Annotated in this window: 58 protein-coding genes and 1 tRNA gene (2 of these 59 cut by a window edge); 26 read left to right on the top strand and 33 right to left on the bottom strand. The window is 66.8% G+C overall.

Translation table 11 applies throughout. From position 1 onward, the window contains the following. Nucleotides 1-201, bottom strand: the start of a protein-coding gene (locus EOHIBHHM_RS11195) for a hypothetical protein (protein ID WP_497250559.1). 657 nt of this gene lie to the left of the window's left edge; only the first 201 of its 858 coding nucleotides appear in the window; it begins with the start codon at nucleotides 199-201; its stop codon lies beyond the left edge, outside the window. A gap of 160 nt (nucleotides 202-361) precedes the next feature. After that, complete coding sequence (locus tag EOHIBHHM_RS11190) at nucleotides 362-2515, bottom strand: hypothetical protein (protein ID WP_497250557.1); 2154 nt, start codon at nucleotides 2513-2515, stop codon at nucleotides 362-364. A gap of 175 nt (nucleotides 2516-2690) precedes the next feature. Between EOHIBHHM_RS11190 and EOHIBHHM_RS11185 the strand changes: the two genes are divergently transcribed. After that, the gene (locus EOHIBHHM_RS11185) at nucleotides 2691-4841 is read left to right on the top strand and encodes a GH32 C-terminal domain-containing protein (RefSeq protein WP_497250555.1); all 2151 of its coding nucleotides are present in this window, start codon (nucleotides 2691-2693) and stop codon (nucleotides 4839-4841) included. Nucleotides 4842-4884: 43 nt separating this feature from the next. Next, the gene (locus EOHIBHHM_RS11180; RefSeq protein ID WP_497250553.1) at nucleotides 4885-5088 is read left to right on the top strand and encodes a hypothetical protein; all 204 of its coding nucleotides are present in this window, start codon (nucleotides 4885-4887) and stop codon (nucleotides 5086-5088) included. 6 nt (nucleotides 5089-5094) lie between these two features. Here EOHIBHHM_RS11180 and EOHIBHHM_RS11175 read toward each other — a convergent pair whose 3' ends face one another. Together EOHIBHHM_RS11175 and EOHIBHHM_RS11170 are read right to left on the bottom strand one after the other, a co-directional pair. Beyond that, the gene (locus EOHIBHHM_RS11175; RefSeq protein WP_497250551.1) at nucleotides 5095-6390 is read right to left on the bottom strand and encodes a glycoside hydrolase family 68 protein; all 1296 of its coding nucleotides are present in this window, start codon (nucleotides 6388-6390) and stop codon (nucleotides 5095-5097) included. Nucleotides 6391-6483: 93 nt separating this feature from the next. Then, complete coding sequence (locus EOHIBHHM_RS11170; protein WP_497250549.1) at nucleotides 6484-7377, bottom strand: alpha/beta fold hydrolase; 894 nt, start codon at nucleotides 7375-7377, stop codon at nucleotides 6484-6486. A 122-nt stretch (nucleotides 7378-7499) separates the two neighbouring features. Between EOHIBHHM_RS11170 and EOHIBHHM_RS11165 the strand changes: the two genes are divergently transcribed. Further along, nucleotides 7500-8321 (top strand): hypothetical protein, encoded by an 822-nt coding sequence (locus tag EOHIBHHM_RS11165; protein WP_497250547.1) that lies wholly within the window; start codon nucleotides 7500-7502, stop codon nucleotides 8319-8321. Nucleotides 8322-8448: 127 nt separating this feature from the next. Beyond that, nucleotides 8449-9969, top strand: a complete 1521-nt coding sequence (locus tag EOHIBHHM_RS11160; RefSeq protein WP_497250545.1) for a uracil-xanthine permease family protein — start codon at nucleotides 8449-8451, stop codon at nucleotides 9967-9969. A 177-nt stretch (nucleotides 9970-10146) separates the two neighbouring features. Here EOHIBHHM_RS11160 and EOHIBHHM_RS11155 read toward each other — a convergent pair whose 3' ends face one another. Then, nucleotides 10147-10320, bottom strand: a complete 174-nt coding sequence (locus EOHIBHHM_RS11155) for a glycine zipper domain-containing protein (RefSeq protein ID WP_497250543.1) — start codon at nucleotides 10318-10320, stop codon at nucleotides 10147-10149. 331 nt (nucleotides 10321-10651) lie between these two features. Further along, nucleotides 10652-11650, bottom strand: a complete 999-nt coding sequence (locus tag EOHIBHHM_RS11150) for an IS110 family RNA-guided transposase (RefSeq protein WP_497250541.1) — start codon at nucleotides 11648-11650, stop codon at nucleotides 10652-10654. A gap of 335 nt (nucleotides 11651-11985) precedes the next feature. Here EOHIBHHM_RS11150 and EOHIBHHM_RS11145 point away from each other — a divergent pair, with 335 nt between their 5' ends. Then, the gene (locus tag EOHIBHHM_RS11145) at nucleotides 11986-12453 is read left to right on the top strand and encodes a hypothetical protein (protein WP_497250539.1); all 468 of its coding nucleotides are present in this window, start codon (nucleotides 11986-11988) and stop codon (nucleotides 12451-12453) included. A gap of 288 nt (nucleotides 12454-12741) precedes the next feature. Here EOHIBHHM_RS11145 and EOHIBHHM_RS11140 read toward each other — a convergent pair. After that, nucleotides 12742-12814, bottom strand: a tRNA-Pro gene (locus tag EOHIBHHM_RS11140). A 95-nt stretch (nucleotides 12815-12909) separates the two neighbouring features. Continuing rightward, nucleotides 12910-13506 (bottom strand): tRNA (pseudouridine(54)-N(1))-methyltransferase TrmY, encoded by a 597-nt coding sequence (gene trmY / locus EOHIBHHM_RS11135; protein WP_497250537.1) that lies wholly within the window; start codon nucleotides 13504-13506, stop codon nucleotides 12910-12912. A gap of 102 nt (nucleotides 13507-13608) precedes the next feature. On the opposite strand from trmY, the gene EOHIBHHM_RS11130 reads away from it, so the two are divergent. Next, nucleotides 13609-15162, top strand: a complete 1554-nt coding sequence (locus EOHIBHHM_RS11130; protein ID WP_497250535.1) for a CARDB domain-containing protein — start codon at nucleotides 13609-13611, stop codon at nucleotides 15160-15162. Further along, nucleotides 15159-16310, top strand: a complete 1152-nt coding sequence (locus EOHIBHHM_RS11125; protein WP_497250533.1) for an ABC transporter permease — start codon at nucleotides 15159-15161, stop codon at nucleotides 16308-16310. The genes EOHIBHHM_RS11130 and EOHIBHHM_RS11125 overlap by 4 nt, the downstream gene beginning before the upstream one ends. Nucleotides 16311-16543: 233 nt before the next feature. Here EOHIBHHM_RS11125 and EOHIBHHM_RS11120 read toward each other — a convergent pair whose 3' ends face one another. Then, nucleotides 16544-17101 carry a sugar O-acetyltransferase gene (locus EOHIBHHM_RS11120; protein WP_497250531.1) on the bottom strand — a complete coding sequence of 186 codons (558 nt, stop codon included), beginning with the start codon at nucleotides 17099-17101 and terminating at the stop codon, nucleotides 16544-16546. Nucleotides 17102-17180: 79 nt separating this feature from the next. Continuing rightward, nucleotides 17181-17849, bottom strand: coding sequence for an RNA ligase partner protein (locus EOHIBHHM_RS11115; protein WP_497250529.1), 669 nt, complete (start codon nucleotides 17847-17849; stop codon nucleotides 17181-17183). 97 nt (nucleotides 17850-17946) lie between these two features. Between EOHIBHHM_RS11115 and EOHIBHHM_RS11110 the strand changes: the two genes are divergently transcribed. After that, a complete protein-coding gene (locus tag EOHIBHHM_RS11110) occupies nucleotides 17947-19056 on the top strand; it encodes an RNA ligase (protein WP_497250527.1) in 1110 nt (369 codons plus the stop codon). A 27-nt stretch (nucleotides 19057-19083) separates the two neighbouring features. Here the strand turns inward: EOHIBHHM_RS11110 and EOHIBHHM_RS11105 are convergent, their stop codons facing one another. The 11 genes from EOHIBHHM_RS11105 to EOHIBHHM_RS11055 all read right to left on the bottom strand — a co-directional run bounded on the left by EOHIBHHM_RS11105 (nucleotide 19084) and on the right by EOHIBHHM_RS11055 (nucleotide 27182). Then, nucleotides 19084-20415 (bottom strand): ATP-grasp domain-containing protein, encoded by a 1332-nt coding sequence (locus EOHIBHHM_RS11105; protein ID WP_497250525.1) that lies wholly within the window; start codon nucleotides 20413-20415, stop codon nucleotides 19084-19086. 73 nt (nucleotides 20416-20488) lie between these two features. Continuing rightward, on the bottom strand, nucleotides 20489-20824 hold the full coding sequence (locus EOHIBHHM_RS11100) for a thioredoxin family protein (RefSeq protein WP_497250523.1): 336 nt from the start codon (nucleotides 20822-20824) through the stop codon (nucleotides 20489-20491). A 96-nt stretch (nucleotides 20825-20920) separates the two neighbouring features. Beyond that, nucleotides 20921-21268, bottom strand: a complete 348-nt coding sequence (locus EOHIBHHM_RS11095) for a thioredoxin family protein (RefSeq protein ID WP_089820660.1) — start codon at nucleotides 21266-21268, stop codon at nucleotides 20921-20923. A gap of 85 nt (nucleotides 21269-21353) precedes the next feature. Next, a complete protein-coding gene (locus EOHIBHHM_RS11090) occupies nucleotides 21354-22607 on the bottom strand; it encodes a M20 family metallopeptidase (RefSeq protein WP_497250521.1) in 1254 nt (417 codons plus the stop codon). Between the two features lie 6 nt (nucleotides 22608-22613). Then, nucleotides 22614-23015, bottom strand: coding sequence for a helix-turn-helix domain-containing protein (locus EOHIBHHM_RS11085; protein ID WP_497250519.1), 402 nt, complete (start codon nucleotides 23013-23015; stop codon nucleotides 22614-22616). A gap of 56 nt (nucleotides 23016-23071) precedes the next feature. Further along, a complete protein-coding gene (locus tag EOHIBHHM_RS11080; RefSeq protein WP_497250517.1) occupies nucleotides 23072-24097 on the bottom strand; it encodes a sulfite exporter TauE/SafE family protein in 1026 nt (341 codons plus the stop codon). A 17-nt stretch (nucleotides 24098-24114) separates the two neighbouring features. Further along, the gene (locus EOHIBHHM_RS11075) at nucleotides 24115-24264 is read right to left on the bottom strand and encodes a DUF7512 family protein (RefSeq protein ID WP_497250515.1); all 150 of its coding nucleotides are present in this window, start codon (nucleotides 24262-24264) and stop codon (nucleotides 24115-24117) included. Between the two features lie 296 nt (nucleotides 24265-24560). Further along, nucleotides 24561-24971 carry a helix-turn-helix domain-containing protein gene (locus EOHIBHHM_RS11070; protein ID WP_497250513.1) on the bottom strand — a complete coding sequence of 137 codons (411 nt, stop codon included), beginning with the start codon at nucleotides 24969-24971 and terminating at the stop codon, nucleotides 24561-24563. A gap of 79 nt (nucleotides 24972-25050) precedes the next feature. Continuing rightward, nucleotides 25051-25518: a YeeE/YedE family protein gene (locus EOHIBHHM_RS11065; RefSeq protein ID WP_497250511.1), complete on the bottom strand. Its 468-nt coding sequence runs from the start codon at nucleotides 25516-25518 to the stop codon at nucleotides 25051-25053. Then, nucleotides 25515-25988, bottom strand: coding sequence for a YeeE/YedE family protein (locus tag EOHIBHHM_RS11060; protein WP_497250509.1), 474 nt, complete (start codon nucleotides 25986-25988; stop codon nucleotides 25515-25517). The genes EOHIBHHM_RS11065 and EOHIBHHM_RS11060 overlap by 4 nt, the downstream gene beginning before the upstream one ends. Before the next feature lie 6 nt (nucleotides 25989-25994). Beyond that, nucleotides 25995-27182: an MBL fold metallo-hydrolase gene (locus tag EOHIBHHM_RS11055; protein WP_497250507.1), complete on the bottom strand. Its 1188-nt coding sequence runs from the start codon at nucleotides 27180-27182 to the stop codon at nucleotides 25995-25997. Nucleotides 27183-27443: 261 nt separating this feature from the next. Here EOHIBHHM_RS11055 and EOHIBHHM_RS11050 point away from each other — a divergent pair, with 261 nt between their 5' ends. From EOHIBHHM_RS11050 to EOHIBHHM_RS11040, 3 genes are all read left to right on the top strand, one after another. Further along, nucleotides 27444-27689 (top strand): sulfurtransferase TusA family protein, encoded by a 246-nt coding sequence (locus tag EOHIBHHM_RS11050; RefSeq protein ID WP_497250505.1) that lies wholly within the window; start codon nucleotides 27444-27446, stop codon nucleotides 27687-27689. Between the two features lie 5 nt (nucleotides 27690-27694). Further along, nucleotides 27695-28282 carry a DsrE/DsrF/DrsH-like family protein gene (locus EOHIBHHM_RS11045; protein ID WP_497250503.1) on the top strand — a complete coding sequence of 196 codons (588 nt, stop codon included), beginning with the start codon at nucleotides 27695-27697 and terminating at the stop codon, nucleotides 28280-28282. 110 nt (nucleotides 28283-28392) lie between these two features. Continuing rightward, nucleotides 28393-29544, top strand: a complete 1152-nt coding sequence (locus EOHIBHHM_RS11040) for an MBL fold metallo-hydrolase (RefSeq protein WP_497250501.1) — start codon at nucleotides 28393-28395, stop codon at nucleotides 29542-29544. 18 nt (nucleotides 29545-29562) lie between these two features. Here EOHIBHHM_RS11040 and EOHIBHHM_RS11035 read toward each other — a convergent pair whose 3' ends face one another. From EOHIBHHM_RS11035 to EOHIBHHM_RS11025, 3 genes are all read right to left on the bottom strand, one after another. After that, nucleotides 29563-30036 carry a universal stress protein gene (locus EOHIBHHM_RS11035; RefSeq protein WP_497250499.1) on the bottom strand — a complete coding sequence of 158 codons (474 nt, stop codon included), beginning with the start codon at nucleotides 30034-30036 and terminating at the stop codon, nucleotides 29563-29565. A gap of 116 nt (nucleotides 30037-30152) precedes the next feature. Then, a complete protein-coding gene (locus tag EOHIBHHM_RS11030) occupies nucleotides 30153-31112 on the bottom strand; it encodes a PfkB family carbohydrate kinase (protein WP_497250497.1) in 960 nt (319 codons plus the stop codon). Nucleotides 31113-31117: 5 nt separating this feature from the next. Continuing rightward, entirely contained in the window at nucleotides 31118-31558 is a 441-nt protein-coding gene (locus EOHIBHHM_RS11025; protein WP_497250495.1) for a pyridoxamine 5'-phosphate oxidase family protein, read from the bottom strand. A 329-nt stretch (nucleotides 31559-31887) separates the two neighbouring features. On the opposite strand from EOHIBHHM_RS11025, the gene EOHIBHHM_RS11020 reads away from it, so the two are divergent. Together EOHIBHHM_RS11020 and EOHIBHHM_RS11015 are read left to right on the top strand one after the other, a co-directional pair. Then, complete coding sequence (locus EOHIBHHM_RS11020; protein ID WP_497250493.1) at nucleotides 31888-32541, top strand: DUF7344 domain-containing protein; 654 nt, start codon at nucleotides 31888-31890, stop codon at nucleotides 32539-32541. 101 nt (nucleotides 32542-32642) lie between these two features. Then, the gene (locus EOHIBHHM_RS11015; RefSeq protein ID WP_497250491.1) at nucleotides 32643-33503 is read left to right on the top strand and encodes an SDR family oxidoreductase; all 861 of its coding nucleotides are present in this window, start codon (nucleotides 32643-32645) and stop codon (nucleotides 33501-33503) included. 9 nt (nucleotides 33504-33512) lie between these two features. On the opposite strand, the gene EOHIBHHM_RS11010 is transcribed toward EOHIBHHM_RS11015, so the two are convergent. After that, nucleotides 33513-33740, bottom strand: coding sequence for a hypothetical protein (locus EOHIBHHM_RS11010; protein ID WP_497250489.1), 228 nt, complete (start codon nucleotides 33738-33740; stop codon nucleotides 33513-33515). Between the two features lie 135 nt (nucleotides 33741-33875). On the opposite strand from EOHIBHHM_RS11010, the gene EOHIBHHM_RS11005 reads away from it, so the two are divergent. Then, nucleotides 33876-36071 carry an adenosylcobalamin-dependent ribonucleoside-diphosphate reductase gene (locus EOHIBHHM_RS11005; RefSeq protein ID WP_497250487.1) on the top strand — a complete coding sequence of 732 codons (2196 nt, stop codon included), beginning with the start codon at nucleotides 33876-33878 and terminating at the stop codon, nucleotides 36069-36071. Nucleotides 36072-36085: 14 nt separating this feature from the next. Here EOHIBHHM_RS11005 and EOHIBHHM_RS11000 read toward each other — a convergent pair whose 3' ends face one another. Together EOHIBHHM_RS11000 and EOHIBHHM_RS10995 are read right to left on the bottom strand one after the other, a co-directional pair. Next, entirely contained in the window at nucleotides 36086-36427 is a 342-nt protein-coding gene (locus EOHIBHHM_RS11000; protein ID WP_497250485.1) for an Hsp20/alpha crystallin family protein, read from the bottom strand. A 104-nt stretch (nucleotides 36428-36531) separates the two neighbouring features. Continuing rightward, nucleotides 36532-37566: a CapA family protein gene (locus tag EOHIBHHM_RS10995; RefSeq protein WP_497250483.1), complete on the bottom strand. Its 1035-nt coding sequence runs from the start codon at nucleotides 37564-37566 to the stop codon at nucleotides 36532-36534. A gap of 113 nt (nucleotides 37567-37679) precedes the next feature. On the opposite strand from EOHIBHHM_RS10995, the gene rtcA reads away from it, so the two are divergent. The 4 genes from rtcA to EOHIBHHM_RS10975 all read left to right on the top strand — a co-directional run bounded on the left by rtcA (nucleotide 37680) and on the right by EOHIBHHM_RS10975 (nucleotide 42638). Next, on the top strand, nucleotides 37680-38705 hold the full coding sequence (gene rtcA, locus EOHIBHHM_RS10990) for an RNA 3'-terminal phosphate cyclase (protein WP_497250481.1): 1026 nt from the start codon (nucleotides 37680-37682) through the stop codon (nucleotides 38703-38705). Between the two features lie 63 nt (nucleotides 38706-38768). Beyond that, nucleotides 38769-39941 (top strand): thiolase family protein, encoded by a 1173-nt coding sequence (locus tag EOHIBHHM_RS10985; RefSeq protein WP_497250479.1) that lies wholly within the window; start codon nucleotides 38769-38771, stop codon nucleotides 39939-39941. A gap of 82 nt (nucleotides 39942-40023) precedes the next feature. After that, nucleotides 40024-41520 (top strand): RtcB family protein, encoded by a 1497-nt coding sequence (locus EOHIBHHM_RS10980; RefSeq protein WP_497250477.1) that lies wholly within the window; start codon nucleotides 40024-40026, stop codon nucleotides 41518-41520. Nucleotides 41521-41672: 152 nt separating this feature from the next. After that, entirely contained in the window at nucleotides 41673-42638 is a 966-nt protein-coding gene (locus EOHIBHHM_RS10975; protein ID WP_497250475.1) for an L-lactate dehydrogenase, read from the top strand. Between the two features lies 1 nt (nucleotide 42639). Here the strand turns inward: EOHIBHHM_RS10975 and EOHIBHHM_RS10970 are convergent, their stop codons facing one another. Next, nucleotides 42640-43251, bottom strand: coding sequence for a DUF6517 family protein (locus EOHIBHHM_RS10970; protein WP_497250473.1), 612 nt, complete (start codon nucleotides 43249-43251; stop codon nucleotides 42640-42642). Between the two features lie 101 nt (nucleotides 43252-43352). On the opposite strand from EOHIBHHM_RS10970, the gene EOHIBHHM_RS10965 reads away from it, so the two are divergent. After that, nucleotides 43353-43514, top strand: a complete 162-nt coding sequence (locus EOHIBHHM_RS10965) for a hypothetical protein (protein ID WP_497250471.1) — start codon at nucleotides 43353-43355, stop codon at nucleotides 43512-43514. A gap of 20 nt (nucleotides 43515-43534) precedes the next feature. Here the strand turns inward: EOHIBHHM_RS10965 and EOHIBHHM_RS10960 are convergent, their stop codons facing one another. From EOHIBHHM_RS10960 to EOHIBHHM_RS10950, 3 genes are all read right to left on the bottom strand, one after another. After that, nucleotides 43535-43804 carry a TrmB family transcriptional regulator gene (locus EOHIBHHM_RS10960; RefSeq protein ID WP_497250469.1) on the bottom strand — a complete coding sequence of 90 codons (270 nt, stop codon included), beginning with the start codon at nucleotides 43802-43804 and terminating at the stop codon, nucleotides 43535-43537. A gap of 62 nt (nucleotides 43805-43866) precedes the next feature. Continuing rightward, on the bottom strand, nucleotides 43867-44610 hold the full coding sequence (locus EOHIBHHM_RS10955) for a beta-ketoacyl-ACP reductase (RefSeq protein WP_497250467.1): 744 nt from the start codon (nucleotides 44608-44610) through the stop codon (nucleotides 43867-43869). A gap of 647 nt (nucleotides 44611-45257) precedes the next feature. Then, nucleotides 45258-45797, bottom strand: coding sequence for a MaoC family dehydratase (locus tag EOHIBHHM_RS10950; protein ID WP_497250465.1), 540 nt, complete (start codon nucleotides 45795-45797; stop codon nucleotides 45258-45260). 277 nt (nucleotides 45798-46074) lie between these two features. Here EOHIBHHM_RS10950 and EOHIBHHM_RS10945 point away from each other — a divergent pair, with 277 nt between their 5' ends. The 5 genes from EOHIBHHM_RS10945 to EOHIBHHM_RS10925 all read left to right on the top strand — a co-directional run bounded on the left by EOHIBHHM_RS10945 (nucleotide 46075) and on the right by EOHIBHHM_RS10925 (nucleotide 49846). After that, nucleotides 46075-46431 (top strand): AbrB/MazE/SpoVT family DNA-binding domain-containing protein, encoded by a 357-nt coding sequence (locus EOHIBHHM_RS10945; protein ID WP_497250463.1) that lies wholly within the window; start codon nucleotides 46075-46077, stop codon nucleotides 46429-46431. Then, nucleotides 46428-46892, top strand: coding sequence for a PHA granule structural protein PhaP (locus EOHIBHHM_RS10940; RefSeq protein ID WP_497250461.1), 465 nt, complete (start codon nucleotides 46428-46430; stop codon nucleotides 46890-46892). The genes EOHIBHHM_RS10945 and EOHIBHHM_RS10940 overlap by 4 nt, the downstream gene beginning before the upstream one ends. A gap of 43 nt (nucleotides 46893-46935) precedes the next feature. Then, the gene (locus tag EOHIBHHM_RS10935) at nucleotides 46936-47493 is read left to right on the top strand and encodes a poly(R)-hydroxyalkanoic acid synthase subunit (protein ID WP_497250459.1); all 558 of its coding nucleotides are present in this window, start codon (nucleotides 46936-46938) and stop codon (nucleotides 47491-47493) included. Continuing rightward, a complete protein-coding gene (gene phaC / locus EOHIBHHM_RS10930; RefSeq protein WP_497250457.1) occupies nucleotides 47490-48944 on the top strand; it encodes a class III poly(R)-hydroxyalkanoic acid synthase subunit PhaC in 1455 nt (484 codons plus the stop codon). Before EOHIBHHM_RS10935 ends, phaC begins: the two co-directional genes overlap by 4 nt. A gap of 158 nt (nucleotides 48945-49102) precedes the next feature. Beyond that, nucleotides 49103-49846 (top strand): beta-ketoacyl-ACP reductase, encoded by a 744-nt coding sequence (locus EOHIBHHM_RS10925; RefSeq protein ID WP_497250455.1) that lies wholly within the window; start codon nucleotides 49103-49105, stop codon nucleotides 49844-49846. Here the strand turns inward: EOHIBHHM_RS10925 and EOHIBHHM_RS10920 are convergent, their stop codons facing one another. Then, the gene (locus tag EOHIBHHM_RS10920) at nucleotides 49847-50266 is read right to left on the bottom strand and encodes a universal stress protein (protein ID WP_497250453.1); all 420 of its coding nucleotides are present in this window, start codon (nucleotides 50264-50266) and stop codon (nucleotides 49847-49849) included. It lies immediately after the preceding gene. 103 nt (nucleotides 50267-50369) lie between these two features. On the opposite strand from EOHIBHHM_RS10920, the gene EOHIBHHM_RS10915 reads away from it, so the two are divergent. Then, nucleotides 50370-53192, top strand: coding sequence for a cation-translocating P-type ATPase (locus EOHIBHHM_RS10915; protein ID WP_497250451.1), 2823 nt, complete (start codon nucleotides 50370-50372; stop codon nucleotides 53190-53192). On the opposite strand, the gene EOHIBHHM_RS10910 is transcribed toward EOHIBHHM_RS10915, so the two are convergent. Further along, nucleotides 53170-54054, bottom strand: a complete 885-nt coding sequence (locus EOHIBHHM_RS10910) for a universal stress protein (RefSeq protein WP_497250449.1) — start codon at nucleotides 54052-54054, stop codon at nucleotides 53170-53172. The two genes, EOHIBHHM_RS10915 and EOHIBHHM_RS10910, sit on opposite strands and share 23 nt — an antisense overlap. A 151-nt stretch (nucleotides 54055-54205) precedes the next feature. On the opposite strand from EOHIBHHM_RS10910, the gene EOHIBHHM_RS10905 reads away from it, so the two are divergent. Continuing rightward, nucleotides 54206-54261, top strand: the 5' portion of a protein-coding gene (locus EOHIBHHM_RS10905) for a helix-turn-helix transcriptional regulator (RefSeq protein WP_497250447.1). It continues 367 nt past the right edge of the window; only the first 56 of its 423 coding nucleotides appear in the window; it begins with the start codon at nucleotides 54206-54208; its stop codon lies off the right edge, out of view.

Genomic DNA, 54261 nt, shown 5'->3' with positions numbered 1-54261 from the left:
CGCGGTTCCGCGGACGCTCACGCGACCGACGGCGTTCCGCACTTCGACCGACCGGACGTCGGCGGACGGGAACGACTCGGCAGTCGACTCCGCGACGTCGTCGCCGAACCCTCGCCCGAGGCAGCCCGCGAGTGCCCCGACCGCGAGCACCGCGCCGGTGCCGAGAAACGCTCGTCTGCTCCCGCTGTGTCGTGTCGTCATCGACCGACAGAGACGCGAAACGAGGACATAAACGGTCGCAGAACTGTGCTTCTGTGTGCGATAGCATGGCGCGTGCGACACGGCGGCGCAGGCTACCTCGGCGCAGGCTCTCTACCGCGACGTCGCGGCCGACGCCGCCGGCACTCGAACGCCGTCTGTCTCAGGCGCTCTCGACGACGACGTAGCCCAGTCGCTCGTCGTCGTGTCCCGTCTCGGCGTCCTCGCTCTGCTCCTCCTGAAGCCGCACCTCGACGCTGTCGCTCGTCAGGTTCCGGTAGCGGACGACGACCGAGTTCCAGCCGTTGTACGTCTGGACGTCTGCGAGGAGTCGCGGTTCCTCGTAGTCGTTCTCGAACTCGATCGTGTACCAGTCCTCGTCGACCGCCTCGGGCGTCCGCCCGACCTCGAACTCGCGGCCGTCGACCGTTCCGGTGCCGGGTTCGACGGCGACGTAGCCGACCGTCTCGACGTAGTGGTAGCCGCCGTGCTCCTCGCCGTCCTCCTCCTGGACGCGGACGTCGAAGCCGTCCGCGGAGACGTTCGCGGGTCGCGTGACGATGGGGTCGGTCCCGACGCACGTCTGGGACTGCGAGAGGACGACCGGCGTCGTCCCGAACGACCGCTCGAACGCCACGTCGCGGAACCGGTGGTTCGTGTCGACCGTGCCGACCGCCGCCGGCAGACCGCCGAGCGAGGTGACGTCACCGTCGAGCACGAGGTAGTGGGTCGTCTCCGTCCAGTGCTCGCCGTCGAGATAGAGCCACTCCTCGAGCTGGAAGTCGAACCCGTCGCTCCCGACGTTTCGGAGGCGGACGTCACACGGGTGGGGGCCCTCCGCCGACAGGGGCGTGGCGACGGCGACCGGGTCGTCGTACCCCCCCTGGAGGCTCACCGAGTGCCACTCTCCGCGGTTCGCCTGGTCGGTCCGTACCGACCCGGTCTCGCCGGGGAACTCGTCGACGGGTTCGCCGCCGTCGTCACCGTCGCCGTCGCCGTCGCCGGCGTTCGACGGGAGCGGACAGCTCCCGGACGTTTCGATGCCGTCCGTCGCGACCGACGACCCCTCGACCTCGCGGACGGTGACGTCGGTGACGTCGATCGTCGAGTCGGTCACGACGTTGTCCGTCGACGACTGGAAGACGAGCCCGTCGCGACCGGTGCCCGACTGCTCGATACAGCAGTTCCTGATCGTGTTGCCGTCCCGCCGGAACCGCATCGCGCTGCGGTAGGTCCCACCTCCGGTGACCGAGACGCCGTCGAGCGTCCGCGTGCCGGGGTCGGTGGCGGTCGCGTCGTCGACGAACACTGCGTAACTCGTCCGGGAGCCGTCGGAGCCGGTGGTCGTGTAGTCGGCACCGACGTGGATGCGCGTGTCCGTCACGGTGAACGAGCCGCCGGAGTAGGCTCCGACGATCGCACCCGTCCCCTCGCTGTTCTTCATCGTGATGTCGCAGTTCTCGATGGAGACGGGACCGGGGCCGTCGGCGATACGGACGCCGCGCATGTTGCGCGCGTCGTCGCCGGCGACGGGGAGCGGTTCGTCGACCGCGATGTCGGCGTCGCGAACGACCGTGTTCGGACTTCCGACCCGGATCTGCGAGACGTTGTTGTTGCGGTACGTGCCGCCGTCGACCGTCACCGACCCGCCGAGGTTCGACACGTAGAGGCCGTTGTCGTCGAACCGCTCGATCCGACAGTCACGGACGGTCAGCGACCCGTCGCCGCCCGCGTAGATCCCCACCGACTTACCGCCGTCGGTGGCGACGAACCGTTCGAGCAGCGCCGACCCGCCGCCGTAGATGTCTAGTGCGGTCGACGGGCCGCCGGCGTCGTGGCTCCCGACCTTCGTGACGTCCCGCACGACGAGTCCGTCCTCGACGCCGATGTCGACCTTGGGCGTGACGTCGTCGCCCCGGTGGTCGAACGTGAAGTTCTCGATGCGGACGTCTCGCGTCTCCGCACCCGCCAGCCAGAGGTCGGAATCGTAGTTCTCGCCCGGGACGAGGGTCACGTCGCCCTCGCCGACCATCGCGAAGTTCGTCAACCCGTAGATGATGAGCCTGTTCGCCTTGTACGTCCCCGGAGGGAACGTCACGAGGGTGTCGTCGCCTTTGACGTCGTCGAAGACGTCGTCGATGGGGTCCTCGCCGCCGCTGTCCGCACCCGCCTCCTCGATATCTACGACAGTACCGTAGTCAGATTCCGCCGCCGCCACGACGGAGCTGCCGGCAACCGCAGAGAGGCACGTGAGTCCGACCGACCCGAGGAGGGTCCGTCGACTCAGGGAGCTGTGACCCGTTCGGTCTCGTACCATTGCGTCCGGGCGAACATCGAACTAGACAATAAACTCAGCGGCAACGGAACGGCAACAAGAGTTATATATCTTTTATCCAAGTACGTTATTGCCTCAGACAATAACACCCCGACGGCGACGCTCCGAGCCGCGGAGAGCGATGTTGATATACCACACGCCTCCGTGGGAGGAGACGATGATTGACTCGTCGGTGCGAGTTGGGTGTCTCCATCTCGGCGACCTCTCTCCGGAGCAGCACGCTGCGTACGACTGGTGTGCGGAGACCGGTGTGGAACGCGACTATCTGCCGGTCGACGACGTCGTCCAGGGCAGGACGGAGCTGTCGTCGTACGACGTGCTGTGGTGGCACTGCGACGAACCGGTCGACGACGACCGGGTGACGGCGCTCGAGGGACCGGTCGGCGCGTATCTCCGCGACGGCGGCGGACTCCTCCTCGGGCTCCACGCGCTCGCCACCGTCGAGGCGCTGGGGATCGACCCCGTCGGACCCGACGCGACGGGCGTCGAGGAGGTGTCCGAGTCGACGGGACTGCTGGTCAAACGACTGCACGCCGACCACCCCGCCTTCGACGGGTTCGACGGCCTCCGCGTGCCGACGCGCGGTCCCGGCGGCGCACAGCCGTTCGCCCGTTACGAGGGGCGTCTCCCCTCGACGGGAGACGTCCTCGCGAGCACCGTCCACGGCGACGCCGACCACCCGCGGCAGGTGTCGACGCTCTCGTGGACGGTCGGGACGGGCACCGTCGTCGGCGCGGGCGCGGGCGTCACGTTCGACGTCCCGCCCGAAGAGGACCACGTCGGTCGACGCGATCGGTTCGTCGGCAACGTGTTGAGCTATCTCGCCGGCGAGGCGGCGGCGACGCCGACGACCCGCCCCCAGACGCGCGAGGGGTTCCAGCGCCTCCGCGACGCGCTCGCGGCGGACCACAATCGGCCGCGGTACCACCTGTCGCCGCCGGCGAACTGGCTCAACGACCCCAACGGGCTCATTCACTGGGACGGCCAGTATCACATCTTCTACCAGTACAACCCCGGTGGGCCGTACCACAGCACCATCCACTGGGGGCACGCCGTCAGCGACGATCTGCTGCACTGGCGGGACGAACCAGTCGCGCTCGCACCCACGCCCGACAGTCCCGACGCCGACGGCTGCTGGTCGGGCTGTGCCGTCGACGACGACGGCACCGCGACGCTGCTCTACACGGGGGGGCAGGACCGAAAGCAGCTCCCGTGTCTGGCGACGACGACCGACCCCGACCTCCGGACGTGGGAGAAACTCGACGACAACCCCGTCATCGAGGAGCCGCCGGCCGAACTCCACGTCCTCGGGTCCGACCACTGGGAGGCGGAGTTCCGCGACCACTCCGTCTGGTTCGACGACGGCACGTGGTACCAGCTGATCGGCTCGGGCATCGTCGACGTCGGCGGGACGGCGCTTCTGTACCGCTCGGAGGACCTCCGCGAGTGGGACTATCTCGGACCGCTGCTCACCGGCGACGTCGCGGAGACGGGCCACATGTGGGAGTGCCCCGAACTACTGGACTTCGGCGACCGACAGCTGCTGCACGTCTCGAACTACGACACCGTCCCGTACTACGTCGGCGTCGTCCGCGACGGCCGACTCGACACCGAGCGGTCGGGCGTCCTCGACTACGGCGAGTTCTACGCCCCACAGTCGATGCAGTGCGACGACGGCCGACAGCTCACCTGGGGGTGGGTGAAGGAGACGCGCGAGGAGTCCGCCCAGTGGGACGCCGGCTGGTCGGGGCTGCTCTCGCTCCCACGCCTGCTCGACCTCGACGAAGAGGGAACGCTCCGTCAGCGACCTGCCAGAGAGCTCCGCCAACTCCGCGGCGACCACGTCCACCACGAGGGGCTGACGCTCAGTCCGACCGACCCGAGCGTCCTCGACGTCCGCGGCGTCGCACTGGAGTTCGACGTCGAACTCCGACTCGACGGTGCCGACGAGTTCGGTCTCGTCGTCCGCGAGTCGCCCGACGGCGTCGAACGCACGCCGATCCGGTACACCGGCGACGAGATCGTCGTCGACCGTGCACACGCGAGTCGGAGTACCGACGTGGCGACCAGCGCGCAGACGATGCCCGTCGACGACGACGGGTCGCTCCGCCTGCGGGCGTTCCTCGACGGGTCGACGCTCGAACTGTTCGCCGACGACCACCGCTGTCTCACGACGCGGGTCTACCCGACCCGCGACGACAGCGACGGCGTCTCCATCTACGCGAAGGGGGGCGCCGTCACCGTCGACCGCCTCGACGTCTGGCAGCTGGAGGCGACGTGGCCCGAGTTCGACTCCGGACCCGAGTGACGACCGACTGAAAATTTTTGTATGAGAAGTGCGAACGGAGCTCATGGACAGACCTCGCCCTGTCGAAGTCCTCGTCCCAGCCACGACGTTTCTGGTCGCCGGCTGGCTCATCGGTGGCGACGTCGTCGGCGCGACCGTCGGTGCAGTCGTCGGCATCGCGCTGGGAGCGACCGCCAGCGTCGCCAGCCGCGCCGACGGCAACGGATTCACGGACGCCGACCGCGCGACGGACGACCGAGGCGGGTAGCCGCCGTCAGTAGCCGCCGGAGCGACGGTCGCGCCGCGGCTCGAACGGTTCCTCCAACTCCTCGTCCTCGGTCGGAACGTGACCGTGCGCGAGCGTCCCGCGGATCCACGTCCGGTCGCCGTCGACGCCGAGTCGAAGCGTCGGCGCGAAGCTCCCGCCGAAGCGACGCTGCTGTTCTTCGGGCGGGAGGTCGGCGACGTCGTCGAGCGACCGTCCGCCGAGGTCGTAGTAGTTGAAGAAGCTGTGGACCAGGATCTCGTCGCGATGGCCGAACGCGAGCCACGAGTACGCCTGGAACGGCGCGTTGCCGGGGTTGGCGACGACGAGTCCGGAGTCGTTGAGCGGTTCGTACTCCCCCTTCAGCGAGTCGGCGACGAACCCGTACAGGCCGTCGAACCCGTGCAGTCCCGGGGCGAACGTGTGTTCGTGACTCGGGGTGAAGAGATAGTAGCGGTCGTCGTGGACGACGACGTGCGGTCGTTCCAGCTCTTGATTCACGCAGGTCCCCTCGACCAGCGGCGGGCGGAGCTCCCAGTCGGTCGGGTCGCCGCTCTCGGAGGTGGCGACGCCGATACAGCCGTTGAACTCCTGTTGGGCCGCGTCGCCGTCGCAGGCGTCGCTCCCCTCGGGGACGGGCGCGTTCCCTTCGAACAGCAGGTGGGTCTTCCCGGTCTGGGGGTCCTCGAAGAACCACGGGTCGCGGAAGGTGTAGATCATCCCGCGGGACTGGTCTTCCGTCTCGTAGAACTCGCCGTCGGCGGCGAGCAGGATCTCGTGGTCGAACGGGCCGTCGACGTCGACGCCCTCGTCGCTCGTCTCGACGGTTCCGCCGTGGCCGACGGCGAGACGCTGTTCGTAGGTGAGCTCCCCCTCGTCGCGGCGGCCGGACGCCGTGTAGAAGAAGTACAGCTCGCCGTCGTCGTAGAGCGCCGACCCGGCCCACTGTCGCGACCCGAACGCGGCCCCCTCTTCGAACAGGCGGCCGCCGCAGTGCCACTCCTGGCCGTCACGGGAGTAGAAGTACCGGAGAGCGGCGACGTCGTGACGTTTCCCCGGCAGGAGGTCCGCGGGAGCGGTCAGCGACACGAGGACGCGCCAGCCGTCCAGATCGGCGATGCTGCCGTCGCGGGTCCGGAGGAGCCACGTGTCCCAGATGTGGAGTTCCCGGAAGGCGTCCTCCGCGGGCGGGTAGATGATGGGGGCGACGTTGTCGGCGGTGCGCTCGATCCGCTCGGCCTGCTCCCGCGTCCACGAGGTCGGCCGTCGACCGCCGTCGGCGGCGGTGTCGAGTCGGTGCGTCATACCGTGACGTCTCTGTGGGCGGTCGAAAACTCCCTCGGTCCGCGACGGGAGACGTCTACAGGCGCTGTCGGACGAGTTCCGAACGTCCGTCGGCTAGTGGTCGCCGACGAACGCCAGTAGCTCCTCGTTCACCCGCTCGGGTGCGTCCAACTGGACCCAGTGGCTCGCCTCGGGGATTCGCCGGACCGTCAGGTCCGACACCCACTCGTCGAGTCCCTCGGTCAACGCATCGGTGAGCGCGAAGTCCGCCTCGCCCCAGAGCAGCAGCGTCGGCACGTCGACGTCGCGGGCGGCCACGTCGCCCTCGACGAACGGGAGGTGGTCCTTGAGTTCCTCGCGGATGACCGACCGGTAGTAGTTGAGGGCGGCGGTGGCCGCTCCCGGTCGGGAGAACGCCTCTCTGTACCGTTCGAGATCGGCGTCGGTGAAGGCGTCCGGCGTCGTCGATCCGCCACGGAAGACGCCCTCGAGCGCCGCACAGTCACGGCGGGTCAGATACCACTCGGGGAGCCACGGGAGTTGGAAGTAGAACATGTACCACGACTTCCGTCGCTGTTCGCCGTTGCGCCGGAGTTCGCGCTCGAACGCGCCCGGGTGGGGGGCGTTCAGGACGGAGAGCGTCTCGACGACCGCCGGGTGGCGAGCGGCGACGTTCCAGGCGATGCCGCCGCCCCAGTCGTGGGCGACGAGGTGGGCGCTGTCGCCGAACTCGCCGATCAGGTCGACGACGTCGGCGGTGAGTTCGGAGATGCGGTAGGCGTCGACGCCGGGCGGTTTCTCCGAGCGGTTGTAGCCGCGGAGGTCCGGCGCGACGACGTGGTACTCGTCGTCGAGTGCGGGGATCTGTTCGTGCCACGAGTACCAGAACTCGGGGAACCCGTGCAGGAGTACGACCGTCTCATCGTCGGGGTCGCCGGCCTCGACGTAGTGGAGTCGGACGTCGTTGACGACAGTCTGGCGGTGGACCAGTCGAGTGTGTTCCGTCACGCCCGTCGGTTCGTGAGGCAGCCACAAAACCCCGACCGGTTCCCGCTCGTGTCTTGGTTCCTGTAACTCACACGAGCAACTATTCCAAAGTTTGAGGTGGTGGTGGGTTGTCTCTCCCGGAGATGAGCCGCCACCGTTCTCGCTTCTCGGGTGATTCGCGGCTCCTCCACCGGCAGGTGATTCGGATCCCGTTGCCGAACGAGGAGGCCGAACTGGGCCTCTACCGGAACATGGGGACCGTCGCCGCCGCCCAAGAGCGGAAAGCCGAGATGATCTTGGACCCCGACGTCTCGATGCTCGACGTGTACGAGCGGCAACTCGAGGGACTCGAACGAAGCTATCGGGCGTCGGTCGAACGGGACATGGGCGACGACTTCGAGGCGGCGGCGCTCGCCTACGCAGAGGGCGACCGCGACGACGGCGTCGCGGCGACGGCGGCGTATCTCAACGAAGCCGTCTGGCGCATCCAGCAGATGTTCACGGTGTCGGACATGGTCGTGTTCCCGCTGATACTGCGCTACCCTCGCTGTTGTACGATCAACGTTCGGTTCGTCCGGGGGCACGTCGCCGAGAACGTGATCTGGTACGAGTCGCCCGAACACTCGGAGGAAGAACTCGACGAGGAGTACGCCGAGGTCTACCACTGCGAGAGTCGCTACTCGCAGCGACAGGCGGCCGAACGTATCAGAGCGGCGGCGGAGACCGTCCGCGACCAGTTCCCCGACCCCCGGGAGACGCCGTTCGAGGAGCGCCGTCTCGGCGGCGTCGTGAGCGCGTTCGGCCGGCGTGGGTCGGCGTTCTGTTCGGGACTCGAAGCCGTCGCCCCCGACCCCGATCGGTTCGGCGACTCGTCGGCTCTCACGGCCGCCGAGATCGCCGAGGAGAGTCCGCTCGCCCGAGAGACCGAAGACGAGTGGCTCGCAGACGACGCGGTCGTGCTCTGACGTCGGTCGTCGACAGACGCACCAAGCCGTCTCGCTGCCTCCGAGATCAGTCAATCGACAGACAGCGCCGTGACGAAAGCGAGTCCTTTTATACCGACGACCGACTCGCTCGAAGCGAGACAACGAAATGAGCGACGGCCCGGAATCCGACTTCGTCGAGTACGGCATCGAAGACAGACCACCCCTGCCGACGTCGCTGCTGCTCGGGGTCCAACACTACCTGACGATGGTCGGGGCGAACGTCGCCGTCCCGCTCATCCTCGCGGGTGCGCTCGGGATGCCCGAGTCGGTCGTCCCGCGGTTCGTCGGCACGTTCTTCGTCGTCTCGGGCGTCGCCACGCTCGCACAGACGACGTTCGGGAACCGCTACCCCATCGTCCAGGGCGCGCCGTTCTCGATGCTCGCGCCCGCCCTCGCCGTCGTCGGCGTGGTACAGGCGACACCCGGCGGAGACTGGAACACCGCGCTGGTGCATCTTCAGGGTGCGATCGTCGTCGCGGCACTGGTCGAGGTCGCCATCGGGTACTTCGGTCTCCTCGGCCGCCTCCGGCAGTATCTCTCGCCCGTCGTCGTCGCGCCGACCATCGCACTCATCGGTCTCTCGCTGTTCGACACGCCGCAGATCGTCACCGCGACGCAGAACTGGTGGCTCCTCGGGCTGACGCTCCTGCTCATCACCCTGTTCTCGCAGTACCTCGACGGCGCACATCCCGTGTTCAAACTGTTTCCGGTGCTGCTCGGCGTCGTCGTCGCCTACGTCGTGGCGCTCGCGCTCTCGCTCGCCGGCGTCTACCACCCCGGCGCACCCGGGTTCGTCGACGTCGCAGCCATCTTCGAGAACCCCGTGGTCGTCCCCGTCTACCCGCTTCAGTGGGGGGTCCCGCAGGTCGAGCTCTCCTTGGTCGTCGGGATGCTGGCCGGCGTCGCCGCCAGCATCGTCGAGTCGTTCGGCGACTACCACGCCGTCGCCCGTCTCTCGGGCGTCGGCGCACCCTCCGAGCGACGGATCAACCACGGTATCGGCATGGAGGGGCTGATGAACGCCTTCGCGGGCGTCATGGGCGCGGCGGGGTCGACCTCCTACTCGGAGAACATCGGTGCCATCAGCCTCACCGGAGTCGCGAGCCGCTACGTCGTCCAGGTCGGCGCGGCCGCGATGCTCGTCTTCGGCTTCTTCGGCTACTTCGGCGGGTTCGTCGCCTCCATCCCCGACCCCATCGTCGGCGGCCTCTACGTCGCCATGTTCGGCCAGATCGTCGCGGTCGGCCTCTCGAACCTCAAGTACGTCGACCTCGACTCCTCGCGGAACATCTACGTGCTCGGCGTCTCGACGTTCGCGGGGCTGGCGATCCCGACGTACATGAACAACCTCGAGGGGGCGTCCGCCCTGCAGGAGGGACTCGCCCAGGTCGCCGTCCTCGGTCCGGTGCTCGGGACGCAGGTAATCGCCGACACGCTCTTCGTCGTCGGCGGAACGGGGATGGCCGTCGGCGGCCTCGTCGCGTTCGTCCTCGACAACACCATCACGGGAACCCACGAGGAGCGCGGCCTCGAGGAGTGGGAAGAGCGCGCCGAGAGCGACGAAGAGTTCGCCTCCGCTTACGACCGGTTCGTCCGTAGCAACGACTCTGGCGTGAACGCGGACTGAGAGGGGGTCGCAAACGGATTCAGTTAGTCACGCGATCTATTCTCTGAGGATTGTCAGAAGTGGCGTGACCCAGACAGAGGGTGCGTGCAGCACACCGAACAGGTTCTATTCACAGAGGATAGTCTGAATCTCCTTTTCAGTAGGTATGCCTGCTCCTCAATCGAGAATCCTACATCTCTATTCCCGGTTGCTCAGTCCAGTTCCAATTGCAGCACCAAGCGCCACTCCGATAGCGAGCCACAGTCCCAGATTATCTGTCGCAGAACCGATAGCGGCCCCGATTGCAAGTCCAATCGCCATTCCTGCCCCCACGTCTTTCCCGCTCGATGCTGTCTCGCTTTCCTCGCTCATGTACTCTCGTGGATTGTTGGAGGTGGTAAGTCCACCGTCTGTATCTACCGATTCGGACGAGCGAGACTCGCGACGCACTCCTGTGACCGACTTGCGCACTGAATTCACCTATGGAAATTCTGCTGGCTCAACTAACCACCGCTGGCGATAAAGTTGTTCGCACGATCTCACGTCTCTCGCTCTTCAACGGCGCGAAACCACTAGGCTGCGTGGTGATTGAGACCTCCACAACCGGTAGGCGGTCGGAACGAGTTCCGCGATAGCTGTCGCTCACACTGGCTCCATCCGGCCACTGAGGAACGCCGGTCCGGCGTTCCTCAGATTCCCGTTTTCAGGCGCTCACCCCCGGTGGGTCGTAGACTTCCTCCCGGTCGAGCATGTGGTAAATCGACACCAGTAGCTTTCGCGCGGTTGCCACGATTGCTTTCTTGGAACTCTTGCGACTCGCCAAGCGGTCGTAGAACCGACGCAAGTACTCGTCGTTGCAGGTGTGAACTGCGACGTACGTACACTGGACGAGGATCCATCGTACCCGTCCGGATCCTCGCTTTGAGATGCCACCCTCGAACCGCGAGTCGCCAGACTCGCGGATCACCGGGTTCAATCCCACGTAACTCACGACTTGTTTATCCTCGTCGAACCGCTCGATCTCGCCAAGTTCAGCGTAGATCGTTAACGCTGAGTAGTAGCTGACACCAGGAATCGTCATCAGCAGCTGGGTCTCCTTCAGAGACCCAGCGCGTTCCTCGATCTCCAGTTCGAGCGACTCGATTTCAGCGGTGAGCGTTTCGATTATCGTCACGTAGGAGTCCAGTAACGAGTCCCACGGTGTCGGGAGCGAGAGTTCCCGCAGGAACTCTCGTCCCTCCACACTCAGCGGTTTCACGTCTTCGGTGATGCCGTGCTCAGAAAGCAACCCGTGAACTTTGTTCGCGTAGCTGGTTCGATTTTCGACCAACTTCTGTCGCCCGCGCACGAGTGCGCGGGCTTTCCGAACCTCATCGGTAGGAACGTAACTCTCGGGGATGGAATTGAGCCGTACCATCCGCGCGAGCTGTTTCGCATCAACGCGGTCGGTTTTCTTGTCTGAGTGAGCGATGAGCTTCAGTTTGCCAGGGTTGGCGACAACCACGTCCAAGTACTCTGAGAGAGTATCATGGACGTGGTAGTAATTGCTGGTTGCTTCAATCGCTGCTGTGGCTCCAGCGTAGCGCTGGGCGAGGTCGTCGAGGTTCGCGTTTTTGACGCGAACCTCTTCGACAAGCTCACCAGCTTGATCGATTACTGCCACTTGCGCGTACCGCTTGTGTAAGTCGATTCCGAGGTACATGGTTTGTTCCTCCGGGACGCCGGTGCGTGAACAGAAATTCACCTATGCGGGCTTTCCCGGATGCCGCTCCGGCGGCATCCGGGCTGTCTCGCCCAAGTCTCGGCTTCCTGCGCACTCGGACCAGTCAGCACGACGTGCTCTCGGGCACGGAACTCAGGTCGGTCTCTTGCGCCCCATACTTTGTTCACGCGCTCTATGGGTAGCAGAATTTCCATCGAGTCAGCACGACCACAGGGACCTCTCCGATTGCTGTCAGAAGTCGCGTGCAACACTCAGAGAATATCTGACGATACGAGTGGGGGAAGATACTTTTTGAAAGGGACAGAAATCGACGTATGAACCGCCGTGCCCTCCTTGCATCGTTCGCTACCGGCGGAATCGTCTCAACTGCCGGGTGTCTGGACAGTCCCACGGGGACTCAAAATGAGTCGTTCCAGCTCGGTTACGTCGCAGTTCACAACTCCACTGAGAACGCTCATCAGATCATGATTCGAGTGATGCGCAACGGAACGAGCGTTCACCGTTCGACACACGATGTCGCCGGACAGGACGGGGCCATCGTCGAGAGCGCGATTCCGGAGTGCGATTGGGGGAGCACCCCTGGTCGATACGAAGTCGCTGTTCGCATCGAAGATGGTGACTGGGTCACCGAGTCGTTCCAGGGGTATGACACAGATGGTGGCGACTGTTCGGTTGCACTCGCCGAGGGCAGACTCCGGGAGGAAGAACGCCTCGGCCTCGGCTACCGCCGAGCGTGCGATTACGACAACCCTCCTGATGGCCTCTGTTCGTTTGACCAGTAATACACTCGCGCTCTGTATTCAGCACGCAGATTCCGGCAGGTAGGAATGTTGAGACATTGAAGCGTACGAAGACTTCCACTAACCACGATGGGTAGCCGCTTCAGGCGAGGTTCACGGTAGTAGTGGGCCGTCCCGGATTTGAACCCCGGTCGCTCCCGTTCGCTCGCTACGCTCGCTCACCTTCCGCTCCCTGGTTCAAATCCTCAGTGTTCCATTTCCGCAACTCGTGTTGTTCGCGTACGCCTCGCTGTCGCTCGGCGACGCTCATTGAAGTTGAGTTGCGGAAAATGGGCCGTCCCGGATTTGAACCGAGGTTCCGAGCACCCGATGCTCGAAGGATACCAAGCTACCCCAACGGCCCGCACTCTATCGGATGCGAGGGTACTGTTTAACAGTTGTGATACGTGGTAGTCTGAGCGACCCGTTACCGTACCGCGACCCCACGCCGTCGGTCGTTCAGTACGTCGTGTAGCCGTCGGTGTCGAGGTAGTTGTGGACCACGGTCATCGAGTGGTCGGCGTGGAGCACCTTCGGACCGATGCGGACCCGTTCGTCGACCGCCTCAGCGAGCAGCGTCTCCTCCTCGTCGGTGAAGTCGTTGTGGTCCGAGAGGACGAACAGTGGGTTCTCCGGGGGTTCGACGTCGACGACGGGGTCGCCGTCCTCGTGCAACTGGACGACCGCCGCGTCTCTCGCCGTCGCCTCGAGCGTCTCTTCGAAACCCATCCGATAGACCGACACGCCCGGCGACGACTCGGCGGGCATGTGGCCGATGGCCTCGTCTTTCTTCTCCAGCGCCTTGCGGATCAGGGCGGCCGTGCTCCGCTCGTCGGGGTTGAGTCGTCGGAGTTCCCTCCCTTCGAAGCGGACCGTGAGTTCGTCGCCGAGCACGAGGTGGACGCGGACGTCCTCGCGGATGGCGTGCGAGAGGAAGAACGCGGAGTTGACACAGCGACACAGCACGTCGAGTCGCCCCGCACCGCCGGCGATGTCGTCGAGCGAGAACGACGGGTCGGTGGGGACGTCGTGACCGAGAACGATGAACTGACGCATACCGGAGAGTGCGGCGAGCGGGTAATGGCTCTGTCCACTCGCGGACGCTGCCGGCGCTGTCGTCGGCGCTATCGCTATGTCCTCGCGGCACCTGTCTCGGGTATGATACGGTTCCTGCTCGTCGCACTCCTCCTGCTGTCGACGACGGCGGTCGTCGCGGGCGTCCCGGACGTCCGACTCACCGTCTCCGAGGTGGTCGTCGAACCGACGACGCCGCTCGTCGGCGAACGGGTCACCGTCACCGTGACAGTGCAGAACTCCGGCGGCAGTAACTCACCAGTCGACGTCGACCGAATCATCCTCCGCGACGACGACGGTCGACTCGACACCGCCGAGAACCTGGGGGCGCTCTCGCAGGGCGACTCGGTGACCGTCCCGCTCACCGCTCGGTTCGACGACTCCGGCGTGCAGACGCTCGAACTGCGCGTCGTCGGCACTGACGAGAACCGAAACAGCGTCCGCATCTCCCACCCCGTGCCCGTCGCCGTCGAACGCGCCGCTCCACAGGTGACGCTCGCCGTCGCCGACCCCGCCGTCGACGCCGAGAGTCGCGTGCAGGTGACGCTCGCGAACCCCGCCGCCGTCCCCGTCCGGAATCTCGTCGTCGACTTCGACGGATCGTTCGGCGAGGCCGTCGACGGTCGACAGGTCGTCCCCTTCCTCGGCGCCGGCGAGACGGCGACGGTGAACCTCACCGCGATTCCGACGGCCGCAGGCGACCGCGAACTCGCCGTCCGCGTCGACTACACCACCGACTCGGGCACCGAAGCGACGACGACGCTGTCGAACGTCGTCTCGGTCGCCCCCTACGTCGACGACGTCGGTCTGGAAGTGCGACCGGTCCGCCCCGCCACGTCCGACGGGACGACCGACGTCGGCGATCTGCAGGGACTGCTCACCGGCGGCGGGGCCGTCACCGACGCGGGCAGCGACGCGGAGAACGTCGAACCCGACCCGACGCTCGTCGAGGTGGTCGTCACGAACTTCGGCACCGTCCCGCTCGACGACGTCGTGGTCGCCCCCGCGACGGCGAACCAGACGCTCCCGCGACAGGCCGTGGCGGGTCCGATCCTCCCCGGCGAGAGCGCGACGGCGCTCGTCGACCTCCGGGAGGTGCGACAGACCGAGAGCCTCCAGGTCGTCGTCGACTACGAGGCCGGCGTCCGCGAGCGTCGGGTGGAGACGACGTACATCTATCGTCCCCTCGTCGGCGACGTCCGCATCACGGACGTCCGACTGACCGCCGGGGATGGAACGGTCACGCTCTCGGGGAACGCCGCCAACGTCGGCCGCGGGGAGGCGACCGGCGTCGTCGTCGCCGTCGTCCCGACCGACCTGGTCGAACCGACCTACCCGCAGCGTGACTACTTCGTCGGGACGATCGGTGGCAGCGACTTCGCGCCGTTCGACCTCACTGCCGAAGTGAACGAGTCGGCGACGGCGGTCCCCGTCCAGGTCACGTATCAAGTCGACGGCGTCCGCTACACCCACGTCTACGATCTCCCGTACGAGGTCGCCGACGCGGGGCGGAACCGCGGCGGACTCCGACTGCCCGCCCTCGGAACCGCACTCGTCTTGCTCGTGGGTATCCCCGTCCTCCTCGTTCTCGCCCACCGGTCGGAACGGTTCGACCCGTTCGGACGGTTCCGTCGATGAGTCTCCTCTCTCACCTCACCGACGGCTCGCCGTCCGTCCTCCTCGCGCGACGGAACCTCACCCGGAACCGACTCCGGTCGGGACTCGCGGTGCTCGGCATCGTCATCGGGGTCTTCGCCATCGCGGCGCTGGGCATCCTCGGAACCGTCCTCGAACTGACCGCGACGGAGTCGCTGGGCGGCCTCGGCGATCAGGTCATCGTCACGCCGAACGCCGAGACGGGCAGCGACAGCCTCGACTCCCGCGACGTCCAGCAGATCGAGCGCATCGCCACCGGCGCGGAGGTGGTTCCGCTCGTCACGGGCGGTGCGGTCGCAGAGCGCGGCGAGCGTCGCTCGTTCGTCACGCTCTACGGGACCGAGGAACCGGCCTCGCTGTTCGTCGCCGCCGACGGCGAACTCCCCGAGCGGCACGTTCGCGGGGCGGTCGTCGGATCGGAGGTCGCCGCCGACCTCGGCGTCGGCGTCGGGCGGACGCTCGACATCGAAGGCCGGGAGTACCGCATCGTCGCCGTTCTCGAACCCGCGGAGGGAATCTCCCCCCTCTCTCCCGACGGCGCGGTGATCCTCCCACCGGCGGCGTTCGTCCAGGAGGAGGTCACGCAGGTCATCGTGCAGGCGGACTCCGGGACGGCGGCCGCCCGTATCGCCGACGACGTCAGGAGTCAACTGAACGCCCGCGAGGATCGGGTCGACGTCTTCGAACTCTCGTCTATCATCGACCAGATCGGCGACTTCTTCGATCTCCTCTCGGCGTTCCTGCTCGCCATCGGCTCTATCTCGCTACTCGTCGCCGGCGTGAGCATCCTGAACGTGATGCTGATGAGTACGAGCGAACGTCGCGAGGAGATCGGCGTCTTCCGCGCCGTCGGTGTCCAGAAGCGCGACGTGATGCGGATGATTCTCGTCGAAGCGACGCTTCTGGGCGTCGTCGGCGGACTCCTCGGAGTCGTTCTCGCCGTCGCGGGCACCGCCGTGCTCTACCTCCTCGTTGCGGAGGTGACGCTCTCGGCGATCCTCGCCGTGCAGAACGGGCTCTATCTCCTCGTCTCGTTCGGCTTCGGCGTCGTCGTCAGCCTCGTCTCGGGGCTGTACCCGGCGTGGACGGCGGCGAACGAGCGACCGGTCGACGCGCTTCGCGGAGGGTAGCGACGCTCGTCGCCTCTCGATCCGGAGTGAAGACCCGGTCGAACGCCGTCGACGAGAGTTTATCACTGACGACGTGACCACCGACCCCGTGCGCTGACTATCACCACGGAGTGCCTCGCGGAAGTACGGCACCAAACTTCGTGACGCAGACGTCGACGGTGCCGTCTGTTCGCCCACTGCCGCGTACCCTCGCGACTGCCGCGAGTCTGGTCGTCCCGACTTCGATCGCCGTCTCAGTCGAGTTCCTTCACCACGGTCGCGGGGTTCCCGCCGACGACGACGTTCTCGGGGACGTCGCTCGTCACGACGGCACCCGAAGCGACGACGGCCCCGTCCCCGATGGTGACGCCTGGGTTTATCACGGCGCGCCCACCCAGCCAGACGTCGTCACCGATCTCGACGGGTGCACCGTACTCCGGACCGGCCGCCCGGGTCTCGGCGTCGAGCGGGTGGGTGGCGGTGTAGATGTGCACCCCGGGTGCGAACATACAGTCGTCGCCGACGGTCACCTCACAGACGTCGAGGACGACGCAGTCGTAGTTCGCGTAGAACTCGTCGCCGACGTGGACGTTGTAGCCGTAGTCGCACCGAAACGGCGGCTCGACGTAGCAGTCCTCGCCGACCGATCCGAACAGCTCCGTCAGCAGCTCGTCGCGACGGTCGTGTTCGGTCTCGGTCGTCTCGTTGTAGAGACGCGTGAGTCGCTTCGCCCGCTCGCGCTCCTCGACGAGGACGGGGTCGGAGGCGTCGTACAGCTCACCGGCGAGCATCTTCTCTTTCTCTGTCGGCATACGTCGTGCTGGTGTGGCTACGTAAAAAACGGGTCGACTGTCGAGACACCGCCTGCGAGAGCGTCGGTGTGGACGACCGTCACCGCGGGGTGCTCGTCCCGTCGGTCGCCTCGAGGTACTTCTGGAGCAACGCGGGGAAATCCCGGCCCTTCAGATACCGGAGCCCGAAGTCCTCCGCCCAGGCGATGATGCCGGTGTCCTCGGTGACGACGCCGGCGTCCAACTCGCGGGCGAGGATGAGCAGGTCGAAGTCCTCCCGCGAGTCGAGGACGCCGCGACGGAGCGTCGTCCGATACTCCTGTCGGAGATCAGAGATGACCTTGTCGATCTCGGTCATGTACTCGTGTTCGTCGAGCGGCTTGCCGCGAGAGTCTTCGACCTTCCTGACGGCTTTCTCCGACACTCTCAGTCCGCGGTTGACCCGGTCGCTCATCTCGTCGATGAACCGGAAGACGATCTCCGCGGGGATCGCCACCTCGAAGCGGTCGGGGTTCTTCTTGATCACCCAGGTGTTGAGCTTCGAGATTATCTCGTCGTCGACGTCGCGGTCGGCGAGCATCTCCGTGAGTTCCTCGTACACCGACGGCGGGATGTAACAGGAGATGTTGAGTTCGAGCTTCGCCCGAGCGACGAGATCCAACAGGCGGTCGACCGCCGCCTCGAGGTCTTCGTCGTCCTCACGTATCTCCTCGGTGATGAACACCGACGTGTCGAGGACGAACCGTTGCTTCAGTGGATGCTCGACCATCACTCTCTCTTTGGGCTACGTTACCAAAGCATTCTCGCCTGTCGACGACGCAGTCGACGAGCGAACGCTTAATCTGGTAGATACTCACTATCACGTCATGGAGTACCACGAGCTGCTCGGGATCGGCTCCGAGGCGGCCCCCGACGTTCTCGAACACTTCGAGCGAGCTACGTACGAGGGTCGAGAGTATCGCCACCTCCCGGATACGCGTCACTCGATCGAACGCGGGACGGTGCTCATCGAAGGGACGGCGGTTCGCGGGTTCCCGAAGATCCTGCGGACGCTCGTCCTCGACCCCGGCGTTCGGCGCTTCTTCGACGGTCCGTTCGTCGCCGAAGAGAAGCTCAACGGCTACAACGTCCGTGTCGCTCGGATCGACGGCGACCTCCTCGCGTTCACCCGAAGCGGCTACATCTGTCCGTTCACGACGCGAACCGTCCCCGAACGGGTCGAGTTGGCTCCCTTCTTCGACGCCCACCCCGAGTTGATGCTGTGCGGAGAGATGATCGGTCCGGAGAGTCCCTACACGGACCACGACTATCCGACGGTCGACTCCCTCGAGTTCCGTGTCTTCGACGTCCGACACCGTGAGTCGGGCGATCCGCTCCTCGTCGACCGCCGTCGTCGCCTGTGCGAAGACTACGACCTCCCGCAGGCGACGTCGTTCGGCGTGTTCGACCCCGAGACGGCCGCCGCCGAGCTCCGGACGATCGTCGAAGAACTCGACGCCGAGGACCGAGAAGGGGTCGTGATGAAGTCGCTCGACGGCCGGAACCAGCTGAAGTACACCACCGCTGCGGCCAACCAGGGGTCGCTCGCCTACGCCTTCGCCGTCCCGTTCGACTACGGTCCCGACTTCCTCTTCCCGCGTGTCATGCGCGAGGCGTTCCAGTCGGTCGAGTTCGGCGAGAGCGAGGCCGAAGCTCGCGAACGAGCGCACGCGCTCGGCGAGGCGATCCTCCTCCCGGCCGTCGACGCGATTCGGGAGGTCCAGCGCGACGGCGAGACCGGGGAGGAACACACCGTCCGCGGCCCGCCGGAGGCCGTCGACGCGCTGTTCGATCATCTCGACCGGATGAACCTGCGCACGACGGTACGGCGCGACGAGACGGTCGACGGCGAGCGCGTCGTCACGTTCCTGAAACACTCGGCGGCGACGACGGACTCGGTGAAGAGCTATCTAGACGGACAGACGTTCCGGAGCTGAGAGGTCGGTCTCGTCGGCGACCCACAGTCACTCCTCTCTCTCGTCGTGGTCCGTCGCTTCCACGCGGCGGTTGACGTCGAGGTGATAGTGTCTGAGGATGTCGCGCCCGATGAGCACCGGATGCGTCATGTGGCCCCGGTCGACGACGTTGGCGGCGACAGTGTGTCGTGTCCCGCCGATGCCGACGACAACGTCCACCACCGGTCTGCTCTTCCCTCGCTTGACGCTCCCCGAACGGATGCGACTCACCGTGTGGATGGGACCGGCACCGATCTCGGCGGCGAGACGGAGGTCGATGCTCGTCCGTTCGGCACCCGTGTCTGCCTTTCCGACGACGGTCTCCGTCCCGGTCGTCCCGCTGACGACGATCCGTTCGGTGAAGCCGACGACGACCGGCCGGTCGGGGACGTGCGAGAGCGGCGTCGGCGTACAGGAGGGCTCCGAGTCGTCGAGCGTCGCGGCGAGTGCCGAGACGCGTGCGTCGTCGACGTCGCCGCCGCCGCGCTCGACGGCGAGACGAGCGATGTACGGGGCAGGACTCCGGCCCGTCGCCCGATAGAGGCCTTTGAACCCCGCCGTGGGGTTGACCTCGAGGACGTACCAGCCGTCGCTACCCTCGATGAGGTCGACGCCTGCGTAGTCGAGACCGAGCGCCGCCGTGGCCTCGCGAGCGACGGCGAGGACCTCGTCCGTGACGTGGTCGCTCGCGTCCTCGACGTCGCCGCCGAGGGCGACGTTGGTACGCCAGTCACCTTCCGGTGCGTAGCGGAACATCGACCCGACGACGTCGTCGCCGACGACGTACACCCGGAGGTCCCGCGGACGCTCTCTCGTTCCGATGAACCGTTGGAGGAACGCTCGGCGGTTGCCCACCTTCGCCGTGTAGACGTCTCGGTCCCCGACTCGCCACGTTCCGCCGCCGTTGGTTCCGACGGCCGTCTTGTAGACCGCGTCGGGACCGAACGCCGAACGGAACTCCGAGAGGAGATCGCCGCCGAGGGCGAACACCGTCTCCGGCGTCCTGATACCCGCCCGGGCCAACGCTGCGGCCGCCGCCGTCTTGTGGGCCGCCCGGATCGTCGCGTCGGGAGCGTTGAGCATCGGTCGGAGCGCCTCGAGCGTGAGCGCGACGCCGTGGTCCTCCAGCGGCTGGTCGGTCTTCGAGAGGAGCAGTCGGTTGACGACGACGTCGACGTCCGGCCGCAGGTCGACGTCCTCGTCGACGAAGTGAAACACCAGGTTCTCCTCTCGGAGCCAGACGGGGGTGTGGCCGAGCGCCTCGACCGCGTTGAGGATCGCCTTCGTCTCCTTGCTGCTGTGCAGGCTCAACACCCCCACTCGAACGCGGTTCCGTTCCATCCTAGAAGTAGTCGACAGAGCGTAGAAAGGGTGTCGCTCGCCGAGAGCAGTCGTCGCTACTCGCTCTTCCCGATCAGTGGGACGCCTCGACCAGTTCGACGAGTTCCTCGGTCCCGTGGTAGCCGAACCGCTGCTCGGCCAGTTCCCCGTCGCGGTAGAGTAGGAGGGTCGGGACACCTTGCATCTCCAGCTCCTCGACCAGATCGAGCGTCTGTGAGGCGTTGATCATCGCGACCGCGACGCCGGTCGCACGGGCGACGTTGCCCAAGATCGGTTCCTGCATCTTGCACTTGCCACAGCCCTCGGTGTAGAACTCGACGAGGAGGTCGTCGTGTTCGTCGATGGCGGCGTCGAGTGCGGCACGGTCGTCGAGGCGGATCGGTTTGGAACTGAGATGTGTGTCGCTCATGGTGTCTGATATCGGCGGCAGTGGGTTAGCTGTTGATGGGTCGTCGCGGTGCGCTCACGACGGGGTCGTCGCGTCTCTCGGTCCGAAAGAGGGCGACTACGCGTATTGACGGATGAGGGCGGCGTACTGGTCGGCCTGTTTGACGCCGACGAGCGACTCCTGCGGTTCGCCGTTCGCGTAGAGAACCGTCGTCGGGATGCCACGGACGCCGTGTTGGGCGGCGAGCTGCTGGAACTGATCGGAGTCGACTTTCAGGACGGCTGCTGGCGTCTCCTGTGCGACCGTCTCCAGGATCGGCTCGAGCATCTGGCACGGACCACACCAGTCGGCGTAGAAGTCCACGAGGACGACGTCGTGGTCGGCGACGACCGTCGCGAAGTCGTCGCTGGACTCCAGGGTGATCGGGCTGGTCGGCGTGGTCTTCGTCGCTTGTTCGTCTGTCATTACACTCGATACGAACCGTACCGACATAAGGGTTGTGTATGGTTGGTCCAATACTAAACAAACACCCGTCTGCGGCGGCAGTCGTTCACTGGAGTCGGTCTGCGAACGCGTACGGCAGTGCGGTGTAGACGAACGCGTTTCCGGCGAGCGCGTCGACGGTAGTGTACTCGTCGACGGCGTGAGCGGTGTCCGTCCCGAGGGCGAACTCGACGGTCGGGATGCCAGCGTTTCTGAGCTGTTTCGCGTCCCCGCCGCCGGTCGCACTCCGACGGTAGACCCGCTCACCGGTGGCCTCACGCGCGAGCGCTGTCGTCGCAGAGACGATGGGGTCGTCGACGTCGACGATCGTCCCGACGCTCCGGCGACTGTCGGTGAGTTCCACGCCGTCGAACTCCTCCAGACGGCTGCGAACCGCCGCGAGGATGGCTCGGGTGTCGACGCCGGGCGAGACACGGACGTCGAGCCGGGCGGTCGCCCGCTCGGGGACGCTGTTGATCGCCTCGCCGCCGTCGAGCGTTCCGAGGTTGACGGTCGGATACTCGAACAGCGTGCGAGCCTCCCGCTCGCCCATCTGGGGCGCGTAGTAGTCGATCGACTCCTCGACGGTCGCTCGAACGTCGTCGTCGAGGTTGAGTGGCCGCGCTTCGAGCAGCTCTCGGACCGCCGTCACCGCATCGTACAGTCGGTCGATGGCGTTCGTCCCGAGCATCGGCCGCGACCCGTGGGCCGCCGCTCCCCGCGCTTCGAGGGTGAGCCAGAGACTGCCACGGTCTGCGACGGTGACGGAGTGACGGCCCCGTTCACAGGTCGTCTCGCCGACGACACAGCCGTCGGCGGCGAGATGACCTCCCTCGATCAACGCCGGCAGACCGGCCGCACCGCCGGTCTCCTCGTCGCTGACGAAGGCGAAGGTGAGCGAGACGGGCGGCGTCGTTCCGGTCTCGGCGTACGCTCGAGCGGCCAGAAGCATCGCGGCCAGCGGTCCCTTCATGTCCGTCGCTCCCCGTCCGTAGAGCCGCTCGCCGACACGTTCTCCCAGCGGGTCGTGGGTCCACGCCGTCGAGTCGAAGGGAACGGTGTCGACGTGTCCGTTGTAGAGGAGCGTGTGCTCGGACGTACCCGGGAGTCTCGCGACGAGGTTCGGTTTCGCCTCGTCGACGGCGATGCGTTCGGTCTCGAACCCGGCAGTACGGAGCGACCGCTCCAGCCACGCGATCAGGTCGGCCGTCTCACCGGGCGGGTTCTGCGTGTCGAAACCGAGGAGTGCGAGCGCCGTCTCGGTGAGTTGGTCGCGACGGTCGTCGAGGAACTCCGAGAGCGGAGGAGGGAGCGACGACACGGCCACTCACTCGTCCGCCGTCGACGTCGACGGGTCGGTCGCGTACGACTCACGGAACTCGTGGACGAGTCGGCCCATCTCGGCGTACCAGTCGTTGAGCGTCCGCTGGAGGTCGTCGGCGATCGCCTCCGGGTCGGCCAGCCGGTAGACGTGACAGTAGCCGCCGGTCTCGTAGGACTGCTGTTCTTTCTCGACGAGTCCACTCTGACACAGTCGCTGCACGGCGCGGTACGTCGTCGAGCGCTCGCGGTCGACCGCGGCCGCGAGGTCGTCGACGGTCATCGGACGCGACTGTTCGACGAGCGTCCGGAAACAGCGCCGTTCGAGATCGCCGAGGCCGTGAATACACTCCAAGAGCCCCTCACACGCCATGTCCTGCCGGAGGTGGTCGCGCATCGAGTTTCCCATACTCGTCCTTCGGCCTCTGTCGCCAAAACAGTTGTGTGAATCTTGTGCAATCAGAACTACACAGACGACTGCTGTCGCTCGACTCGGCGCTGTCGGAGTTCTCGGACGCTGTTGTAGACGACGGCGCCGCTGACGAGCACCGCCGACCCGACGATGATGACGAGGCTGACCGTGCTCAGCACGTCGATGCCGTAGCTGTTTCCGATCTGGCGGACGGCGACGGCGATCGCACCGCCGACCAGCATCAGCCCGAAGTAGATCTTGATACCGTCCTCGTCGACCAGACTGGTCGCGGCGGTCCCGAGGCGCGCGCCGAGTGCGCTCCCGGCGAGGAGCGGGGCGACGATACTGAGGTCGACACCGCCCGACTGGGCGTACAGGAAGCTCCCGACGCCGCCGGAGACGGTGATCTGGAGGATGTCGGTGCCGACGGCGACGGCGGCCGGGACGCCGAACCCGTACATCATCGCGGGCATCAGGAGGAAGCCGCCACCGACACCCAGGAAGCCGGCGAGCACGCCGACGACGAGACCGACCGCCAGAATCACCCACAGCGACACCGACGGCCCCCCCGTCAGCGACACCATCGGCGGGAGGTGAATCCCGGTGAACAACCCGGTCGTCTCGTCGCTTTCCTCGCTTTCGTCGTTCTCGTCGCTCTCACTGCTCTCGCCGCTCTCGTTACCCTCGTCGGTGGACGTCTGCCACGAGTCGTAGACGACGAACGCGCCGACGAGACCCAACAGTCCGACGTAGGCGACGGAGATGATCATGTCGGCGAGTCCGGCCGCCTCGAGACCGAGGACGACCGTCTTCCCGGCCTCGATACCGGCGGTCACGCTGAGCGTCATCAGCGCCGCGAGTTTGTAGTCGACCTGGCCGAGCGAGCGGTGTCTGAGCGCGCCGATGACGGACGTCCCGAACACGAACGCGAGGCCGCTCCCGACGGCTACCCGCGTGGGATACCCCATGACGATGAGCGCCGGCGTGACGAGAAAGCTCCCCCCCATCCCGAAGAACCCGAACAGGATGCCGATGAGCACTCCGAACCCCACGAAGAGCACGAGGAGAGCGAGACTCATGCCGAGTATTTCCACGACTACTCACCACCGAGCGCGTCCAGCACGGCGGGACCGACCAGTCGGACGAGCCCCCCGTAGCCGACGTACAGCACGATCGCCTCGACGAGCACGAGTCCGACGAGTGCGACGGCCTGAGCCGTCCCGGACAGCGTTTCGATTCCGAACATCGATCAGCGGCCTCCGATAGTGTATGGTTTTGTACGAATCATACTATTCTGTCTACTGCACCATACCCGGCAGGGAAACTTAACAGTTTTGGGAACGAGATACAATACTGGCTGCCGGTTCTCGGTCGTCTTCGACCAGAGACGCCGCCGAAACGGTCCAGCCTCGGACGGCGGCCGTCGACGACGTCTTCATCTCGTCTTCGGTTCGGCAGGACGCTGTCACCACGCGACCGACACGTGGAGGGACGGTCGGTGCCACGGCTGGTCGGATCCGAGAGAAATCGAGAGAAGTGCGTTCAGTTCTCGACCGACACCGACTGCGTGGACTGCTCGGCCTGTGGATACTTGTCGCGGAACTCGTGGATGAGCTGTCCCATCTTCGCGTACCACTCGTTGAGCATCGTCTGCATCTCGTCTGCGATCTGCTCCGGGTTCGTCGGCCGGTAGACGTGGTAGTAGCCGCCCTGGTCGTAGTTCACCTGTTCCTTCTGGATGAACCCGGTCTGCAGCAGCCGCTGGACGGAGCGGTACGCCGTCGACCGCTCGCGGCCGACCTGTTCGGCCACCTCGTCGACGGTCAGCGGTTCGGCGCTCTCGGTGAGTACCTGGAAACAACGCTTGTCGAGTTCTTTCAGCCCGTGCATACACTCCAGCAGTCCTTCACACTCCATGTCCTGCTGGATCAGTTCGCTCATCGAGTTAGCCATGGTTCCTGTGTAACATCTGGGTCTGCTTCGATAAAAGGGTTGTCTAGTTTATGCACAATCGCGCACAGCCGTCAGGCCGTCAGTCGGCACCGACGGCCGCCGTCGAGTCGTCGGTCATCCGGGCCCGGAGATACCCCTGGGCGTACGCGCCGAGGAACATCCCGCCGATGGCCCACAGGATCGGGAGGTTCCCGATTCCGAGGCTCGCGTAGGCTGCACCCGGACAGATGCCCGAGACCCCCCAGCCGACGCCGAAGATCGATCCGCCGACGAGGACGTTCCGATCCATCGACTTCAGTCGACGGCTGTACGCTCGGCCCGTCAGCGGTGCGGTCCGGTCGAGGCGGGTCGCCACGAAGAACGTGACGCCGGTGACGACCGCGGCACCCCCCATCACGAAGAGGAGTCCCAGATCCTCGAACTGGAGGAAGTTCAACACGACCTCCGGCTGTGCCATCTCGCTGAAGCCGAGTCCGAACCCGAAGATCAGGCCGCCGACGAGGATCAGCGGCATGAAAAGCGGGTGGCGGTCTTCGGCACCGCTCATGGCGTCACCCCCAGTGCCTGGACCAGTTGGGCGGTCCCGATGGCGACGGCCATGAACGTGACGACGTTCACGATCGACGTCGAGGACGCCGAGCCGACCCCACAGACGCCGTGGCCGGAGGTGCAGCCCTTTCCGAGGCGCGTCCCGACGCCGACGAGGAACCCGCCGCCGAGCAGTCGCCACCACTGAACCTCGGTGGTGAACCACGCGTCGAACAGCAGTGCGTAGACGGCCGCGCCGCCGACGATGCCGAGGGTGAACACGACCCGCCAGTCACGCGACCGGAGGTACTTCCCCTGGTTGAATCGGGGGAGTTTCGACACGTAGGACAGCGTCGACTCGAAGAACGTGCTCGCACCGGCGATGATGCCCGTCCCGAGGTAGATGACGGCTGCCCCGACGCCGATCAGTAGTCCACCGATGGCGTACTGGGCGATCCCGTTCGGAAACAGCGCTGCAGTGTCTAACATCGTCGATCAGTTGGTCAGCGCGTCCTGGCTGGCGGCGCAGTTGTTCGGACCGAGTTCGAGCTCGAACGCCTCCTCGTCGGAGGCGTCGGACTGGCCGAGGTTCGTCGCGATGATCTCCTCGTAGTTACTCGGCCGCGGCGGCATGTCCGAGAGGATGAACTCGACGAACTCGTCTCTGTCCATGCTGAGCGCGTCCATCCGGGACTTCAGGTCGCCGAGCGACGCGACGTACGTCCCGTCGTCGCGGGGCGTCGCGGCGTCGCTGAAGTGAGCGGGAGCGACGAGCGTCTCGTCGGGGAGCGACAGCACCGTATTCTGCAGGGTGTCGTAGAGCAACCCGGCGGCGTCCTCGGCACCCTCGTCCCCCTCTTCGAGGTCGGGGCGCGCGACGCTCTCGGTGAACAGACCGTCGCCGGTCGCGAGCACCTTTCCGTCGACGAGGTAGGAGGTCATCCCCGAGGTGTGCCCCGGCGTGTGGAGCACTTCGATGTCGACGTCGCCGACCGGCAGCACGTCGCCGTCGGCGACCGTCTCGTAGTCGCTGTCGTAGTCGACGCCGCGGGCGACCGCCGGCTCGGGGAGGACGGCCGTCGCGTCCGTCTCGGCGGCGAGCGTCCGGACGCCCGAGATGTGGTCGGCGTGGACGTGCGTGTCGAGCGCGTACTTCAGGTCCGCACCGAGGGTACGGGCGTCCTGCACGTACTCCGAGGTGAACGCACGGAGCGGGTCGACGACGGCGGCCTCGCCGTCGGAGACGACCAGGTAGGCGAGACAGCCGCTGGAGGGACGACGGTACTGGGCGATCGTCGCCTCGGAGTCGACGTCGAGTTCGGCGTACTCGTAGATGCGCGCCCAGCCTTTCATCCCGCGTTCGAGGTTCGTCGCCTCGACGCCTTCCTCCTTCAGGAGTCCGGCGACGTACTCGCTGGAGCCGCCTTTCGCACAGACGACGACGACCGGCTGGTCGTCGGGGAGTCGACTCAGGAGTTCGTCGTCGACGCCTTCGAGGAGCTCGAAGTACGGGACGTTGATCACGTCGACGCTCTCGCCGTCGATGCTCCACTTCTCGAACTCTCCTTCCGCGCGAACGTCGAGGATCGTCAGCGGCTCTCCGGCGTCGATCTTCGCCTTGAGATCCGCTGGTTGGATTGCCTCGACTGCCACGTCCGGTTCGGGGAACTGTGAATCGCTCATCTTCGTTCCCTACTACCGGGTCGTTCGCCTTAAGGGTTTGCATAGTATTTTGAACACTGCGCAATACCGCTCGCCGGGGTCGCACCGACCGTCCATCGCGGCGGCGGAAGATAGTCGGCGATTGACAGTCGATACTACTGTTTCACCGTGCAGGCGAGCGCCTGTGCGAAACGGAGTAGTGTGCTCCCGACCCACGGACCGACACACTTTTACAGTCGAAGGCGGTATTGTGGAGTAAGTCCAATAACGGACATACCAACCATGAGCAACGAGATAGACGCAACCGAGACGCTCGACGTACAGGGAGTCAACTGCCCGATGCCGGTCATCAAGACGAAGCAGGCGATCGACGGACTGTCGGCGGGCGACGTGCTCGAGGTCGTCGCCACCGACTCCGGCAGCATGAGCGACATCAAAGGCTGGGCCGACTCGACCGGCGGGGTCGAGCTCGTCGACCAGGTCGAAGGTGACGGCGTCTACACCCACTACGTCCGCAAGACGGAGTGAACCACATGAGCACTGACACCACAGACACGTCCGAACAGGCGACCGACGGACCGGACGCCGCCACCGTCGCCGAACTCGAGTCGCGAATCGAGGAGTTGGAGGCCGACCTCGCGGCGGTCCGCGACGACGACGAGCCCAAGAAGATGTCCATCATCGCGACGAAGGGGACGCTCGACATGGCGTACCCGCCGCTGATCCTCGCCAGCACCGCTGCTGCCTTCGGCTGGGAGGTGCAGGTGTTCCACACCTTCTGGGGGCTCGACGTACTCCACGAGGAGCGCTCGAAGAACCTCAAACTGAGCGCCGTCGGCAACCCCAACATGCCGATGCCGAACGCCGTCGCCGCCCTGCCGGGGATGGACTCGATGGCGACGAAGATGATGCAGAAGAAGATCGCAGACAACAACACCGCCTCCATCGAGGAGCTCATCCAGACCTCCCTCGACATGGGCGTGGAGTTCCAGGCCTGTCAGATGACCATCGAACTGATGGGATACGACGAGGAGGACTTCTACGACGGCGTCACCACAGGCGTCGGCGCCGCGACCGCGCTGCAGTTCATGGCCGACGCGGACGTCCAGCTGCTCGTCTAACCGCCTCGTCTCCGCGCTGAGTCACGCAAATCAGCGCACCATCGTTTCGGCGCACAGCCGACCACGTACAATCTTTAATCGCTACCCACGCGTACGTACACTAATTCAGTATGACAAACGCTATCACAGCAGCCGAGCTCCGAGACCGCATCGACGACGGGACCGACTTCGAACTCGTCGACACCCGCCCGGAAGACAACTACGAGTCGTGGCACATCGACGGTGCGGTGAACTACCCGTACAAACCCGACGACGAGTTCGACCCCGAGACGTTCAAAGCGGAAACCGGCGTTGAGGAGGACGACACCGTCTACACCATCTGCGCGAAGGGCATCTCCTCGGACGACTTCGCCGACGAACTCCGGGACCACGGGTTCGAGGACGTCACCGTCGTCGGCGACGGGATGGAGGCCTGGAGCGCCGTCTACGACGTCGTCGAGATTCCGACCGCCTCGGAGGCCGTCGAAATCTTCCAGGTCCAGCGGCGCGCGAAGGGCTGTCTCGGCTACCTCGTCGGATCGACGTCGACCCGCGAGGCGGCCGTCGTCGACGCCTCTCGCCACACCGACGAGTTCGTCGCCGCCGCCGACGAACACGGCTACACCATCACGGACGTCTTCGACACGCACGTCCACGCCGACCACGTCTCCGGTGGCCGGGAGCTCGCAGACGAGGTCGGGGCGACCTACCATCTCGGTGCCAACGCCCGCGAGCGCGGCGTCGAGTACGAGTACGACGCGCTGGCGGCGAACGACGTCGTCAGCGTCGGCGACGTCGACGTGAAGGCGCTGTCGACGCCGGGTCACACCTCCGAGATAGTGAGCTATCTCGTCGACTCCGAGGCCGTCCTGACGGGTGACACGCTCTTCGTCGGCTCCGTCGGCCGGACGGAGCTCCAGTTCGGTGGCGGCGGGGCCGCCGACGGGGCGCGACTGCTCTACCAGTCGCTCCACCGGACGCTGCTCGCCGAACCCGATAGCGTCACCGTCCTCCCCGGCCACTTCGCGCTGAGCAACGAGGGCGAGGCGACCGACGGGACGCCGGGCGAACCGATCCTCGCGAGCGTCGGCGATCTCCGACGTGGCCAGGAACTGCTGCAGGTCGACGAGGAGACGTTCGTCGACCGACTCACCGACCGTCTCCCGGAGAAGCCACCGAACTACCAGCGAGTCATCGACGTCAACACGGGTCGCCGCCGCCTCGACGAGGGGGAGGCGACGGAGTTGGAACTCGGCCCGAACCGGTGTGCGGCGAGCGACTGACGCCGCTGACGCCGCCGCTCAGCGACCCGCGAGCGACCCGACGCTCGGCGTCTCGTCGGCCGAGACGTGACCGAGCGCGACGGTCATCACCGGAACGGGTGCGGCGGTGACGACGCGCTGGGCGGCGCTGCCGAGCATGTTACGGCGGAAATCCGCACCGCGCGTCCCCATCATCACGAGGTCGACGTCGTTCTCCTCGACGTAGCCGAGGATCTGGTCGCTCGGACTCCCCGTCCGGACGGCGGTGACGACGTCGACGCCGGCCTGGCGGAGTAGCGCCGCGGCCGTCTCGGTCACCTCGCGCCCCTCGGCGTCGAGTTCGGCGGTCACGTCGCCGACGAGGTCGTCGCTGAGCGTCAGGAACGCGCGGTCGTCGACGACGTAGAGGACGTGGACCGTCGCGTCCTGCCAGTCGGCGAGGGCCGCGACGTGATCGACGAGCGCGTCGGTCGTCTCGCTGCCGTCGGTCGGAAAGAGGATCGTGGAGTACACGGTATCAGATAGGTGGGCGACGGCTAAGACCGTCCGGTCGGTTCCCACGACCCGAGAACGACCGACAGCCGGAGTGCCGTCGATCGAAGACGGCGTGTCGCTCGCTCGGCGGCCGTTCACTCGGACGTTCGCTCGTTCGTCCCGATCTCGACGCGGACCGTCTCGAGCGACGGGATCGACGACTGAGCGCCGGCCGTCTCGATGCTCAGCGAGGCCGCCACCGTCGCGGTCTCGACCGCCGCACGGAGCGACGCGCCGCGGGACAGTTCGGCGGCGAGATAGCCGTTGAACGTGTCGCCCGCGCCCGTCGTGTCGACGGGTGTCGTCGGCGGTGGAGAGACGGTGAACGTCTCGTCGTCCTCGACGAGCACGTCCTCGGGACCGCGCGTCCGGACGACCGTCCCGTCGAAGTCGGCGAGCGCGCTGCCGAGTGCGGTGTACTCGTGTTCGTTCGGGCGGACGACGTCGACCGCCGGATGGACGACGAGTCGCTCCGCGCCGTCGACGGGTGCGGGGTCGACGATCACCGTCGGCCCGTCCTCGCTCTCGTCCGCCGCGAGCAGATCGAGCAGTGCGACGACTGGCGCGACCGGGATCTCGTTCTGCAGGAGGAGACAGTCTGCCCGCCGCACCCGCCCGAGGTGAGCCTCCACGTAGCGTCGGTCGACCTGTCCGTTCGCCCCCTCGACGATGGCGATACGGTTCTCGCCGTGCTCGTCGAGGAAGACGTAGGCCTTCCCGGTCTCGCCGTCGCCGACGTGGACGTGCGAGACGTCGACGTCGGCGTCTCGGAGGCCGTCGAGGACGCCGAAGGCGTGTTCGTCGACGCCGACCTTCCCGAGCAGCGTCGTCTCCGCGCCCGCTCGGGCGGCCGCGACCGCCTGGTTGGCCCCCTTCCCGCCGTGGAAGACGCTGTGTGGGAGGTCGGTGATCGCCTCGGGTACGTCCGTCACTCGGACGGTCGACCCGGACGCCGGGAACCACTCGTACGTCTCGGCCAATCGGTCGAGTGCGGCGGTTTCGAGGTTACTGACGAGGTCGACGTTGACGCTTCCGAGACTGACGACGGTACCCATTCGTTCTACGGGCCGGTGCGTCGCCCCGTAATCTCGTCGATGTCGAGGCGGACACCCACCGGTTCGAGGTCGTCGATGGACTCGCCGAACACCCGCAGCGGCGCGTAGTCGAGGTCTCGCTCGTCGACGGCGGGCACCTCGTCGGCGTCGACGCGAGACAGCGGTCCGCGGACGACGACGCTCCACGAGGTGTCCGCCTCGGAGTCGTAGTCGTAGACGAGCAGACACCCTCGCTCGGTCGTATCGAGGAACGCCATCTTCTCGCTGCCCTCGTGCTCGCCGAGACGGAAGTAGACGACGCCGTCCTCGTAGTGGTACGCCACCGGGATCGCGTAGGCCTCGTCGCCGTCGGCCAACGCGAGCGTCCCCGTCCCGTGGGTCCGGAGGAGTTCCTCGACTTCGGTCTCCTCCATCCCGAACGTGTACGTGTACTCGATGTCTCTCATCGGTGGGTGTACGAGGGCCGGGAGAAAGACTCTACTGTCGGCGCGACCGGACTGCCCACCCTCGCGAGACGGCCGGCCACCGTCAGCACAGCTCGGCGAGCGCGACGAACGGGGCGGCCACGACAGGGGAGCCGTGCATGTGTCTGTCTCGGTGTCGCTCAGAGACGCTCCGTTCGTGCTGAGACGCCAAAATCGCCCGAACGTATATAAATGACGGGGAGGAAACCGCAAGACAGCGTCGGGGTACAACTGCGCTCCCAAACTGTTTGGGAACGAGGTTGAATAGGGATAGGTGTCTTGAACAGAGTACGCAGAAGGAGTCCGAGACTATGAGCACGGTGGGAACACAACAACACGAGAGCAAGGGGAACGCGGTCGACGTCGACTCGGAGGACGACGTCGAAGCGGAGAAAGAGCAGCAGGAGTTGGAGACGGACGATCTGTTCCACATCCTGCAGAACCAGCGTCGCCGGCGCGTCCTGAAGTTCCTTCAGGACTACGACGAGGGCGAGCAGGTCGACATGCGCGACATCGCCGAGCAGGTCGCCGCCTGGGAGCACGAGACGACCGTCCAACAGCTCAGCTCCAACGAGCGCCAGCGCGTCTACATCGCGCTCTACCAGAGTCACCTCCCGAAACTCGACGAGAAGGGCGTCCTGGAGTACAACCAGAGCCGCGGCATCGTCGAGCGGACGGCGGTCGCCGACCAGTTCGACCCGTATCTGGACGTCGACGGCGCCGACGGCGAGGAGACGCCGACGACCGCAGACGAGCCGGCGACGACCGAGACACCGGCCGAACCGGCGACCGCCAGTCGGAGTTCGACGAGCTACTACAGCGGCGCGACGGCGCTCGGCCTCGCGCTGACCGCGATGTCCTGGGTCGGCGTCGCGCCGACCGCCGTGACGAGCTACCTCGCGACGTTCATCACCGGGATGTTCGCCTTCATCACCATCGGTCTCAACTACCAGCGGTACGTCTGAACTGAGTCGACACCGCCGCCCCGACTCGACTCAACCCCCCGGTCCGCAGTCGCCGGGTGGGACACAGAAGAGTCAGGTCGGTTCACCTCCTATCGGACGCCATGTCCAGCACTGTCCTCGTCGCAGGCGCCAGCGGCGGAACCGGGCGACGCATCCTCGAACGGCTCGCCACGACCGACTTTCGCGTCCGTGCGCTGACGCGTACGTGTCGCAACGTCGACGACCTCGAAGCGCTCGGCGCCCACGAGGTCGTCGTCGGCGACCTCCTCGAGCCGTCGGACGCCGCGACGGCCGTGAAGGGCTGTGACGCGGTGCTCTGTGCGGTCGGGACGACACCCGGTCTCGCCGACCTCCTCGGCGAACCGGTCGTCGACGACACCGGCGTGCGGAACCTCGTCAACGCCGCCGTCGCCGCCGACGTCGACCGGTTCGTCCTCGAGAGCTCACTCGGCGTCGGCGACTCCCGAGAGCAGGCACCGCTCGGCCTCAGACTCGTCCTCTGGCGCTATCTGGCCGCGAAGAACCGCGCCGAGGCGTGGCTCCGCTCGTCGGGACTCACCTACACGGTCTTCCGCCCCGGCAGGCTGACCGACGACCCGGCCTCCGGCGACGTGCTCGTCGGGGAGGGCGGGGCCACGGTCTCCGGCGCCATCTCCCGCGACGACGTCGCCCGCCTCATGGTCGCGGCGCTGTCGACGCCCGAGGCGGCGGACCGGACGTTCGAGGTGGTCGAACACGGCCGGAGCCACGGCCCGACGCGCGGGTTGGTCGACGTCGACTGGCAGTTCGCGCCGGAGCCGGGCGACTCTGACGGCAGGCGATCGCCGTCAGATCCGGGCGACTCCGACGGCGGCCGCCTGCCGTCGGACACGTCTAACTCCGACGGCCCGATCCGGATCGAGGTCACCGAAGCGGAGCCCGAGGAGAGCGAAGACGGTGACGTCGACGACTCGGAGGCGTAGCCGGGGCGGCTACTCGAACTCCGGTGCCCACGTCCCTTCCAGTTCCTCGTCGCTCCGACGCTGTTCGACGTAGTAGACCCGCGTGTCGCGGATCCGCCGCAGGAGGTTCGTCCCCTCCTCGTCCTCGTCGAGTCTGACGACCCAGTAACCGGTGTCGGCGTCGAACCAGAGATCCTCTTCCGGAAGCTCTTGCAGCCGCTCGACGCCGTCGGGGCCGTCGTACACTATCTGTGCCATCTGTTCACATAGGTCACGTGAGCGAATAAGGGTTGGCGTGCGGGGTGGCGTGGTCGGCGTGACACGGCGCGACAACAGCTATCTCGCTCGCCCCCCTCAGTTCCTGCATACGACGCGGCAGTCGTGTCGACAGCCATGTCCGACCTGACACTCCCTGCGAAGCGCGTCCACGGCGAGACGGTCGCCGACCGACTCACCGACACCGTCCGGACGCGCGTGCTCCCGGCCCGCTATCTGCGGCGCGACGCGACCGGCGACGTCGTCGAGACGCCGGCGGAACTGTTCGACCGGGTTGCGACCGCCGTCGCGGAAGCGGAAGCCGCGTACGGCGGCGACGTCGACCGCTGGGCCGACCGCTTCGGCGAGCGACTCGTCGGCCTCGAGTTCGTCCCCAACTCGCCGACGCTGATGAACGCCGGCACCGACGGCCAGCTGTCGGCCTGTTTCGTCATCTCGCCGGCGGACTCGCTGGACAGCGTCTTCGCGACGCTCGGACGGGCCGCGAAGGTGTTTCAGAGCGGCGGCGGCGTCGGCTACGACTTCTCGCGACTCCGGCCACAGGGCGCCCCCGTCCGGTCGACCGGCGGCGGCGCCAGCGGCCCCGTCTCGTTCATGCAGGTGTTCGACACGATGTGCGAACAGCTCCGGCAGGGCGGACGTCGCCGCGGCGCGCAGATGGCGATCCTCCGCGTCGACCACCCCGACGTCGGCCGCTTCTGCGTCGCCAAGCGAGGGGAGGGGGAGCTCGCGAACTTCAACGTCTCGGTCGCCGTCACCGACGCGTTCCTCGCGGCCGTCCGGAGCGACGGCGACTACCCGCTCGTCGACCCTCGGACGGGAGAGCGACACGTCGCCACCGACGCCACCGTCGCCTTCTACAGCCCCGCGTTCGCCGACGCAGCTCCCGAACGCGTCGACGCCAACCTCTGGCGCGACTACGCGGCCGCGGTTCCGGGGCTCGACGCCTACCGCGACAGAGTCGACGTCGCCGTCGGCGACCCGCTGTCGCTGCCGGCCGGTCTCGTCTGGACGCTCGCCGTCGACGGCGCGTGGCGAAACGGCGAACCCGGCCTGTTCGCACTCGAGACGACCAACCGCGACCACTCGTTCGACGTCGATCGGTTCCCGGCGCACCGGATCGCGGCGACGAACCCTTGTGGCGAGCAGCCCCTAGAGAACTTCGAGGCCTGCACGCTCGGCCACGTCAACCTCTCGCTCGTCGTGACCGAGGGCGCGACGCCGTGGTTCGACCGTGATCCGACGAACGGAGGCGAGAGAGGCGAGGAGAGCACCGAGGACGGGGCCGCGCTCGCGTCCGACGTCGAGCGACTGCTCGCCGACGGCGTCGACTTCGACCGACTCCGGAACGTCGTCCACGACGGCGTCCGCTTCCTCGACGACGTGCTCACCGTCTCGACGTTCCCCGTCGACGAGATCGCCGACGCCGTCCGCGACGGCCGGAAGATCGGTCTCGGCGTGATGGGGTTCGCCGAACTGCTGATCCAACTCGGCGTCCGCTACGGGTCGCCGGCGTCGGTCGAGGTCGCCCGGCAAGTGATGGCGTTCGTCGACCGCGAGTCGAAACTGGCGAGCCACGAACTCGCGCTCGAACGAGGGACGTTCCCGGCGTGGGGCGAGTCGAAGTGGGCGACGCCGACGCAGTACCCCGACTGGTTCCGCCGACACAGCGGTCTGGACCCCGACGACTGGCACGACGGGTTCCCGCTGCGGAACCACAACACGACGACGGTCGCCCCCACCGGGACGACGGCGATGATCGCCGACACCACCAGCGGGTGCGAACCGCTGTTCGACGTGGTCAACTTCCGGGACGCCGACGAGGACGTTCAGGGGGCGGAGCGCCTCGTCGAGGTCGACTCGTACTTCCTCGACGTGCTCGCGGCCAACGGGTACGACCCCGAGGCAGTCCGCGCGGAGGCGCTCTCGCTGCTCGAGGCGGGGCGCTTCGAGGGGCCGTCGAGCCTCTCGATACACCCGGCGCTCGCGTCGCTCTTCGTCACGGCCCGCGAGCTCACTCCAGAGGAACACGTTCGGGTACAGGCGGCGTTCCAGGAGCACGTCGACAGCGGCGTCTCGAAGACGGTGAACCTCCGGGAGACGGCGACGCGCGACGACGTCGCCGCCGCGTTCGAGTTGGCGCTCGCGACGGGGTGTAAGGGTATCACCGTCTACCGCGACCGTTCACGGGAGAAGCAGGTGCTGACGACGCGGCCGGCCGCTCTCGAGGAGCGTTCAGACGTCGGTCGCGACCCCGACGCCGCGACGGGCGACGGCCGCCCCGCCAGCGAGCGGTGGTGTCGTCGCTGCTGACCGGCTCTCTCTCCTTACTCCTCCCACGTCGCCGCGGTCACCTGGAGCAGGCCGTCGTGGTACGACGCCTCCACCGACTGGTGGTCGATGGGGTCGGGGAGGCGGACGACCCTGCTCACCTCGCGACGTCGCGTCGGGAGGAACCGTCGCTCGCGGTCGGGGACGCTCGCCGCGATCCGGATCTGGCGGCCGTGGACCGAGACGTCGATGTCCTGCGTGCGGAGGCCGGGGAGGAGCGCGGAGACGACGTACTCGTCGCCGAACCGTTCGACGTCGACGGGGAGCGATCCGTCGCTACCGGGCGTCGTCGGGAGTTCGTCGAGCGATGCGTCGCTGCTCTCGTCTGTCGTTGCCATCGGTTCACACCTCGAACGGAGAACTACGACGGGCGAGGTCATAACGTCGCGCGTCGCGTGTCGCACTCCCCGCAGGTCTTCGTCCCGTCTCAACGCCGCCCCCGTCAGGCGGTCGCCCCCGACCCGTCGCTCCCCTCTTTGCCACTCTCGACGTCGAGCACGAGCGACTCCCCGTCGCGACCGAACCGCGTGCCGAACGCCGCCGACAGGTCGACCATCCGGTCGCGACTCCACTCGGCGACGTGGGCTGGCGCGAGGTTTACCGAACAGTTCGCGATTTCGGTCGGGTGGAGCCGAACCGACTCGACGTCGCCGGCCGTCGTCACGACCACCTCGAACAGGAAGCTCCGGTCGTTCCGGAGGTCCGGGTCGACCGCGTAGTCGTCGACGAAGTCGCCCGTGTCGTAGAGGATGGGGACGCCACGGTACAGTTCGACCCCCTGGAAGACGTGCGCGCTGTGACCGTGAACGAGGTCGACGCCCGAGTCGGCCAACCAGTGTGCGAACTCTCGAAACGACGCCGGCGGGCGTTCGACCATGTTCGGCCCCCAGTGCAGCGAGGCGACGAGCAGGTCGGGGTCGCTCTCGCGGGCGGCGGCGAGCGCCCGCTCGACTCGCGAGCGGTCGCCCTCGCGAGCGACGTCGAAGTACGCCGTTCCCGGGGCGTCGTCGGTGGCGGCGAACTCGGGGGTGTTGTCGGTGAAGGCGACGAGCGCGACAGTGAGTCCGTCGACGTCGACGACGGCGGGTCGCCACGCGTCGGCCTCGTCCACGCCCGCCCCGCAGAAGGGGATGCGCGCGTCGCCGAGCGCGTCGAACGTGTCGTCGAGCGCGTCGACCCCGAAGTCGAGCACGTGGTTGTTCGCCAGCGTGACCCACGAGGCGCCGACGCGGGTGAGCGCCGGCAGCGCCCAGTCGGGGTCCGCGCGGAAGTGATACGGGTGGTAGGTGACGGTCCACGGCGACCCGCGGGGGGAGAGACAGCACTCGAGGTTGACGAACAGGCCGTCGAGCGCGCACAACCGGTCGTACGTCGACCCCCAGACCGCTTCTGGCGGCCGCCGCTCGGTGCGCTGGCGGTCGTCGACGTTCCGCCCGAGCATCACGTCGCCGGTGAAGCCGAGATGGAGGCGGTTCATACGTAGAGAGACGTGCTCCGGAGAGATGGTCGCGTCGCCGCATCGACGGACAGTCCGCTCGCCCGACGCGTCCGGCGGAACGCTCATGTCGCTGTCCGCTGTGCGTTCGGTCGATGCTGGAGATCGACGGCGGTTCGGGGGGCGGGCAGATCCTCCGCACGGCGCTGGCGCTGTCGATGCTGACCGACACCCCGGTTCGACTGACCGACGTTCGGGGGTCGCGGCCGACGCCCGGCCTCCGACCCCAACATCTCGCCGGGGTCCGCGTCGCGGAGGCCGTCAGCGACGCCTCGGTGTCGGGTGCGGAGGTCGGTGCGACCGAACTCACCTTCGCCCCGGACGAGGTCACCGGCGGCAGTTACCAGTTCGACATCGGAACGGCCGGCAGCGTCACGCTCCTGTTCGAGACGCTGCTCCCGCTGGCGACGGCGCTCGACGACCCGCTCTCGCTGTCGGCGACGGGCGGCACCGACGTGAACTGGTCGCCGTCGATGGCCTACTACGAGCGAGTGAAACTCCCGCTTCTCGCCCGGTTCGGCCTCGACGCCGGGGTGACGCTCCACCGCAGCGGGTTCTACCCCGCCGGCGGCGGGCGGGCGACGCTCCGCCTCGGTCCCTCGTCGCTGTCGGCGGTCGACCTCACCGACCGCGGGCCGCTCGATCGGGTCGTCGTCCACTCGAAGGCGAGCACGTCGCTGGAGAACAAGTCGGTGGCGACGCGGCAGGCCGACGCCGCCAGCGAGTCGCTTTCGGAGCGCGACGTCACACACGCCGTCGAGGAACCCGCCTACGTCCCGGCCACGTCGCCGGGGTCCGTCCTCCTGCTCGAGGCGCGCTACCGCGAGAGTCTGGCCGGGTTCGACGCGCTGGGCGAACGCGGCAAGTCCTCGGAGGCGGTCGCCGCGGAGGCGGTCGCCGCGTTCGAGGCGTTCGAGGCGACGACCGCCGCCGTCGACGTCCACCTCGCGGACCAGCTGGTCGTCTTTCTGGCGCTCGCCGGCGGCCGCGTCCGGATCCCCCGGGTGACCTCACACGTCCGGACGAACCTCGCCGTCGTCGAGGCGTTCGGGGGATCGGTGACCTGCACCGACGCGGTCGACGGGACGGTACTGGTCGAGGTCGACGACCGCATCGAGTGAGCGAATGTGTGACACGCCAACGTATCACTTAGTACTTCCTCTCGGAGTGCGTACTCCTCGACGATGTCCTCCGACACCGAAATCGCCCTCATCGACGCCGTCCGTACGCCGCACGGGACGTTTCTCGGACCGCTGGCCGACCACTCGGCGGTCGACCTCGGGACGGTCGCCCTCGAGGGACTGTTCGAGCGAACCGACGTCGACCCCGACCTGGTCGACTGGGTCGGCCTCGGCCACGCGCTGCAGGCCGGTCTCGGACAGGCCCCCGCCCGGCAGGTCGTGTTGAACGCCGGCCTGCCGTCGTCGACGCCGGCGACGACGATCAACGAGGCGTCGGGTTCGGGTCTCCGCGCCGTCGCACTCGCCGTCGATCGGTTGCTCGCCGGCCGCCGGGAGTTCGCCGTCGCCGGCGGGATGGAGTCGATGTCGAACGCGCCGTTCCTGCTCCACGGGATGCGGCAGGGCAGACGTTACGGCGACACGACACTGGTTGACTCGATGATCTACGACGCGCTGTGGGACGTCACCGAGGACGCCCACATGGGAGAGTTGACCGAGGCGCTGGTCGACCGCGTCGACATCTCCCGCGAGGCGCAAGACGAGTACGCCGCCCAGAGCCACCAACGGGCCGCCGACGCCGTCGAACACGGGGTGTTCGACGACGAGATCGCCCCCGTCCCCGTCGGCGACGACGTGTTCGACGAGGACGACGGCCCGCGAGCGGACACGACGCCCGAGAGACTCGCACGTCTATCGCCCGCGTTCGTCGAGGACGGGACGATAACCGCCGGGAACGCCTCCGACCTCAGCGACGGCGCGGGGGTCGTCCTCCTCGGTTCGGAGAGGGCGACGCTCGATGCGGGGTTCGATCCGTTGGCGTGGGTCGTCGACTACCACGTCGCCTACCGCGACCCCGAGTGGTTCGGGATGGCCGTCGGCGACGCGGTACAGGGCCTGTTGCGAGCGAACGGCCTCACCGTCGACGACGTCGACTCCTTCGAGTTGAACGAGGCGTTCGCCGCCCAGATGGTGTACGTCCGCGAGCGCTGTGGCATCCCCGCGGAGAAACTGAACCCCAACGGCGGTGCGATCGCGCTCGGTCACCCCATCGGCGCCAGCGGCGGAATGTTGACGACGTCGCTCGTCCACCGGATGGTCGAGCGCGGTTCGACCTACGGCGTCGTCGGGATGAGTGTCGGCGGCGGCGGCGGCATCGCCGTGCTGTTGCGACGGTGACCCGGCGAGTCGGTCCGTCGTTTCAGACTGACTCTCCGGTCGGGAACGGCCGTTTTTGCGCTCTGCGGACGTAGTGATACGGATGAGCGATTCGAGTAACTCGACCGATTCGACCGATTCCGAACGGGCCCCAGCCGACGACGTGGACGGCCTCCCAGCTGTCACGCGCCTCGAAGAGAACGTCTACGAGATCGAACGGTCGGGCGAGATGCGGGTCCCGGCGCGCATCTACGCGTCGGAGAAACTGCTCGAGGAGATGCGAGCGCCGGGCGACCTGACGCTGACGCAGGTACGCAACGTCGCCACCCTGCCGGGCATCCAGCGGTTCGCCGCCGTGATGCCCGACGGCCACCAGGGGTACGGGTTCCCCATCGGTGGCGTCGCCGCCGTCGACATGGAGAGTGGCGTCATCAGTCCCGGCGGCATCGGCTTCGACATCAACTGCGGCGTCCGCCTGTTGCGGACGAACCTGACGTACGACGACGTCCGCGGACTGGAGAACGACCTCGTGGGAGCACTCTACCGACTGATCCCGACCGGGACGGGAAAGGGTGGCGTCGTCTCCATCGACCTCGACGACCTGGAGGGAATCTTGGAGAGCGGGATGGAGTGGATGCGCGACCACGGCTACGCCACCGAGGACGACCTCGAACACTGCGAGGAGAACGGCCGGTTGCCGGGCGACCCCTCGACGGTCTCGGCGATGGCCAAGCAGCGCGGCGTCAAGCAGTTGGGGTCGCTCGGGTCGGGCAACCACTTCCTCGAGGTCCAGCGCGTCGCCGAGATCTACGACGAGCCGACGGCAGCCGCGTTCGGTCTCGAACTCGATCAGGTGGTCGTGATGATCCACTCGGGGTCGCGCGGACTCGGTCACCAGACCTGCACCGACTACATCCGGCGGTTCGAGAAGGCGTATCCGAAGGTCGCCGCGTCGCTCCCGGACCGCCAACTCATCTACGCGCCCCTCGTCGACTCGCTGGCCGACGACTACCGGCTGGGGATGTACGCCGCCGCCAACTTCGCGTGGGCGAACCGACAGGCGATGACGTACGCAGTCCGGCAGGTGTTCGGCGAGTTCTTCGACGACCCGACGGTCGAACTGGTGTACGACGTCTGTCACAACGTCGCAAAGGAGGAGTCCCACGAGATCGACGGCCGTCGGAAGACGGTGCTCGTCCACCGGAAGGGGGCGACCCGTGCGTTCCCCGCGGGTCGAGAGGAGGTGCCGGCCGCCTACCGCGACATCGGCCAGCCGGTGTTCATCCCCGGCAGTATGGGAACTCACTCGTACGTGCTCTGCGGCGGTCCCGAGTCGTTGGAGCGCAGTTTCGGGTCGACCGCCCACGGCGCTGGACGGCTGAAGTCGCGGACGCAGGCGAAGAAGGAGTACCGCGCGGGCGACCTCCAGCGGGAACTGCGCGAGCAACAGATCTACGTCCGGGCGCGGTCGGGGGCGACCGTCGCCGAGGAGGCACCCGGCGCGTACAAGGACATCGACGAGGTGGTCCGCGTGAGCGACGCGCTCGGCATCGGGACGACGGTGGCGCGGTTGCGGCCGGTCGTGAACATCAAAGGGTGAGGCTCAGAGCAGCCCGACGCCGACGGCGTTCGTTGAGGGCATCGTCACTCGGTTTCGTGGAGGTCGACAAGTCGGCTCCGCTGGCGGTCGCCGGTCGCTGGTCGGGCGGCGCGTGGTCGAACGGTTATGAACGTGGTGTCCGAACGGCCGGTATGAGTCGGAACCACGACCGGACGACCGTCGCCGTCGTCGGCGTCGGTGCAGTCGGGTCGACGACGGCGTTCTCGCTGATGACCCGCGGCGTCGCCTCGGAACTCGTGCTCGTCGACGTCGACGAGGCGCGAGCGACGGGCGAGATGATGGACCTCAGCCACGGGGCGTACTTCACGCCGCCGGTCGACGTCACAACCGGCGGCTACGAGGACTGTGCGAACGCGGACGTCGTCGTCGTCACCGCGGGCGCAGCACAGAAGGGGGGCGAGACAAGACTCGAACTGCTGGAGCGGAACGTCGACATCTTCGAGGAGATGATCCCGCCGATCGCAGAGGCCGTCGACGACGACGCCGTCCTCCTGGTGGTCACCAACCCCGTCGACGTGCTCTCCTACGTGACGTGGGACCTCGCGGACCTCCCGCACGAACAGGTCGTCGGGTCGGGGACGGTGCTCGACACCTCCCGGTTCAGACACGTCCTCAGCGACCTGTGCGACGTGGACCCGCAGAACGTCCACGGCTACGTCGTCGGCGAACACGGCGACAGCGAGGTGCCGCTGTGGAGCTCGACCAACGTCGCGGGGATCCCCATCGACGAGTTCGTCGCCCAGCGCGGCGAGACGCTCGATGACGGGAAGCGGGCAGCGCTGACCGACCAGGTCCGAGAGGCGGCCTACGAGATCATCGAACGGAAGGGCGTGACGAACTACGCCATCGCGCTGGCGGCGACCGAGATCGTCGAGGCGGTCGTCCGCGACGAGCGGTCGGTGTTGCCGGTGTCGACGCTCGTGACCGACCAGTACGGCGTCGACGACGTCTATCTGAGTCTCCCCTGCGTGCTCGGCCGTGGCGGGGTCGAAGCGGTCGTCGACCCGGTGCTCTCCGAGACGGAGCGCGGGCGACTGACCGAGTCGGCGACCGTCCTCGCGGAGAGTCGACGGCGACTCGACCGGTACGGCGAGTAGGTCACTCGACCGTCCGGAGCAGTTCCAGTAGTTCGTCCCGGTAGCTCGACGGGTCGACGCCGAGCGACGTCCGCTCGTCGTCGGTCAGCACGCCCCCGAACGTCGTCGGGTAGGCACCGCCCGCCAGTCGGAACTCGCGGCCCTCGGCCCACACGGCGAGCCACCCTTCGGTCGGGAGCGCCACCTCGTCGCCGTCGCGCTCGACGGGGGAGTCGGCGGTGAACTTCGTCAGGCGGGCACGCGTGCCCGACGCGGTGCGCATGCGCTGGCCGCGGTGACGCTCGACGTTCTCGAAGCCGCGGTCGCGGAGATCGTCGGCGAAGCCGTTACGAGCCTCGGCGGCGACGGTGGGGTACCAAGCCGCCGTTCCGACACCCGGCGGCGGCGGTGGCGAGACCGTCAGCCGGGTGACGAAGCAGAACCGCCACACGCGGTCGAGCGCTCCGTCCGTCGCCTCGGCGATCGCGGCACGGAGCCCGGCGTCCTCGTAGACGCGAGTGTGTTCGCTCACCTCGGCGGTCGGGAGACTGAACACTGCACCCGAGGACTGCTCGTACAGTTCCCAGTCCTCGGTGTCGAGGGCGGACGGCGGCGACGGAAGGCGCTGATCCATGGTCGTCGGTTGGGCGAGCGACCGAATCAGTCTGTCCCCGAGAGTGTCGGCACCGACCACCGAAGCCGTTTATCTCCGTGCGTGTGCTACGTTAACACGCTATGAGCGTTCGATGTCGGCTGTGTCGCCACCAGATCCACGACGCGGACGTTCGGGTCTGCTGTCGCTGTGGCTGGGTGATGGACAAGTGGTGCGCGGAGAACCACCGGCCGTGGTGTCCGCGACTCGGGGCGGAGTCGTGGCTGGGGGCGGTCGAGATATAGGAGGAGACGAACCGATCCGACTACGCGACGACGTGGTACCGCTCGCCGTCGCGCTCGACGAGTCCTTTCTTGGACAGCGTCTGGAGGATGGGGTACAGGGAGATCGTCTGCATGTCGAGCGACTCACGGAGCGTCGAGACGTCGCCGCCGTTGGTCGCATCGAGGTAGAGGTAGACGAGTTTCGACCCCGTCGAGTCGAGGTCGGTGGGGACGGTGAACGCGGTGGGGTCGGCGGTGGTCGTCGAGTCGGTGCTGGTCTGTTCGGGGAGTTCGAGTGATTGCTGGTTCATGTTGCTGTGTTGTCTTCTTTGGGGCCTTAAGTCGTTCGCGAGAGTCGATACCACGTCTGTCGTTACCACTCCATGCCGCCGTTGACGCCGAGGATCTGGCCGGTCATGTAGGAGGACTCCTCGCTGGCGAGGAACCGGACGACGCCGGAGATGTCCTCGACGGTGGCGAAGCGGTCGAGCGGGATGCGCTGTTGGATCTTCTCTTGCACCTCCGGGGAGACCTCCGCGAGCATGTCGGTCTCGGTGAACCCGGGGGCGACACAGTTGACCGTCGATCCGGATTTCGAGAGTTCGAGCGCGAGCGTCCGGGTGAAGCCGAACAGGCCGCTCTTGGTCGTCGCGTAGTTGGCCTGCCCGTAGTTGCCCTGCTGGCCGACGACGCTCGAGATGTTGACGAGTCGGCCGTGTTCGGCCGCCTTGACGTCGTCGTAGAACGCCTTCGAGGCGTTGAAGACGCCACCGAGGTTGACGTTCATCACCTTGTCCCAGTCGTCTCTGGTCATGTTCTTGAACGTCTTGTCGACGGTGATGCCGGCGTTGTTGACGAGCACGTCCGTCCCGCCGAAGACCTCCCGGACGCGCTCGGCCATCGCCTCGACTTCGGCTCTGTCGCAGACGTCGGCTTGGACGGCGATGGCGGTGCCGCCGGCGTCCTCGATGGCGTCGACCACGTCGTAGGCTTCGGCCTCCGAGGAACGGTAGTTGACGACGACGTTGGTGTCGTCCTCACGGCCGAGTTCTTCGGCGATGCCGCGGCCGATACCGCGGGAGGCACCGGTGATCACACAGGTTCTGTTTTGACTCATGATTGGCTTCGGTGAGGGCCGGAAGCGGGAACGCGGCGGAGCGGGTCTTGCCGACCCACGCGACTCGGGACTGTCGTCGCGACCCTCACCGTTCAGTCAGAGAATCAACAACCGAGTATATAGAAATTGCCTATTACGAAATATTTTGAGTATAAGGTAATATAAGGGAGCGCCTCGGCCGCCGAAACGGCCGTCGACGGACGTCCTCGAAGAAACTAGAGTAAATCTCTCACGAGTGTTCTATATAGATTCCCGAAACACGTCGATGTCGGGGACGGAGACGGCGTCGATGCTGACCTCACAGTGACACGAACGGCAGCTCCCGACTGTCACGTTCCGTCCGTGTGGTCGGCACTGGGGCAGACAGTGGCTGGTGCGAGAACGGTGATTCGGCGACCCACGGGCGGGGGGCTGTGACGACTCGCGGAAGTCGCCGCGTCGGAACTCATAGGGGTTATCGTAGAATTTCATAGTTGTTCTCTAGCAGCATCGAACCCCGTGGCGTGCCGGGCGTCTCTGCTCTTCCGGTTGGCTACGATAACCCCTAGCAAAGGGAGATCGTCGCCGCCGGCAGACGAGTGGTCCCCGGTGAGCCACAGGGTTCGATTCTCGGGCAGCGAATCGACGAACTGCGACGATACCCCCGCTCAGGCGTCGGGTGCGTCGTCGATGAGGACGACCGCCTCGCCCTCGATGATCTGTGTTCCATCGGTGTTGTGGACGTCCGTCGAGAGGAGATACCGCTCGTTGCCGAGGTCTTCGACCACTTCGACGGTCGCCGTGAGCCGGTCGCCGACGTCGACCGGGCCGACGAACTCGACGTCCTGCGAGAGGTAGATTGTCAACCCCGGCAGGCGCGCGAGCGCGGCGCTGATCAGCCCCGAGACGAGCGTCCCGTGGGCGATGTTCCGGCCGAACCGGGTCTCCTCGGCGAACTCGGGGTCGAGGTGGAGTCGGTTCGTGTCGCCGCTGGCGTTGGCGAACGTCAGGACGTCCTCCTCGGAGATCGACTTGGTGAACGTCACCCGGTCGCCGACGCTGATGTGCTCCGGCCGGTCGACGGTCCGCTCGGTCTCCCAGTCCGTCCTGTTGTACGCGACTGACTGCGTTCCGGCCTCGACGTCGTCGCCGTCGATGAGGCCGAAGGCGGCGAGCGTTGCGCGGTTGGCTTCGACGACACTGTTCATCAGATGGCCCGACGCCCGTACCCAGGCTTGCGCGAGATTGGAGCCGACTCCCCCGTTAGCGCTCGATTGTCGATTACTCATCGTTGAAAATTCTCTTACCTTTGTCCCTCGGTAACATCCCGTAATATGGCTTTCGATACATATATGTCCTATGAGTTGACGGAACGCCTCGCCGACCGCCCGAGTCGATCCTCGATACCATTTTCTACCATTGCTTACCAATTGAGGGTAACGAGGGGAAGATATTTGTATGTGCCGGCGGTTATGACTAGTCGAGATGACGAACGAGTCCGACGAGATGCCGTGGTCGCCTGCGTTCTTTACCGAGCAGATGCAGCAGGCCAGCGAGGAGTTCACCGACCAGCAGATGAAGCTGTTCAGCCAGATGCTGTCGGCGAGTAGTGGGGCGAACACGGACGGTTCGTCGTCGAAGAACCCCTTCGGCGACTTCGCGAACTTCGGCAACTTCGGTAACTTCGGTCCGATGGGTGCCGCCGTGTTCAAGACGCGCGTCCAGAGCGGTGGACGCATCAGCATCCCCGACGCAGAGCGTGAAGCCCTCGACATCGAAGAGGGTGACATCGTCCAGACGTTCGTCGTCCCGATCAAACGCAACCGTGGTGATTCCCAATGAGTGAAACTACCAACCCGTTCAGTCAGATGTTCGAGATGCAACGCCGCTCGATGGAGCAGGGTCAGAAGCTGTTCCACCAGAGCCTCGATCTCCAGAAGCAGTCCGTCAAACTGTTCCGCGACAGCATGCAGTCGCAGAAGTCCGTCCAGCAGAAGGGGATGGACGTCTCGCAGACTGCCGTCGAGGCCTACCTCGACATGCTCGAGGCGACCGTCCCGGGCGACGAGAAGGCCTACGACAGCCTCCACGAGGCCGTCGCAGACCAGTTCGAGGCGTTCCACGACGTGAACGAAGAGAGCTGGGCCGCCCTCCAGGAGACCCTCGAGGAGAACGGCGACGCCTACGACGAGTTCGTCGACCAGTACGCCGAGTACGTCGACGACTCCGTCGACGCCTACGTACAGGCGCTCGGTCAGTTCGAGGAACAGACCGAGGCGGTCACGGTCGAACTCGACGAGTAACCCCCCGGACAACCTTTTGTACCCTTCGCGCGAGGCCCTAGATATGTCAAACCAGAACTCAGAGATGTACGACCCGGAGAAGTGGAGTGCGTTCATGGAGAACATGAACGAGACGTTCCTCGACCAGCTCGAACAGAACGTCGAGGCGCAGGCGAAGTTCGTCGAGACGTGGATGGACGCGCTCGACGAGTCGGCGACCGACGACACCCTCACCGAGGGGCTCGAAGGCTACGCCCGCGCCTACGAGGTGTGGATGAACGCCGCCGAGACACAGTTCGAGCGCGCCAGCGACGTCATCGAAGGCGAGGACGTCTCCGCCGAGGAGTTCCGCGACATCTGGCTCAACGCCGCAAACGAGTCGTTCAAGGAGGTCATGAGCACCTCCGCGTTCGCCGCGATGACCGGCCAGACCGTCGAGGACGTCCTCGAGTTCCAACAGGAGGTCGACAAGCAGGCCCAGGAGACGCTCCACCAACTCGGCTTCGCGACCGAAGGTGACATCGCCGAGGTCGGCGAGCGACTCGTCGAACTCGAACGCCGCCAGCACAAGGTCGAAGAGAAGCTCGACCGCGTCCTCGAGGCGCTCGAAGAGGACGAATGAACCCCTTCGTCCGCGCGCTGGACATGCAGCGCAAACAGTGGGAGCGGTCGACGGAACTCGTCGAGAAGGCGACGGCCACGCCCGACCGCGTGGAGACGATGACCGAGGTCGACGTCGGACAGACGCCGAGCGAGGTCGTCTACGAGGAGAACAAGCTGCGGCTCCTCCACTACGAGTCGATGACCGAGGAGCAACACAGCGTCCCCATCCTCGTCGTCTACGCGCTCATCAACCGGCCGTACATCCTCGATCTCCAACCGGACCGCAGCGTCGTCCGGACGCTCTTGGAGAACGGGTTCGACGTCTACCTCATCGACTGGGGCGAACCGTCGCGCCTCGACGCCTCGCTCACGCTCGACGACTACGTCAACCGGTACATCGACAACTGCGTCGACGTCGTCCGCGAGCGCTCCGAACAGGACTCGATCAACCTGCTCGGCTACTGCATGGGCGGGACGATGAGCGTCATGTACAGCGCACTCCACCCCGAGAAGGTCCGCAACCTCGGGCTGATGGCGGCCGGACTCTGTTTCGCCGGCGACAGCGGCGTGCTCGAACTCTGGGGCGACGACGACTACTACACGCCGGAGGCCGTCACCGACACCTTCGGCAACGTCCCCGCGGAGTTCCTCGACATCGGCTTCGCGCTGATGGACCCCGTGGACAACTTCGTCACGAAGTACCTGCGGCTCTACGACAACATCGAGCGCGAGGAGTTCGTCGAGAACTTCTCGCGGATGGAGCGGTGGATCGGCGACGGGATCGACGTCGCCGGCACGACCTACCAGCAGTTCCTCGAGGAGATCTACCAGCAGAACAGCCTGATGGAGAACGAACTCCATCTGGACGGCAAACACGTCGACCTCGCCGAGATCGACATGCCCGTCCTACAGATCATCGGCGAGTACGACCACCTCATCCCGCCGGAGGCGTCGAAGGGGTTCAACAGCGCCCTCGACACCGAGGTGACGACGATGGAGTTCCCGACGGGCCACATCGGCCTCTCGGTCTCCTCGAAGTCTCACGCCGAACTCTGGCCACAGGTGTGTGAGTGGTTCGAGGAACGCTCGGCGGTCGACGACGCGGCGGCCGAAGCGGCCTCCGAACAGGCGCAACTGCCGTCCGACGAGGCCGTCGAGGCCGAAGAGGCACCGGACGAGGTCGAGGAGGCCACGGAGGACGCCGGCGAAGACGGGTCCGTCGACGTCGAGGGAGCCGCCGACGAGGCCGAGAGCGACTCCGACGAGGCCGAGAGCGACTCCGACGAACCCACGCTCGAGAGCGTCAACGGGATCGGTCCGAAGCGGGCCGAGCGCCTGCGCGAGACCGGCGTCGAGTCGCTCGCCGACCTCGCGGACGCCGACGTCGAGGCGGTCGCCGACGCGATCGACGTCTCGCCGGAGCGCGTCGACGACTGGGCCCAGCAGGCGAGAGAACTGCTCGACCGATAGGTCTGCGAGCGTGACTCTCAGTCAGGCAATCATAACAATCGTTCGTCGAAAATTTCATTACGTTTTCAGGAGGTTGTAGAGGTAATCGGGGAGCGACGGCCGGCGCGACCGCCCGGGAGTCCGGTCGCCGCCCCGTGTCGCTCTCCGACCCCAGAGTTATGAATCTCCACGATCGGACCTGCGTCGTCACGGGATCGTCACGAGGTATCGGCCGCGGTATCGCCGAAGACCTCGGAGAACACGGCGCGAACGTCGTCGTCAACTACCGTTCCTCGGAGGGCGAAGCACACGAGGTGGTCGACGCCATCGAGGACGCCGGCGGCACCGCCATCGCCGTCCAGGCCGACGTCTGCGACAAAGCCGAGGTCGAGGCGATGGCCGAACAGGTACAGGACGCCTTCGGCGGGACGGACGTGCTCGTCAACAACGCCGGCATCACCGTCGACAAGAAGTTCGAGAACATGACCAGAGACGACTGGGACAGAGTCGTCGACGTCAACCTCGGCGGCGTGTTCAACTGCACGCACGCCTTCTTCGACGACCTGAAAGACGCCGAGAGCGGCCGGCTCGTCAACATCTCGAGCGTCGTCGGCCAGCAAGGTAACTACGGCCAGGCCAACTACGCGGCGACCAAGAGCGGCCTGTTCGGCTTCACCCGGACCGTCGCACTGGAACTCGCGAAGTACGACACCACCGCCAACTGTGTCGCCCCGGGGTTCGTCCAGACCGACATGCTGGACAAGGTCCCCGAGCGCGTCCAGGAGAAGATTCTGCGTCGGATTCCACTCGATCGCTTCGCGACCGTCGAGGACATCTCCGGCATCGTCCGGTTCGTCGCCAGCGAGGAGTCCTCCTACATGACCGGCCAGATCCTCGGCGTCAACGGCGGCATGGAGTGGTAGTCAGACCGGCAACACGGGGACGTTCGCCAGTCGGACGACGCGGTCGGTACAGCTCCCGATGTGGTGGTGTCGGTGGTCGGACGCCCCGTGTTTCCCCATGACGATGAGATCGATGTCGTTGTCGTCCGCGTAGTCGATGATCTCCTGGTGGGGGTTCCCGCGGACGCACTCGGAGACGACCTCGAGACCGCGTTCGCTCCCTGCGGAGACGACCTCCTCGCAGGCAGTCTCACCGTCCTTCTCGAGCTCTTCGAGGAACAGTTCGTCGCCGCTCAGCGCCGGCGTCGCGTAGACGGTCTCGTCCACGACGTACAGCGTGTGGATGCGCGCGCCGTACTTCTCGCCGAGGTCGAGCGCGTGTTCGATGCCGCGGCGGGCACCCTCGCTGCCGTCGGTCGGGATCAGGATCTCTTTGAACATCACAGCTATCCGTACGTCGGGAACCAGCATGAATACGGGCCCGAGTACCGGAGGGTGACAACGCGGCAAGACGATAAGAGCCTCGCTGTCGTACCCCTCGACGATGGACTGGCACAGCGTCCCGACCGAGTCGGTGCTCGACGAGCTCGACGCTGACGAGACGGGGTTGACGAGCGAGGCGGTCGCCGACAGAGTCGACGAGTACGGCCCGAACGAACTCCGACGCGGCGAAGGCGTCTCGCCGCTGGCGCTGTTCGTCTCACAGTTCCAGGACGCGCTCGTCTACCTCCTCTTTCTCGCGGCGGCGCTGTCGTTGGCGGTCGGCTTCCTTCCGGGCGAGGAGCCGGCGTACGTCGACGCGGCGCTCATCGTCGCGATCCTGCTGGCCAACGGCGTCTTCGGCTTCGCACAGGACTACCGTGCCGAACGGTCGATCGAGGCGCTGCGCTCGCTGTCGACGCCGACGGCGACGGTCCGGCGCGACGGACGGACGGTCGAGATCCCGGCGACCGAGGTGGTGCCGGGCGACGTCGTCCTCCTCGAGGCCGGCGACGCGGTTCCGGCCGACGCCCGACTCCTCGAGGTGACGACCCTCGAGACCGACGAGTCGGCGCTGACCGGCGAGAGCGCGAGCGCCGTCAAGGAGGCGACCGTCCTCGACGAGGCGACCCCGCTGGCGGAGCGTCGGAACCTCGTGTTCATGAACACTACCGTCGTCCGCGGCCGGGGACGGGCGGTCGTCGTCGAGACTGGGATGGACACCGAGGTAGGTGCGATCGCGACGCAGTTGGAGACCGCCGAGGACCGCGAGACGCCGTTCCAGCGCGAAGTCGACAGACTCGGGCGACGTCTCGGTGCCGGCGTTGTCGCCCTCATCGTCCTCATCGGCGTCACCCAACTGCTGATCACACAGACCCCGCCGACGCTCGTCCTCCTCGTCGCCATCACGCTCGCCGTCGCGGCCGTCCCCGAGGGGCTCCCCGCGGTGGTGACGCTCACGCTCGCGCTGGGGTCGCAGAAGATGCTCGCGCGGAACGCGCTCGTCCGCAACCTCCCGGTCGTCGAGAGCCTCGGTTCCGTCGACACCATCGTCACCGACAAGACGGGGACGCTCACGGAGAACCGGATGACAGTCACGCGCGTGCTCGCCGGCGGAACCGTCCACGAGTTTGCGACGGAGGATACCCCCGTCGACGGCGAGACGACACCCGAGGGGGTGGAACGGCTCGCGACCGACGGCGACGGCGATGGCGGCGGTCCCGACCGGAGCGCACTCGAGGCGCTACTCACCTGTGGCGTCTTCTGTAACAACGCCGAACTCGACCCGGCAGCGGCGACCTCGTCCGACCCCGCGACGGACGGCGAGCGGGAGTCGGCGGCAGACGACGCCGGCGACGACTTCCGCGGGGACCCGACCGAAGTCGCGCTGCTGCGCGCCGCTCGGCAGGCGGGCGTCGACCCGACGGGCGAGCGACTCGCCGAGTTCCCGTTCGACTCCGAACGCAAGCGGATGACCGTCGTCGTCGCGGGCGGCGAGGGCGACGAGGGCGACGGGCGCGAGCCGACGGCGTATATGAAGGGTGCACCGCGGGTCGTCTTGGACCGCTGTGATCGCATCCTGCACGACGGCGACGTCGTCCCGTTGACCGACGACCGACGCGAGGCGGTGTTGGCGGCGACCGACGAGTTCGCGGGCGACGCCCTTCGAGTCCTGGGGTTCGCTCGACGCACGGGGGTCGACGCCGACGCCGAAGACGCCGACGCCGTCGAACGCGAGATGGTGTTTCTCGGCCTGCAGGGGATGATCGACCCCCCGCGACCGGAGGTGGAGGCGGCCATCGCCGACTGCCGGCGGGCCGGGATCGGCGTGGTGATGGCGACCGGCGACAACGTCGAGACGGCGAAGGCGGTCGGCCGACAGTTGGGGTTCGACGCGACGACGGCCGCGACCGGCGCGGACGTCGAGGCTGCGACTCCCGAGGAGTTGGCGGAGACCCTCGAATCGGTGGAGATATTCGCCCGCGTCGACCCCTCGCACAAGGTCGACATCCTTCGGGCGCTTCAGGAGCGCGACCGGACCGTCGCGATGACCGGCGACGGCGTCAACGACGCTCCGGCGCTCCGGAACGCCGACGTCGGCGTCGCGATGGGGATCCGGGGGACGCAGGTCGCCCAGCAGGCGTCGGACATGGTGCTCCGCGACGACAACTTCGCCACCATCCGCGACGCCATCGCCGAGGGACGCGGTATCTTCGACAACATCCGTAAGTTCGTCAACTTCCTGCTGTCGGCGAACGCGGGGGAGGTGCTCGTCGTCTTCGCCGGCGTCCTCCTCGGCGCGGTGTTCTTCCCCGAGACGTTCGCCGGCAACGAGGAGGCGCTCGTGCTCACGCCGGCGATGATCCTCTGGATGAACCTCGTCACGGACGGGCCGCCGGCGCTCGCACTCGGCGTCGACCCGAAGACCGACGACGTGATGTCACGCCCCCCGCGCGGCCGCGACGCCTCCGTCATCGACGTCCGGATGGCCGGGTCGATTCTCAGTACGGGCGTCCTCCTGACGGTCGCGGGGCTCTGGCTCTTCTTCACCAGCATCCGGGAGACCGGCGAGTTGGTCGTCGCACAGACGGTGCTTTTCACGTTCCTCGTCGTCGCCGAACTCGTCCGTGCGTACCTCATCCGCCGCCACTACGGACTCCCCGTGCGGTCGAACCCCTGGCTGTTGGCGGCGGTCGCGACGTCGTTGGGGCTGCAGTTGGCCGTCCTCTACACGCCGCTGGCGACCGTGTTCCGCGTGGTTCCGCTCTCGGCGGCAGGGTGGGAGACGGTCGCTCTCGGGGTCGGGGTGTTCACGCTCGCGAGTCTGACGCTGTCGGTCGCCGTCGAACGACTCGCCCCACGGGTCACGCCGACGGCCGAACCGTGAGGACGGGAGTCTCCGTCGTGCGGACCACTCGTTCGGTGACGCTGCCGAACACGACCCGTTCGAGACCGGTTCGGCCGTGAGTCCCCATCACCACGAGGTCGACGCCCGCTTCGTCGGCGTACTGGCAGATCTCGTCGGCCGGGAGTCCGACCCGAACGGTGCCCGTCGCCTCGACGCCCGCCTCGGTCGCTCGCTCGGTGAACGCGTCGACGGAGTCCTGTGCGTAGGTCTCGAGCGTCGTTCGGATGCTCGGGAGCGCGGGCCCCGACTCGAACCCCCCCGCGATCGCCCGCGAGTCGACGATCGAGAGCACGTGGAGTCGGCCGCCCGTCGCCGTCACGACGTCGAGCGCGTGCGTGAGCGCCGTCGTCGCCCCCTCGCTGCCGTCGGTCGGCACCAACACGTGGTCGTACGACGGGACGGTTCGCTCGTCGTCGAGATGGACGGTCACGACCGGCACCGGTGCCTCCCGGAGCACGCGCTCGGCGACGCTCCCGAGGAGGAACCGCTGGAGTCCGCTCCGTCCGTGCGTGCCCATCACCACGAGATCGACGTCGTGGGCGGCCGCGTAGTCGAGGATCGCGGTGTGAGGGACCCCCTGTCGGACGCTGGTCCGGACGCGACAGTCCGCCTCCTCGGCGAGTTTCTGAATGTGGTCGACGGCCGCACGGGCGCTCTGTTCGGCCACCGACATCCCCTCCTCGCGGTCGGGTCCGACCAACTCGTCTTCGAAGTGTCGGAGGTCGACGACCGAGAGCACGTGGACGGTGCCGTCCCCGAGTCGAGCGAACGCGAACGCGTGTCTCGCCGCCGCGTTCGCCCACTCGCTCCCATCGGTCGGAAGCAGGATACGGTCGTACATAGGATGTGATACGTGCTCGAACCGCTTGACGACTCGCCCAGGAGTGGCTTGCTCCTGCAAGTATGAGATATTTGCATCTAGCCTTCGACTACGAACAGGCCGGAATGCCAATCCACAGTCAACCACTACCGCGGATAGCGGAGGGTGTCGGATGAGAGATCGGTTCCGTCGGTTTCTCTTCCGTCTCCTCGACCGCCAACCGGACAG

The organism is Halogranum roseipondis, assembly GCF_059695585.1.
The sequence above is the reverse complement of the archived record's forward strand: the minus strand, read 5'-3'. Positions and strand labels throughout refer to the sequence as shown.

Coding starts and splice junctions, on each gene's coding strand:
- trmY (WP_497250537.1), bottom strand. CDS start 13,506: ATGCGTCAGTTCATCGTTCTCGGTCACGACGTCCCCACCGACCCGTCG.
- EOHIBHHM_RS11060 (WP_497250509.1), bottom strand. CDS start 25,988: ATGTTAGACACTGCAGCGCTGTTTCCGAACGGGATCGCCCAGTACGCC.
- EOHIBHHM_RS11160 (WP_497250545.1), top strand. CDS start 8,449: ATGAGCGACGGCCCGGAATCCGACTTCGTCGAGTACGGCATCGAAGAC.
- EOHIBHHM_RS11105 (WP_497250525.1), bottom strand. CDS start 20,415: ATGGAACGGAACCGCGTTCGAGTGGGGGTGTTGAGCCTGCACAGCAGC.
- EOHIBHHM_RS10940 (WP_497250461.1), top strand. CDS start 46,428: ATGAGTGAAACTACCAACCCGTTCAGTCAGATGTTCGAGATGCAACGC.
- EOHIBHHM_RS10960 (WP_497250469.1), bottom strand. CDS start 43,804: ATGAACCAGCAATCACTCGAACTCCCCGAACAGACCAGCACCGACTCG.
- EOHIBHHM_RS11150 (WP_497250541.1), bottom strand. CDS start 11,650: ATGTACCTCGGAATCGACTTACACAAGCGGTACGCGCAAGTGGCAGTA.
- EOHIBHHM_RS11010 (WP_497250489.1), bottom strand. CDS start 33,740: ATGGCACAGATAGTGTACGACGGCCCCGACGGCGTCGAGCGGCTGCAA.
- EOHIBHHM_RS10955 (WP_497250467.1), bottom strand. CDS start 44,610: ATGAGTCAAAACAGAACCTGTGTGATCACCGGTGCCTCCCGCGGTATC.
- EOHIBHHM_RS11120 (WP_497250531.1), bottom strand. CDS start 17,101: ATGCCGACAGAGAAAGAGAAGATGCTCGCCGGTGAGCTGTACGACGCC.
- EOHIBHHM_RS10925 (WP_497250455.1), top strand. CDS start 49,103: ATGAATCTCCACGATCGGACCTGCGTCGTCACGGGATCGTCACGAGGT.
- EOHIBHHM_RS11075 (WP_497250515.1), bottom strand. CDS start 24,264: ATGTTCGGAATCGAAACGCTGTCCGGGACGGCTCAGGCCGTCGCACTC.
- EOHIBHHM_RS11065 (WP_497250511.1), bottom strand. CDS start 25,518: ATGAGCGGTGCCGAAGACCGCCACCCGCTTTTCATGCCGCTGATCCTC.
- EOHIBHHM_RS10975 (WP_497250475.1), top strand. CDS start 41,673: ATGAGTCGGAACCACGACCGGACGACCGTCGCCGTCGTCGGCGTCGGT.
- EOHIBHHM_RS11130 (WP_497250535.1), top strand. CDS start 13,609: ATGATACGGTTCCTGCTCGTCGCACTCCTCCTGCTGTCGACGACGGCG.
- EOHIBHHM_RS11050 (WP_497250505.1), top strand. CDS start 27,444: ATGAGCAACGAGATAGACGCAACCGAGACGCTCGACGTACAGGGAGTC.
- EOHIBHHM_RS11155 (WP_497250543.1), bottom strand. CDS start 10,320: ATGAGCGAGGAAAGCGAGACAGCATCGAGCGGGAAAGACGTGGGGGCA.
- EOHIBHHM_RS11020 (WP_497250493.1), top strand. CDS start 31,888: ATGAGCACGGTGGGAACACAACAACACGAGAGCAAGGGGAACGCGGTC.
- EOHIBHHM_RS11180 (WP_497250553.1), top strand. CDS start 4,885: ATGGACAGACCTCGCCCTGTCGAAGTCCTCGTCCCAGCCACGACGTTT.
- EOHIBHHM_RS11055 (WP_497250507.1), bottom strand. CDS start 27,182: ATGAGCGATTCACAGTTCCCCGAACCGGACGTGGCAGTCGAGGCAATC.
- EOHIBHHM_RS10920 (WP_497250453.1), bottom strand. CDS start 50,266: ATGTTCAAAGAGATCCTGATCCCGACCGACGGCAGCGAGGGTGCCCGC.
- EOHIBHHM_RS10910 (WP_497250449.1), bottom strand. CDS start 54,054: ATGTACGACCGTATCCTGCTTCCGACCGATGGGAGCGAGTGGGCGAAC.
- EOHIBHHM_RS11005 (WP_497250487.1), top strand. CDS start 33,876: ATGTCCGACCTGACACTCCCTGCGAAGCGCGTCCACGGCGAGACGGTC.
- EOHIBHHM_RS11045 (WP_497250503.1), top strand. CDS start 27,695: ATGAGCACTGACACCACAGACACGTCCGAACAGGCGACCGACGGACCG.
- EOHIBHHM_RS10945 (WP_497250463.1), top strand. CDS start 46,075: ATGACGAACGAGTCCGACGAGATGCCGTGGTCGCCTGCGTTCTTTACC.
- EOHIBHHM_RS11015 (WP_497250491.1), top strand. CDS start 32,643: ATGTCCAGCACTGTCCTCGTCGCAGGCGCCAGCGGCGGAACCGGGCGA.
- EOHIBHHM_RS10950 (WP_497250465.1), bottom strand. CDS start 45,797: ATGAACAGTGTCGTCGAAGCCAACCGCGCAACGCTCGCCGCCTTCGGC.
- EOHIBHHM_RS11070 (WP_497250513.1), bottom strand. CDS start 24,971: ATGGCTAACTCGATGAGCGAACTGATCCAGCAGGACATGGAGTGTGAA.
- EOHIBHHM_RS10915 (WP_497250451.1), top strand. CDS start 50,370: ATGGACTGGCACAGCGTCCCGACCGAGTCGGTGCTCGACGAGCTCGAC.
- EOHIBHHM_RS11175 (WP_497250551.1), bottom strand. CDS start 6,390: ATGACGCACCGACTCGACACCGCCGCCGACGGCGGTCGACGGCCGACC.
- EOHIBHHM_RS11125 (WP_497250533.1), top strand. CDS start 15,159: ATGAGTCTCCTCTCTCACCTCACCGACGGCTCGCCGTCCGTCCTCCTC.
- EOHIBHHM_RS11025 (WP_497250495.1), bottom strand. CDS start 31,558: ATGAGAGACATCGAGTACACGTACACGTTCGGGATGGAGGAGACCGAA.
- EOHIBHHM_RS11095 (WP_089820660.1), bottom strand. CDS start 21,268: ATGACAGACGAACAAGCGACGAAGACCACGCCGACCAGCCCGATCACC.
- EOHIBHHM_RS10985 (WP_497250479.1), top strand. CDS start 38,769: ATGTCCTCCGACACCGAAATCGCCCTCATCGACGCCGTCCGTACGCCG.
- EOHIBHHM_RS11190 (WP_497250557.1), bottom strand. CDS start 2,515: ATGGTACGAGACCGAACGGGTCACAGCTCCCTGAGTCGACGGACCCTC.
- EOHIBHHM_RS11100 (WP_497250523.1), bottom strand. CDS start 20,824: ATGAGCGACACACATCTCAGTTCCAAACCGATCCGCCTCGACGACCGT.
- EOHIBHHM_RS11080 (WP_497250517.1), bottom strand. CDS start 24,097: ATGAGTCTCGCTCTCCTCGTGCTCTTCGTGGGGTTCGGAGTGCTCATC.
- EOHIBHHM_RS11030 (WP_497250497.1), bottom strand. CDS start 31,112: ATGGGTACCGTCGTCAGTCTCGGAAGCGTCAACGTCGACCTCGTCAGT.
- EOHIBHHM_RS10935 (WP_497250459.1), top strand. CDS start 46,936: ATGTCAAACCAGAACTCAGAGATGTACGACCCGGAGAAGTGGAGTGCG.
- EOHIBHHM_RS10980 (WP_497250477.1), top strand. CDS start 40,024: ATGAGCGATTCGAGTAACTCGACCGATTCGACCGATTCCGAACGGGCC.
- EOHIBHHM_RS10970 (WP_497250473.1), bottom strand. CDS start 43,251: ATGGATCAGCGCCTTCCGTCGCCGCCGTCCGCCCTCGACACCGAGGAC.
- EOHIBHHM_RS11085 (WP_497250519.1), bottom strand. CDS start 23,015: ATGGGAAACTCGATGCGCGACCACCTCCGGCAGGACATGGCGTGTGAG.
- phaC (WP_497250457.1), top strand. CDS start 47,490: ATGAACCCCTTCGTCCGCGCGCTGGACATGCAGCGCAAACAGTGGGAG.
- EOHIBHHM_RS11040 (WP_497250501.1), top strand. CDS start 28,393: ATGACAAACGCTATCACAGCAGCCGAGCTCCGAGACCGCATCGACGAC.
- EOHIBHHM_RS11110 (WP_497250527.1), top strand. CDS start 17,947: ATGGAGTACCACGAGCTGCTCGGGATCGGCTCCGAGGCGGCCCCCGAC.
- rtcA (WP_497250481.1), top strand. CDS start 37,680: ATGCTGGAGATCGACGGCGGTTCGGGGGGCGGGCAGATCCTCCGCACG.
- EOHIBHHM_RS11185 (WP_497250555.1), top strand. CDS start 2,691: ATGATTGACTCGTCGGTGCGAGTTGGGTGTCTCCATCTCGGCGACCTC.
- EOHIBHHM_RS11165 (WP_497250547.1), top strand. CDS start 7,500: ATGAGCCGCCACCGTTCTCGCTTCTCGGGTGATTCGCGGCTCCTCCAC.
- EOHIBHHM_RS11000 (WP_497250485.1), bottom strand. CDS start 36,427: ATGGCAACGACAGACGAGAGCAGCGACGCATCGCTCGACGAACTCCCG.
- EOHIBHHM_RS11145 (WP_497250539.1), top strand. CDS start 11,986: ATGAACCGCCGTGCCCTCCTTGCATCGTTCGCTACCGGCGGAATCGTC.
- EOHIBHHM_RS10995 (WP_497250483.1), bottom strand. CDS start 37,566: ATGAACCGCCTCCATCTCGGCTTCACCGGCGACGTGATGCTCGGGCGG.
- EOHIBHHM_RS11115 (WP_497250529.1), bottom strand. CDS start 17,849: ATGGTCGAGCATCCACTGAAGCAACGGTTCGTCCTCGACACGTCGGTG.
- EOHIBHHM_RS10965 (WP_497250471.1), top strand. CDS start 43,353: ATGAGCGTTCGATGTCGGCTGTGTCGCCACCAGATCCACGACGCGGAC.